This window comes from Halococcus sp. PRR34, assembly GCF_028617175.1.
GTDB lineage: Archaea > Halobacteriota > Halobacteria > Halobacteriales > Halococcaceae > Halococcus > Halococcus salifodinae.
Window position 1 is genome coordinate 1 of the sequence record NZ_JAQJDA010000017.1, and the last position, 56,775, is coordinate 56,775.

General features: G+C 63.8%; 53 protein-coding genes and 3 pseudogenes (1 of these 56 only partly in view). 20 read left to right on the forward strand and 36 right to left on the reverse strand.

All coding sequences use genetic code 11. The features are described from left to right. Positions 1 to 206: 206 nt before the first annotated feature. Positions 207 to 884, reverse strand: coding sequence for a bacterio-opsin activator domain-containing protein (locus PHA81_RS16230; protein ID WP_273837568.1), 678 nt, complete (start codon positions 882 to 884; stop codon positions 207 to 209). Positions 885 to 1,193: 309 nt separating this feature from the next. Here PHA81_RS16230 and ileS point away from each other — a divergent pair, with 309 nt between their 5' ends. Beyond that, positions 1,194 to 4,403 carry an isoleucine--tRNA ligase gene (gene ileS, locus PHA81_RS16235; RefSeq protein WP_273837569.1) on the forward strand — a complete coding sequence of 1,070 codons (3,210 nt, stop codon included), beginning with the start codon at positions 1,194 to 1,196 and terminating at the stop codon, positions 4,401 to 4,403. A gap of 6 nt (positions 4,404 to 4,409) precedes the next feature. Here the strand turns inward: ileS and prs are convergent, their stop codons facing one another. The 5 genes from prs to PHA81_RS16260 form a co-directional block, all read right to left on the reverse strand. Further along, complete coding sequence (gene prs, locus PHA81_RS16240) at positions 4,410 to 5,261, reverse strand: ribose-phosphate diphosphokinase (protein WP_273837570.1); 852 nt, start codon at positions 5,259 to 5,261, stop codon at positions 4,410 to 4,412. A 21-nt stretch (positions 5,262 to 5,282) separates the two neighbouring features. Continuing rightward, positions 5,283 to 6,119 carry a hypothetical protein gene (locus PHA81_RS16245; protein WP_273837571.1) on the reverse strand — a complete coding sequence of 279 codons (837 nt, stop codon included), beginning with the start codon at positions 6,117 to 6,119 and terminating at the stop codon, positions 5,283 to 5,285. A 60-nt stretch (positions 6,120 to 6,179) separates the two neighbouring features. Further along, positions 6,180 to 7,310 carry a site-2 protease family protein gene (locus PHA81_RS16250; RefSeq protein WP_273837572.1) on the reverse strand — a complete coding sequence of 377 codons (1,131 nt, stop codon included), beginning with the start codon at positions 7,308 to 7,310 and terminating at the stop codon, positions 6,180 to 6,182. 109 nt (positions 7,311 to 7,419) lie between these two features. Continuing rightward, the gene (locus tag PHA81_RS16255) at positions 7,420 to 7,662 is read right to left on the reverse strand and encodes a hypothetical protein (protein WP_005040375.1); all 243 of its coding nucleotides are present in this window, start codon (positions 7,660 to 7,662) and stop codon (positions 7,420 to 7,422) included. 274 nt (positions 7,663 to 7,936) lie between these two features. After that, positions 7,937 to 8,764, reverse strand: coding sequence for a molybdopterin synthase (locus tag PHA81_RS16260; protein WP_273837573.1), 828 nt, complete (start codon positions 8,762 to 8,764; stop codon positions 7,937 to 7,939). Between the two features lie 83 nt (positions 8,765 to 8,847). Between PHA81_RS16260 and pyrH the strand changes: the two genes are divergently transcribed. The 5 genes from pyrH to PHA81_RS16285 all read left to right on the forward strand — a co-directional run bounded on the left by pyrH (position 8,848) and on the right by PHA81_RS16285 (position 14,205). Then, entirely contained in the window at positions 8,848 to 9,564 is a 717-nt protein-coding gene (pyrH, locus tag PHA81_RS16265) for a UMP kinase (RefSeq protein WP_005040378.1), read from the forward strand. Beyond that, on the forward strand, positions 9,557 to 11,239 hold the full coding sequence (gene lysS, locus PHA81_RS16270) for a lysine--tRNA ligase (RefSeq protein WP_273837574.1): 1,683 nt from the start codon (positions 9,557 to 9,559) through the stop codon (positions 11,237 to 11,239). The genes pyrH and lysS overlap by 8 nt, the downstream gene beginning before the upstream one ends. Positions 11,240 to 11,332: 93 nt before the next feature. Next, on the forward strand, positions 11,333 to 13,117 hold the full coding sequence (locus PHA81_RS16275) for a site-2 protease family protein (protein WP_273837575.1): 1,785 nt from the start codon (positions 11,333 to 11,335) through the stop codon (positions 13,115 to 13,117). 49 nt (positions 13,118 to 13,166) lie between these two features. Beyond that, positions 13,167 to 13,586: a universal stress protein gene (locus tag PHA81_RS16280; RefSeq protein ID WP_273837576.1), complete on the forward strand. Its 420-nt coding sequence runs from the start codon at positions 13,167 to 13,169 to the stop codon at positions 13,584 to 13,586. 94 nt (positions 13,587 to 13,680) lie between these two features. Further along, on the forward strand, positions 13,681 to 14,205 hold the full coding sequence (locus PHA81_RS16285) for an HPP family protein (RefSeq protein ID WP_273837577.1): 525 nt from the start codon (positions 13,681 to 13,683) through the stop codon (positions 14,203 to 14,205). Between the two features lie 37 nt (positions 14,206 to 14,242). Here PHA81_RS16285 and PHA81_RS16290 read toward each other — a convergent pair whose 3' ends face one another. Next, positions 14,243 to 15,088, reverse strand: a complete 846-nt coding sequence (locus PHA81_RS16290) for a formate/nitrite transporter family protein (protein ID WP_273837578.1) — start codon at positions 15,086 to 15,088, stop codon at positions 14,243 to 14,245. A 101-nt stretch (positions 15,089 to 15,189) separates the two neighbouring features. Between PHA81_RS16290 and PHA81_RS16295 the strand changes: the two genes are divergently transcribed. Next, entirely contained in the window at positions 15,190 to 16,683 is a 1,494-nt protein-coding gene (locus tag PHA81_RS16295) for a heme-binding protein (protein ID WP_273837579.1), read from the forward strand. A gap of 340 nt (positions 16,684 to 17,023) precedes the next feature. Beyond that, positions 17,024 to 17,392, forward strand: coding sequence for a hypothetical protein (locus PHA81_RS16300; RefSeq protein ID WP_273837580.1), 369 nt, complete (start codon positions 17,024 to 17,026; stop codon positions 17,390 to 17,392). A gap of 1 nt (position 17,393) precedes the next feature. Here the strand turns inward: PHA81_RS16300 and PHA81_RS16305 are convergent, their stop codons facing one another. Together PHA81_RS16305 and PHA81_RS16310 are read right to left on the reverse strand one after the other, a co-directional pair. Beyond that, on the reverse strand, positions 17,394 to 18,551 hold the full coding sequence (locus PHA81_RS16305) for an aldo/keto reductase (protein ID WP_273837581.1): 1,158 nt from the start codon (positions 18,549 to 18,551) through the stop codon (positions 17,394 to 17,396). A gap of 109 nt (positions 18,552 to 18,660) precedes the next feature. Then, on the reverse strand, positions 18,661 to 19,044 hold the full coding sequence (locus tag PHA81_RS16310) for a hypothetical protein (RefSeq protein WP_273837582.1): 384 nt from the start codon (positions 19,042 to 19,044) through the stop codon (positions 18,661 to 18,663). 248 nt (positions 19,045 to 19,292) lie between these two features. Here PHA81_RS16310 and PHA81_RS16315 point away from each other — a divergent pair, with 248 nt between their 5' ends. Both PHA81_RS16315 and PHA81_RS16320 read left to right on the forward strand, forming a co-directional pair. Beyond that, complete coding sequence (locus PHA81_RS16315) at positions 19,293 to 20,018, forward strand: hypothetical protein (RefSeq protein WP_273837583.1); 726 nt, start codon at positions 19,293 to 19,295, stop codon at positions 20,016 to 20,018. Positions 20,019 to 20,790: 772 nt separating this feature from the next. Then, the gene (locus tag PHA81_RS16320) at positions 20,791 to 21,480 is read left to right on the forward strand and encodes a helix-turn-helix domain-containing protein (protein WP_005040411.1); all 690 of its coding nucleotides are present in this window, start codon (positions 20,791 to 20,793) and stop codon (positions 21,478 to 21,480) included. Between the two features lie 173 nt (positions 21,481 to 21,653). Here PHA81_RS16320 and PHA81_RS16325 read toward each other — a convergent pair whose 3' ends face one another. The 3 genes from PHA81_RS16325 to PHA81_RS16335 all read right to left on the reverse strand — a co-directional run bounded on the left by PHA81_RS16325 (position 21,654) and on the right by PHA81_RS16335 (position 24,657). Then, the gene (locus PHA81_RS16325) at positions 21,654 to 22,646 is read right to left on the reverse strand and encodes an MBL fold metallo-hydrolase (protein WP_273837584.1); all 993 of its coding nucleotides are present in this window, start codon (positions 22,644 to 22,646) and stop codon (positions 21,654 to 21,656) included. Between the two features lie 184 nt (positions 22,647 to 22,830). Beyond that, entirely contained in the window at positions 22,831 to 23,853 is a 1,023-nt protein-coding gene (locus PHA81_RS16330; protein ID WP_273837585.1) for an NAD(P)/FAD-dependent oxidoreductase, read from the reverse strand. A gap of 72 nt (positions 23,854 to 23,925) precedes the next feature. After that, the gene (locus PHA81_RS16335) at positions 23,926 to 24,657 is read right to left on the reverse strand and encodes a halocyanin domain-containing protein (protein ID WP_273837586.1); all 732 of its coding nucleotides are present in this window, start codon (positions 24,655 to 24,657) and stop codon (positions 23,926 to 23,928) included. Positions 24,658 to 24,864: 207 nt separating this feature from the next. Between PHA81_RS16335 and PHA81_RS16340 the strand changes: the two genes are divergently transcribed. After that, positions 24,865 to 26,397, forward strand: a complete 1,533-nt coding sequence (locus tag PHA81_RS16340) for a cryptochrome/photolyase family protein (RefSeq protein ID WP_273837587.1) — start codon at positions 24,865 to 24,867, stop codon at positions 26,395 to 26,397. 64 nt (positions 26,398 to 26,461) lie between these two features. Further along, positions 26,462 to 27,409, forward strand: coding sequence for a YegS/Rv2252/BmrU family lipid kinase (locus PHA81_RS16345; protein WP_273837588.1), 948 nt, complete (start codon positions 26,462 to 26,464; stop codon positions 27,407 to 27,409). 112 nt (positions 27,410 to 27,521) lie between these two features. On the opposite strand, the gene PHA81_RS16350 is transcribed toward PHA81_RS16345, so the two are convergent. The 5 genes from PHA81_RS16350 to PHA81_RS16370 all read right to left on the reverse strand — a co-directional run bounded on the left by PHA81_RS16350 (position 27,522) and on the right by PHA81_RS16370 (position 30,404). Then, positions 27,522 to 28,118: a winged helix-turn-helix transcriptional regulator gene (locus PHA81_RS16350; RefSeq protein WP_273837589.1), complete on the reverse strand. Its 597-nt coding sequence runs from the start codon at positions 28,116 to 28,118 to the stop codon at positions 27,522 to 27,524. A 150-nt stretch (positions 28,119 to 28,268) separates the two neighbouring features. Further along, entirely contained in the window at positions 28,269 to 28,523 is a 255-nt protein-coding gene (locus PHA81_RS16355; protein ID WP_273837590.1) for a hypothetical protein, read from the reverse strand. Between the two features lie 75 nt (positions 28,524 to 28,598). Beyond that, a complete protein-coding gene (locus tag PHA81_RS16360; protein WP_273837591.1) occupies positions 28,599 to 29,489 on the reverse strand; it encodes a DMT family transporter in 891 nt (296 codons plus the stop codon). A 97-nt stretch (positions 29,490 to 29,586) separates the two neighbouring features. Next, entirely contained in the window at positions 29,587 to 30,159 is a 573-nt protein-coding gene (locus tag PHA81_RS16365) for a peroxidase-related enzyme (RefSeq protein WP_273837622.1), read from the reverse strand. A gap of 95 nt (positions 30,160 to 30,254) precedes the next feature. Then, positions 30,255 to 30,404, reverse strand: a complete 150-nt coding sequence (locus tag PHA81_RS16370; protein ID WP_169317806.1) for a hypothetical protein — start codon at positions 30,402 to 30,404, stop codon at positions 30,255 to 30,257. Positions 30,405 to 30,634: 230 nt separating this feature from the next. Between PHA81_RS16370 and tnpA (PHA81_RS16375) the strand changes: the two genes are divergently transcribed. Both tnpA (PHA81_RS16375) and PHA81_RS16380 read left to right on the forward strand, forming a co-directional pair. Then, entirely contained in the window at positions 30,635 to 31,057 is a 423-nt protein-coding gene (gene tnpA / locus PHA81_RS16375; RefSeq protein WP_273837592.1) for an IS200/IS605 family transposase, read from the forward strand. Next, positions 31,058 to 32,334: pseudogene (locus PHA81_RS16380) on the forward strand (transposase). 49 nt (positions 32,335 to 32,383) lie between these two features. Here PHA81_RS16380 and PHA81_RS16385 read toward each other — a convergent pair. The 8 genes from PHA81_RS16385 to PHA81_RS16420 form a co-directional block, all read right to left on the reverse strand. Then, positions 32,384 to 32,635 carry an MTH865 family protein gene (locus tag PHA81_RS16385; RefSeq protein WP_005043617.1) on the reverse strand — a complete coding sequence of 84 codons (252 nt, stop codon included), beginning with the start codon at positions 32,633 to 32,635 and terminating at the stop codon, positions 32,384 to 32,386. A 108-nt stretch (positions 32,636 to 32,743) separates the two neighbouring features. After that, complete coding sequence (locus PHA81_RS16390; RefSeq protein ID WP_273837593.1) at positions 32,744 to 33,541, reverse strand: HAD-IIA family hydrolase; 798 nt, start codon at positions 33,539 to 33,541, stop codon at positions 32,744 to 32,746. A 224-nt stretch (positions 33,542 to 33,765) separates the two neighbouring features. Continuing rightward, positions 33,766 to 35,076 (reverse strand): transposase, encoded by a 1,311-nt coding sequence (locus PHA81_RS16395; protein WP_273837594.1) that lies wholly within the window; start codon positions 35,074 to 35,076, stop codon positions 33,766 to 33,768. A gap of 108 nt (positions 35,077 to 35,184) precedes the next feature. After that, positions 35,185 to 35,394, reverse strand: coding sequence for a hypothetical protein (locus tag PHA81_RS16400; RefSeq protein WP_273837595.1), 210 nt, complete (start codon positions 35,392 to 35,394; stop codon positions 35,185 to 35,187). After that, a complete protein-coding gene (locus tag PHA81_RS16405; RefSeq protein WP_005043614.1) occupies positions 35,387 to 35,734 on the reverse strand; it encodes a hypothetical protein in 348 nt (115 codons plus the stop codon). The genes PHA81_RS16400 and PHA81_RS16405 overlap by 8 nt, the downstream gene beginning before the upstream one ends. Before the next feature lie 472 nt (positions 35,735 to 36,206). Beyond that, a complete protein-coding gene (locus PHA81_RS16410) occupies positions 36,207 to 37,946 on the reverse strand; it encodes an ABC transporter ATP-binding protein (protein ID WP_273837596.1) in 1,740 nt (579 codons plus the stop codon). Continuing rightward, positions 37,928 to 38,767: an energy-coupling factor transporter transmembrane component T gene (locus PHA81_RS16415; protein ID WP_273837597.1), complete on the reverse strand. Its 840-nt coding sequence runs from the start codon at positions 38,765 to 38,767 to the stop codon at positions 37,928 to 37,930. The genes PHA81_RS16410 and PHA81_RS16415 overlap by 19 nt, the downstream gene beginning before the upstream one ends. Positions 38,768 to 38,833: 66 nt before the next feature. Then, the gene (locus PHA81_RS16420; RefSeq protein WP_005043610.1) at positions 38,834 to 39,463 is read right to left on the reverse strand and encodes an ECF transporter S component; all 630 of its coding nucleotides are present in this window, start codon (positions 39,461 to 39,463) and stop codon (positions 38,834 to 38,836) included. A 396-nt stretch (positions 39,464 to 39,859) separates the two neighbouring features. On the opposite strand from PHA81_RS16420, the gene PHA81_RS16425 reads away from it, so the two are divergent. Both PHA81_RS16425 and PHA81_RS16430 read left to right on the forward strand, forming a co-directional pair. Then, a complete protein-coding gene (locus PHA81_RS16425) occupies positions 39,860 to 41,554 on the forward strand; it encodes an adenine deaminase C-terminal domain-containing protein (RefSeq protein ID WP_273837598.1) in 1,695 nt (564 codons plus the stop codon). Positions 41,555 to 41,789: 235 nt separating this feature from the next. Then, positions 41,790 to 42,077: a hypothetical protein gene (locus tag PHA81_RS16430; protein WP_273837599.1), complete on the forward strand. Its 288-nt coding sequence runs from the start codon at positions 41,790 to 41,792 to the stop codon at positions 42,075 to 42,077. Positions 42,078 to 42,410: 333 nt separating this feature from the next. Here the strand turns inward: PHA81_RS16430 and PHA81_RS16435 are convergent, their stop codons facing one another. Together PHA81_RS16435 and PHA81_RS16440 are read right to left on the reverse strand one after the other, a co-directional pair. Next, positions 42,411 to 42,539 (reverse strand): hypothetical protein, encoded by a 129-nt coding sequence (locus PHA81_RS16435; RefSeq protein WP_273837600.1) that lies wholly within the window; start codon positions 42,537 to 42,539, stop codon positions 42,411 to 42,413. Between the two features lie 158 nt (positions 42,540 to 42,697). After that, on the reverse strand, positions 42,698 to 43,516 hold the full coding sequence (locus tag PHA81_RS16440) for a luciferase (RefSeq protein WP_273837601.1): 819 nt from the start codon (positions 43,514 to 43,516) through the stop codon (positions 42,698 to 42,700). Positions 43,517 to 43,729: 213 nt separating this feature from the next. Here PHA81_RS16440 and PHA81_RS16445 point away from each other — a divergent pair, with 213 nt between their 5' ends. Continuing rightward, positions 43,730 to 45,103 (forward strand): UDP-N-acetylglucosamine 2-epimerase, encoded by a 1,374-nt coding sequence (locus tag PHA81_RS16445; protein ID WP_273837602.1) that lies wholly within the window; start codon positions 43,730 to 43,732, stop codon positions 45,101 to 45,103. A gap of 420 nt (positions 45,104 to 45,523) precedes the next feature. Here the strand turns inward: PHA81_RS16445 and PHA81_RS16450 are convergent, their stop codons facing one another. Beyond that, positions 45,524 to 45,724 (reverse strand): hypothetical protein, encoded by a 201-nt coding sequence (locus PHA81_RS16450; protein WP_273837603.1) that lies wholly within the window; start codon positions 45,722 to 45,724, stop codon positions 45,524 to 45,526. Positions 45,725 to 46,119: 395 nt separating this feature from the next. On the opposite strand from PHA81_RS16450, the pseudogene PHA81_RS16455 reads away from it, so the two are divergent. Next, a pseudogene (locus PHA81_RS16455) lies at positions 46,120 to 47,388 on the forward strand (transposase); the annotation flags it as partial. A gap of 91 nt (positions 47,389 to 47,479) precedes the next feature. Here PHA81_RS16455 and PHA81_RS16460 read toward each other — a convergent pair. Continuing rightward, positions 47,480 to 47,719: pseudogene (locus PHA81_RS16460) on the reverse strand (hypothetical protein); the annotation flags it as partial. Positions 47,720 to 48,434: 715 nt separating this feature from the next. Then, positions 48,435 to 48,833 (reverse strand): IS200/IS605 family transposase, encoded by a 399-nt coding sequence (gene tnpA / locus PHA81_RS16465; RefSeq protein ID WP_273837605.1) that lies wholly within the window; start codon positions 48,831 to 48,833, stop codon positions 48,435 to 48,437. 52 nt (positions 48,834 to 48,885) lie between these two features. Between tnpA (PHA81_RS16465) and PHA81_RS16470 the strand changes: the two genes are divergently transcribed. Beyond that, a complete protein-coding gene (locus tag PHA81_RS16470; protein WP_273837606.1) occupies positions 48,886 to 49,014 on the forward strand; it encodes a hypothetical protein in 129 nt (42 codons plus the stop codon). A gap of 3 nt (positions 49,015 to 49,017) precedes the next feature. Next, positions 49,018 to 50,241: a transposase gene (locus tag PHA81_RS16475; RefSeq protein ID WP_273837607.1), complete on the forward strand. Its 1,224-nt coding sequence runs from the start codon at positions 49,018 to 49,020 to the stop codon at positions 50,239 to 50,241. 13 nt (positions 50,242 to 50,254) lie between these two features. On the opposite strand, the gene PHA81_RS16480 is transcribed toward PHA81_RS16475, so the two are convergent. The 6 genes from PHA81_RS16480 to PHA81_RS16505 form a co-directional block, all read right to left on the reverse strand. Continuing rightward, positions 50,255 to 51,418 (reverse strand): hypothetical protein, encoded by a 1,164-nt coding sequence (locus tag PHA81_RS16480; protein ID WP_273837608.1) that lies wholly within the window; start codon positions 51,416 to 51,418, stop codon positions 50,255 to 50,257. A 111-nt stretch (positions 51,419 to 51,529) separates the two neighbouring features. Continuing rightward, positions 51,530 to 52,591: a hypothetical protein gene (locus tag PHA81_RS16485; RefSeq protein ID WP_273837609.1), complete on the reverse strand. Its 1,062-nt coding sequence runs from the start codon at positions 52,589 to 52,591 to the stop codon at positions 51,530 to 51,532. Positions 52,592 to 52,686: 95 nt separating this feature from the next. Next, positions 52,687 to 53,034 carry a hypothetical protein gene (locus PHA81_RS16490; protein ID WP_273837610.1) on the reverse strand — a complete coding sequence of 116 codons (348 nt, stop codon included), beginning with the start codon at positions 53,032 to 53,034 and terminating at the stop codon, positions 52,687 to 52,689. A gap of 449 nt (positions 53,035 to 53,483) precedes the next feature. Beyond that, positions 53,484 to 54,425: a transcription initiation factor IIB family protein gene (locus tag PHA81_RS16495; protein WP_273837611.1), complete on the reverse strand. Its 942-nt coding sequence runs from the start codon at positions 54,423 to 54,425 to the stop codon at positions 53,484 to 53,486. Between the two features lie 270 nt (positions 54,426 to 54,695). After that, positions 54,696 to 55,715: an SOSS complex subunit B family protein gene (locus PHA81_RS16500; protein ID WP_273837612.1), complete on the reverse strand. Its 1,020-nt coding sequence runs from the start codon at positions 55,713 to 55,715 to the stop codon at positions 54,696 to 54,698. A 765-nt stretch (positions 55,716 to 56,480) separates the two neighbouring features. Beyond that, positions 56,481 to 56,775 carry the 3' end of a hypothetical protein gene (locus PHA81_RS16505; RefSeq protein WP_273837613.1) on the reverse strand. It continues 401 nt past the right edge of the window, so 295 of the gene's 696 nt are visible here — the last part of the coding sequence; its start codon lies off the right edge, out of view — the gene reads right to left on this strand; its stop codon occupies positions 56,481 to 56,483.

Genomic DNA, 56,775 nt, shown 5'->3' on the forward strand with positions numbered 1-56,775 from the left:
GATCGACTTCTCGACCTCGTTTCCTCAAACTCATTACGGAGTAATCCCGTCACCGTCGTCCATTTTCAATAGAGCAGTTGAATGCTGATTCTAACGCGACTGCACGGGAGTTGCACACTGAAGGAGAGCCGCTCCGAATCCGGGATTGAGTGTGCTGTTGGAACCATTAGTGTCTCTGTCACCCGACAAGGGCGTGTATGGCGAAATCACACTTTGTGCTGACCTACCTCATTTTCTTCCTCGTCGATAGTTAGCGCGCTCGTAACGAGACTTTTGGTAGCTCGTCGGAACCGTTCGGAAAGCGCCTGATGAGATATATCGAGGTCGTCAGCGAGGGTGTTGAGATCCACTTCACGCGGGACCTCGTAGTACCCCTGCTGTACGGCTGCGGCGAGGGTGTCGTATTGCCGTTCGGTAAGGTCGTGCTCAAATTCATCGAGCCGTTCACCGTCATAGATCCGGGCGATATCCAGCGTGAGGTCGTTCTCCTGAGTGAACTCGTTCGTCGCCGAGAGCCCCTCTCGCTCGGGAAAGAGTACTTGGAGGTGCCACTCACCGTTGGCGGCGGTAGCCTCCTGGACGGCCGCACCCTGCTCGTTAATCATGTAACCGATCACTTGTGCAGTATCCTCCCACACCAACCGATAGAACCGCTCGTCATCAGTTTCGCCGAAGAGTTCGACTTCGGTAACGCTCGGATCGGCTTCGAGTACTTCACTTAAGTCCTCGATGTCGCCGTTAGTGATTCGGACGAACGGCACCACTTCAGTCGTATTGTGGGCGACAACGCGGTCGATATGGATAGTCAGGTCCGGACGGCGTTCGAGTGTCTCGGAGAGTGCAAACTCGTGGGCCGGAATCGTGAACTCCGTTATTGTGGGCATATACAAGCATATGCAGGCAAGCATTATAATGCAAGGGATTCAGATGAGTTAGCCCCGAAATAGATCCGGCTGCATCCAGTCGCGGATCGAGAAGAACGTTATCTGGTTTTGTGCGCAGATATCACCATTGAACACGGGCGATATGCGAGATACGCACCCTGCATCTCGCACGCTGTATTTCTCAACTGCTGGGAAGGGTTCGCGCAAAACGATCGACTCCTCCAATAACCCCTACACTATCGACCGCGGTCTCGCTGGTCGGTCTGCCCAACCGAGGCTGCTTTAGTCCCCGGGACGGATACCACTGCCATGAGCAGGTTCGAGGACGTCGCGGATCGGTACGATCCCGACGCGGTCGAGGAGCGGGTGTTCGACCACTGGGACGAGACCGACGCCTACCAGCAGACGAAAGACCACCGCGCGGACGAGGAGCCGTTTTTCTTCGTCGACGGTCCCCCCTACACTTCGGGTGCAGCCCACCTCGGCACGACGTGGAACAAGACGCTGAAGGACGCCTACATTCGGTATCACCGAATGCGGGGCTACGACGTGACCGACCGTCCTGGGTTCGACATGCACGGCCTCCCGATCGAGACGAAGGTCGAGGAGAACCTCGGCTTCGAGAACAAGAAGGACATCGAGGCGTTCGGGATGGAGCCGTTCATCGAGGAGTGTAAATCGTACGCCGAGGCCCAGTTAGAAGGCCTCCAGTCCGATTTCGAGTCCTTCGGCGTCTGGATGGACTGGGAGAACCCCTACAAAACCGTGTCACCGGAGTACATGGAGGCGGCGTGGTGGGGGTTCGAACAGGCCGCAGAGCGCGGTCTCGTCGAGCAGGGGAAGCGCTCGATCACCCAGTGTCCGCGGTGTGAGACCGCGATCGCCAAAAACGAGGTCGAGTACCACGAGGTCGAGGACCCCTCGATCTACGTGGAGTTCCCGCTCCGCGAGCGCGAGGGGAACCTCGTGATCTGGACGACCACCCCGTGGACGGTCCCCGCGAACGCCTTCGTCGCGGTCGACGAGGACGTAACGTATCAGGAGGTCCGCGCCGAGAGAGACGGCGAGAGCGAGGTGCTCTATCTCGCGGCCGACGTGGTCGAGGAGGTCCTGCAGAAGGGCCGCTATGAGGACTACGAGGTGCTCGACGAGTTCGACGGGAGCGAGATGCTCGGCTGGGAGTACGACCACCCGCTGGCCGAGGAAGTGCCCGACCACGCCGACGGCGACGGTGCGGGACAGGTGTACCACGCCGATTACGTCGAGGTCGACAGAACTGGTCTGGTCCACTCCGCGCCTGGTCACGGTCAGGAAGACTTCGAGCGGGGCGAGGAGCTCGGCCTCGACGTGTTCTGTCCGGTCGAGGGCGATGGCGTCTACACCGACGAGGCCGGAAAATACGCCGGCGAGTTCGTCCGCGACGCCAACGACGGGATCATCGCGGACCTCGACGAGAAGGGACTGCTGCTCGCCGAGGAGACCTACGTCCACGACTACGGCCAATGCTGGCGGTGTGACACGGACATCGTCTTCCTCGCCACCGATCAGTGGTTCATCACGGTCACCGACATCAAGGACGAACTGCTCGCCAACATCGAGGACAGCGAGTGGCATCCTCCCGAAGCCCGCGACGAGCGCTTCCGGAACTTCGTCGAGGACTCGCCGGACTGGAACGTCTCCCGGCAGCGCTACTGGGGCATCCCGGTGCCGATCTGGACGCCCGAGAACGGCGCGGATCAGAGCGACGGGGCAACCGATGAAAGCGAGATGATCGTCGTCGGAACGCGAGAAGAGCTCGCCGAGCGGGTCGACCAGGACGTCGACCCCGACGCGATCGATCTCCACCGGCCCACCGTCGACGACCTGACCATCACCGAGGACGGCACGACCTACACCCGGGTTCCGGACGTGTTCGACGTCTGGCTCGACTCGTCGGTGGCGTCGTGGGGCACGCTCGACTATCCCGGTGAGGAGGAGGCCTTCGACGACCTCTGGCCCGCCGACCTCATCATGGAGGCTCACGACCAGACCCGCGGCTGGTTCTGGTCACAGCTGGGAATGGGCACGGCGGCGCTCGGCGAGGTTCCCTACGACGAGGTGTTGATGCACGGCTACGCCAACATGCCCGACGGGCGAGGGATGTCGAAATCGAAGGACATCACGATCGAGCCCGGCGAGATCGTCGAGCGCCACGGAGCCGACGCGATGCGGCTGTTCCTCCTCTCGGTCACCCCGCAAGGCGACGACATGCGGTTCTCGTGGGACGAAACCGAGGAGATGGAGCGGACGCTCAACATCCTCTGGAACGTTTTCCGGTTCCCGCTCCCCTATATGCGCCTCGATGGGTTCGATCCCCAGGAGACGACCCTGGCTGCTGTCGAGGATGCGCTCGAACGCGAGGATCGGTGGGTGCTCTCGCGACTTCAGACTGTGAAAGCGGAGATGGCCGACGCATGGGCCGACTTCCGCCAAGACCGTGCGCTCGACGCCCTGCTCGATTTCGTCGTCGAGGACGTCTCCAGATTTTATGTCCAGGGGGTCCGCGAGCGGATGTGGGAGGAATCGGACAGCGACTCGAAGCGCGCGGCGTACGCCACGTTCTACCGCGTGCTGGAGGAAGTCGTCGCGCTGCTCGCGCCGTACGCGCCGTTCGTTGCCGAGGAGATTTATGGTACGCTCACCGGCGATGCGGGCTTCGACACCGTCCACATGTGTGACTGGCCCGAACCCGACGACGACCTCCGCGACCCCGATCTCGAACGCACGGTGGCGGTCGCGCGCGCCGTCGAGGAGGCGGGTTCGGCCGCCCGCCAGCAGGCCGAACGCAAGCTCCGGTGGCCCGTCACACGGGTCGTGGTCGACGCCGAGAGCCAGTCGGTCGCGAGCGCGGTCGACGACCAGCGCGATCTCGTCGCCGACCGATTGAACGCCCGTCGGGTCGAGCTGATCGACCCCGAAAACCGGTGGGACGAACTCACATACAGCGCCGAGGCCGACATGAGCCTGCTCGGCCCCGAGTTCGGGGATCGTGCGGGAGAAGTGATGACCGCGCTCAACGAGGCCCGTGTCGAGGAGCCCACGCTCGCGGCACTCGAAACCGCCGTCGCAGAGCAAATGGGCGAGTCGGTGGATCTCACCGAGGAGATGGTGACGATCGTGACCGAGACGCCGGACGGAGTCGCCGCGGCCGGGTTCGATGTCGAGGGCGGCGGCACGGTCTACGTCGATACCGCACTCACTGAGGACATCGAGAGCGAGGGCTACGCTCGCGACGTCATCCGCCGAATTCAGGAGATGCGCAAGGAACTCGATCTCGACTTGGAGGAGCGGATCCGCGTCGAGTTCGCCGTCGCCGACGACCGGATCGCCGAACTCGTCCGCGAGCACGAGGTCCTGATCGCCGAGGAGGTCCGTGCCGACGAGTTCGGGGCGGTCGAGGACGGCCACCGCCGCGAGTGGGACGTCGAGGACACGACGGTGGAGATCGCCATCGAACCGCTCGCTGGCGCGCGAGCGTAGATCGGACTATTCCGACAGCGCGTCGGCGAGCGCTGGCGCGACGCTCACGGTGCTCTCGGCGCGCTCGATCGTGTCGGTGCCGTGGACGGCTTCGACGCCGGCGCGGGCGAGACGCGTTCGAGCCGTGCCCGCGAGCACAGGATGAACGCAGGTGACGAACGCGCGGGCGGCATCGCGCTCGCGGAGATGCGAGATGGCCGTCGCCATCGTCGAACCGGTGGCAACGATGTCGTCGACGAGCACGGCGTCACGCCCGGCGACATCGGCTGCGTGCGGTTCGATCTCGACCTCGGTGGCGCTGTGGCGAGTCTTCTCGAAGTGATCGACCGATCCCTCACCGTACGCGTCACGAACGGTCGTCGCGAGTTCGCGCGCGCCGGCGTCGGGCGCGAGGAACACGGGATCGTCGAGAGCGGGGAGGGGAGCTGCGAGTTGGCCGGCGGCGTCGACGGTGTCACACGGCACGTCGAAGAACTCGCTGACGCTCGCTTCGTGGGGATTCACGGTGAGCACGCGGTCGGTGCCCGTGCTGATCGCGCGGGCGACCGCACGGGCCGAGACGGGCTGGCCCGCCGCGAACGCGCTATCTTGGCGGGCGTAGCCCATGTACGGCAGGACGGTGACGACCTCGCTCGCGCCCGCCTCACGGACCGCGTCCTGGAGCTGGAGGGCTTCGAGATGGGCGTCGCTGGTGGTGGTCGCACAGACCACGATGGCGCGGTCGGCGTCGAACTCCGGAACCGAGGCACAGAGTTCGCCGTCGGGAAACCGCTCGTACTCGGTGGCCGCGAGCGGCTCGTCGAGCTCGGCGGCGAGCGAACTCGCGAGCGATTGGGACGTCGAGGCGCTAACGATCATGCGAGTGTGTTCGCGGGCCGCCTAAACCGGTTTTCGATCCGGCCGTGCGACGACCGCCCGGACGCCGCGTAGCCCCAGTGGGTGATCGCGCCAGCCGTCGTCGGTTTCAGAGAGTAGCGTTCCGTCCGCCGTGACGGCATAGACACCGCCACCGGACGCTGATTTCGCCCTGCCGTATGCGACATCGACGACCGCCCGATCGACGCCATCCACAGCCGACCACTCGCCCTCGGCGTGGCGATACAGCGTCTCAGCGGTCGCGGCGTGTGCCCGACCGATCGCCCCCAGCTCGGCCGTCCCGCGATCCGTGCTCACCATCGAAAATGTTCCATCAAGAGCTGGCAGCCAGCCGTTGCCGAGTCGATAGAGACCGTCGGCGGTCGCTGCATGGGGCGTTCCCGTGGCGGCGACATCGTTGGCGTCGTCGAGTCCGACGTGCTGGCAATCGGTGCCGGTGCATCGATAGACGCCATCGGCGGCCGCGATGAGGCTGCCGTCGATTGCGTGCGGCTCCTCGACAGCTCCGGCTATTTCCCACTCGCCGTCGATGCGGCGCGCCACGGTCCCGTCAGGGGCAGCGGCGAGGAGCGTTCCGTCCGAGCCGATCGCTGCTGCCCGACCGAAACCGGTCGGTTCGGCGTCTTCGCCGGTGCCGAGGAACACGTCTTCGTCGGTCGCGGCCGCGAGTCGATCGTCGTGGACCGCGAGATCGTTGGTCGCGTCGCGGTCGAGGAGCTCGATCTCGCCGATCCGTGCGCCGACGACCGCGACGCGAGCCAGCCCCGTCTCGCTCGCGACGAACAGCGCCGTCTCATCGCTATCCGGCCCGTACACCCGCTTCTCGTCGATGCTGCTCATGCCCGAACACGACCGCCGACCGTCGAAAGCGTTCCGGCGCACGGGCGGCCGGCGGCCGTTTCACGGCATGACGAGCTCGAACGGCACCGGCGTGAAACAGAGCGCGCCGAGACCGAACGTGACGATGCCGAGCGCAGTCCGTTTCGCGTCGAGTCCGTCCTCGTAGATCGGGGTTGCGGGACCGGCGTACGCAAAGCCGAGGGTGAACACGCCCCAGAGAACCCAGAGGAAGACGGCGTTGAACGCGGCCTCGCGGACGTAGTAGAGGTACGCTGCGAGCCCGAACAGCGCGGCCGGCACCAGCGCGCCGACGGTCTCGTGGCGCTTGCCGACCATCGCGCGCACGAGGTGGCCGCCGTCGAGCTGGCCCACCGGGATCAGGTTGAGGAAGGTGACGAACATCCCGACCCAGCCCGCGAACACCACGGGGTTGACGACGTCGCCGCCCGGATACGTGAGTGGCTGCCCGGTGAGATCGGCGAGTATCTGGACCAGCGGCGGGTAGTTGAACGTGATCGGGATCGCCGGCTCGGGCACCGGATCGAGATACAGCCCGACGACCGTGACGACGCAGGTCGCAATCAGGCCGGCGAGCGGCCCGGCAACCCCGATGTCGAACAGGCTCTTTCGATCGGGCATCCGGCCGCGCATCCGGATCACCGCGCCCATCGTCCCGATCACGTTCGGCAGCGGGATGAAATAGGGCAGACTCGCGTCGACGCCGTGATACCGACTCAGCGCGTAGTGGCCGAGTTCGTGAACTCCGAGCACCGAGAGCACCGCGAGCGCGAACGGCCAGCCTGTCAGTAGGTTCGTGGGATCGCTGAGGTCGGCTCCGTACCACCGGCTGCCCGCAACGAGCGTCGAAAGCACGGTGAGCGCCGCGAAGAGGAGGTTGGTCCACGGCACCCCGTCGATCCCGGTCGAGCGCGGTGTGGCGACGAGGACGTATCGTCTCCCGCCGGTCTCGACGCCAGTCAGCGGGTCTCGCCGGGGTTCGTTCGTCAGCCGGACCTCGTAACCCCGATCACGGAACACCGGCCAGAGCCGGCGTTCGAGCCGTTCTCCCGAGACGAGTGGTTCGCCGTAGTATCGAAGTTGGCCGTCGTCGGCAGTGACTTCGGCGACGCGAAAGAGTCCCGCGAACGCCTCGGGCGGCGGTCCCTCGGCGCGCGGCTCGCTGTCGTCCATCATCCATTTCTCGTGACGGGGAGGGATAAGCCTACAGACCGTTCGTCGAGCGGGATGCGCCAACGGGGACCCGATTCAGAGCGGGAGCGCGAACAGCCTACCCGGACGATTACGCCGGCTCGACGCGCCACGTCGTCGCGCTGGTGTACGACCACTTCTCGATCTCCAGATCGGTCGCCGCGTCGCTGAGCTTGCACATCAGCGCGCCGATCTCCTTCGGCGAGAGTCCCACTTCGTCCGCGATGAACTTGCTCTTGAAGTAGAGCTCGCCGTCGGCAGCGTTGCGTTCGAGATACGCCTTCAGCCGCTGTTCTTTGGGGTTCGCATCGACCGTGGGCTGTGTCGTGCTCATTGTCGGCCTCCATCCAGGATGTACAACCTCAATGTATTATACCCGACAGATGCTTCGCGTAGCTTCGGGTCCCTTCACGATGTGATCGGTCCATACGCTCGTTTCACGACGCTTCGAGAGGGAGCAAGACGTTTTATCCGCCACGCTACGTTTCTCGATTCTTTTTTCGGCGCACTCGCCGTCCTCCGCGGGCCGGGAGCGCGTCACACGACGTGTTCGGCCAGGTACCGGAGAAAATTGCCGATTTATGGTCGATAGAGTGCGTCGTGATGGCTTACGCGCGCTCGTGGAGCCAGAACTGCTCGTCGGCCGTGACCTCCTTCTTGAAGATCGGGACTTCGTCCTTGAGTCGGTCGATACCGTCCGAGACCGCCGTGAACGCCGCCTCACGGTGGCCCGCGAGCACCACCACGAACACGATGTCCTCGCCCGCGGCGATGACACCCGTGCGGTGGTGGGCAAGCACGCGCTGGACGCCCTCGCGGGCTTCGAGGTCGTCGATGATGGTCGCGAGACGCTCGTCGGCGACGCCCTCGTAGGCCTCGAACTCGAGATGTTCGGTGGGTGCGTCGTCGTCGGCGTCTTTCGTCCGGACGCGGCCGGTGAAGGTGGCGATCGCGCCCGAGCGGTCCGCGTTCGGCGCGGACTTGATCTCTGTGACGAGCGATTCGAGCGTGACACGGGGTTCGAGGTCGTCGATCGCCGCACACACCGCATCGAGATCGATCCCATCCGAATCGGCGGCCGCCGCGAGTTCGTGGCCGGCGTGGTCGCGGTCGCCGAGGACCACTGCCGGGAGGTGACGGCCCGAAAAGCCCTCGACGATGGCGTAGTCGTGGTCGGGTGCGAGATCGTCGAGGATCTCGTCGAGGTCGCGTGCGTCGCCGGTGGCGAACCAACCATCCTCACTGACGCCGTAGGTGACCGCTGCGCCCGCGCTGCGGTGGCGATCGGTGTCCTTGCCGTGGGTGTCGATGTCGGGCGCGTGATCGAGATGTTTGATTGTGGCGACCGATCCGCGCTCGTCGAGGCGGTCGACGAGTCGCTCGATCAGCGTCGTCTTCCCCGAGTCCGAGGGGCCGACGACGGCAAGGGTTTTCATACCGGATCGGGAGGCCGCGACGCGCTTGTACCCTTCGGCGGGGTTGACAACCCTTATGCGTGCGTCCGGGCAATCCGGCAGCAATGAAACTCGTTCTCTCGCTCGGTGGGAGCGTTCTCGCACCGAGGGATCCCGAACGCGTCGGCGCACACGCTGCCGTCATCGAGGATCTCGTCGAGGCGGGCCACACCGTCGGTGCGGTCGTCGGCGGCGGCACCGTCGCTCGCGAGTACATCCACACCGCCCGCGAGCTCGGCGCGAACGAGATCGAACTCGATCAGCTCGGCGTCGACACCACCCGGCTCAACGCCCGCCTCCTGATCGCGGCGCTCTCAGAGCGCGCAGCGACACGCCCCGCACGCAACTACGAGACCGCGGGCGCAGCACTCAGGCGCGGCGAGATCGCGGTCATGGGTGGCGTCGCACCCGGCCAGACCACCGATGCGGTGAGCGCCGCGCTCGCGGAGTACGCCGGCGCGGATCTGCTGGTGTACGCCACTAGCGTTCCGGGCGTGTTCGACGCCGATCCCGCCGAGGACGACAGTGCGCATCGGTTCGAGGAGCTCTCGGCCACCGAGCTCGTCGACGTGATCGCGGACATCGAAATGACCGCCGGCGCGAGCGCTCCCGTGGATCTGCTCGCGGCGAAGATCATCGAACGCTCGGGCGTTCGAACTGTCGTGCTTGACGGCACCGATCCCGACCGGGTCGCGGAGGTCGTCGACACCGGCAGCCACGACGGCACCGACATCATCCCTCAAGCTGCGGACGAACCCACGTACTGGGCGATGGATGACTGACGACGGGCCAACCGGAAGCGAAACGCCCGACGACGCCGTCGACGACCCGTACGTCCTCAGTGGTTCGCAGCCACACGACTTCTGGGCCGAGTCGGTTGCAAAGCGAATCATCGAACGCAACCCGGACGATCCCATCGCCATCAAGGGCGGGATCTCGCCGTCGGGAGTACCCCATCTCGGGAACATGAACGAGATCGCGCGGGGATACTTCGTGGCCGAGGCGCTGCGTGACCGGGGGCGGACGGTGCGACAGATCTTCACCGCCGACGACCGCGATCCACTTCGGAAGGTTCCACGCAAGCTCGCCGACCTCGACGGCAACGTCGTCGGACTCGACGAGGTCGACGCCGGCGCGCTCGGTCGCAATCTCGGCAAACCCTACACCGCGATCCCCGACCCGTTCGGCTGCTGTGATTCGTACGGAGCACACTTTTCGAACCTCATCGAACGGAGCGCAGAGTTGCTCGACATCCCCGTCGAGACGGTCTCGAACACCGAGCGCTACGAGTCGGGTGCGTTCGACGACGTGATTCACCAGCTCCTCGAACACCGCGAACAGGCACGGAGCGTGCTCGCGAAGTACCAGGACAAAGTCGACGACGACTACGTTCCCTTCCGGCCTATCTGCGCCGAGTGTGGCCACGTCACCGAGACGGACGCCGTCCAGAGCGTCGATCTCGACGCTGAAACCGTCGAGTACGTCTGTACTGACGTCGAGGCCGGCGATCGGATCATCGAGGGCTGCGGTCACGAAGGGACCGCCACCTTCCGCGAGGGAAAGCTCCCGTGGCGCTTCGAGTGGCCCGCCCAGTGGCAGGTGCTCGACGTGGACTTCGAGCCGTTCGGGAAGGACCACGCCGAGGGCTCGTGGCCGAGCGGGGCCGATATCGCCCGGAACGTGCTCGACGACACTCCACCAGTCCCAATGGCGTACGAGTGGTTCACGCTCGACGGCGAGCCGTTCTCGTCCTCGGCGGGCCACGTCATCATGGTTCAGGACGCCCTGGAGTTCCTCGAACCCGAGGTGCTCCGGTATTTCTTCACCAAAGACCCGAGCAGGGCACGGGATTTCTCCATCGAGCGCGCCAATCAGTTGGTGGACGAGTTCGACGAGTTCGAGCGGACGTACTTCGGTGAGTTTGCATCGGGACACAAAATGGAGGGCGAGGCCGAAGCGGCCTACCCAATGCTCGTCGAATCCACAACCGAGCAGCCGATTCGCCTTCCGTACACCTTCGCCGCCGTGCTCGGCATGACCGACGACATCGAACTCCGTGAGAAGATGGCCCGTCGTCAGGACCATATTCCCGAGAGTGCCCCAAAGCGTTCGGTCGAGGAGGCTCTCGGACGTGTCGAATACGCACGCACGTGGGCAGAGCGCGTCGACAACGCCTACAACTACCGCCTCGCGGCCGACCTCCCTACCACGGAGTTCGACGCCACCACCGCGGCCGCGCTTGACGACCTCGCCGATTTCGTCGAGGCGGGCCACGATGGCGAGGCGATCCAGAGCGAGATCTTCGAGACAGCACGGCGACACGATCTCGACCCCGGCGACCTGTTCGCCGCGGGCTACCGACTCTTCTTCGACACCGACCAGGGGCCACAGCTCGGCACCTTCCTCGCCGATCTCGACCGCGCGTTCGTGGTCCATCGCCTCCGGCGCGAGGCGTAGCACCGAGACGGAAGCGCTGCTCGGCGTGGGGCTGGCCCGGCATCGCACGGGCAAACCAAACCCTCATGGCCGCGAGGACCGTCCGAACGGGTGATGGTTAGCACGCTGGTATGGGTGCTTTCGGGGTTTCTCCTCTATACGCTCGTTGCGACGGCGCTCCAGTCCTGGGGCGTCCTGCCGAGTTCGGTCCGGGTGTCGGGCCCGATCACGACGATCCACACTCAGCGTGGGAAGCAGTTTCTCGACTGGCTCGCGACGCCGAAGCGGTTCTGGCGGGCGTGGGCCAACGTCGGCGTCGGGATCGCGCTGGTAGTGATGGTCGGCTCCTTCCTCGCGGTGATCGTGAGTGCCGTCCAGATCTTCAACCGGCCCGAGTCCACGGTTATCAGACAGCCCCAGGACGCCCTGGTGATTCCCGGGGTCAACAAGTTCCTCCCGCTCTCGGTCGCCCCCGAGATCGTGTTCGGCCTCCTGGTCGGATTGGTGGTCCACGAGGGCGGCCACGGCCTGCTCTGTCGGGTCGAGGACATCGACATCGAGTCGATGGGGCTCGCGCTGCTCGCGGTGATCCCGATGGGCGCGTTCGTCGAACCCGACGAAGAGAGCCAGGCGACCGCCGACCGTGGGGGCCGGACCCGGATGTTCGCTGCGGGCGTCACCAACAACTTCGCGATCACGGTGATCACGTTCGCCCTCCTCTTCGGTCCGGTGGTCGGCTCGATCGCAGTCGCGCCCGGCGTAGCGGTCGGCGGCGCGCTCAACGGCACTCCTGCGGCCGACGCCGGGATCGATCGCGGCGACGTCATTACTGGTGTCGACGGTCAAGCGGTGGCGAACGCGAGCGAGTTCGACGCTGCCCTCGCCGACGCCAACCGCACAGTCGACGTCTCGTTGCAGGACGGCAACACCACCACGGTACAGCGGTCAGTCGTCGTCACCAGCGCTGTCGCGGACGGTCCGCTTGCCAAGGGGACGACGATCGAGGCGGTCAACGGGACTGCCGTCGGCACCGAGCGCGCCTTCCGCGCGGCGCTCGACAACCGATCAACGGCACAGCTTTCGACCGACAACGGGACCGCGACGATCCCCGTCGGCGCGGCCGCGACCGTCACGCCCGGTGGCCCGCTGGCGAACGCGAGCGACGGCCTCGCGGGTGAGTCGGCCGTCATCACCCACATCGCCGGCGAGCGCACGCCGAATCGAACGGCGCTGAGCAACGAGCTCGATGGAACCGAATCGGACGAGACGGTGCGCGTCACGGCGGCCGTGAACGGCGACCGCGGGAACTACTCGGTGCGGTTGGGCGAGAACCCCGACACCGGCAGTGGGTTCCTCGGCGTCAGAATCTCGCCGGGCACGACCGGGCTCGTGGTTGATGACTTCGGGATTCGGTCGTATCCCGCCTCGCAGTATCTCGGCCTGCTCGGCGGCGACGGTGCGGGTGGCGACGGAGCGGGCGGAGCCGGTGGACTGGGCGGTTCGCTGATCGCCCAGTTCCTCGTGGTGATCTCGCTGCCGTTCGCGGGGGCGGTCCCAGGAGGTGGCGGGCTCGTCAGCTTTGCGGGCTTCGTCGGCCCGGTTCGGCAGTATTTCACCGTCACGGGGCCGCTGTCGTTCCTCGGCGGTGGCGTGTTCACCCTCGCGAACGTGCTGTTCTGGACCGGCTGGATCAACGTCAACCTCGGGCTGTTCAACTGCATTCCATCCTTCCCGCTCGACGGCGGCCACATCTTCCGGGCAAGCACCGAAGCGGTGGTCTCCCGACTCCCGATCGGAAGTCGCCAGGCGCTTGCCGGCGCAGTGACGACGGCGGTGACGCTCACGATGGTCGGGGCGCTCGTCGTGATGATCTTCGGGCCGACGTTGCTGACCGGCTGATAGGGACGTGCTGCCGCAGGCTTATCACCGGCCGTGGACTGGTTCGATCATGGGCCGACGACTGCTCGTCCCGCTGACCGACTCGACACACTCGTGGCCCGGACTCGACCACGCACTCACGGTCTTTCCCGAGGCCGACGTCACCGTACTGAACGTCATTGACCCCACGGGAGCGGGCTACGGCGAGCGATCCGGCGATAGTGAATCGGACGCCGACACCGCCGAAACGGCTGCCGAGGAGCTGTTCGCGGCGGCCGACGAGCTGGCGGCGGAGTACGGCGCGACGCTCGATACGGCGGTCGTGGAGGGTCGTCCTGCCGACGCCATCACCGCCTATGCCGACGATCACGATATCGACGCGATCGTCATGGGTAGCCGCGGGCGCTCCGGCGTCTCGCGCGTTCTGTTGGGAAGCGTCGCGGGAACGGTCGTGCAGGATTCGTCCGTTCCGGTGACTGTCGTTCCCTGATTCCCGTACCGAAAATCTCGGCGGAGCAGCCACCATCGATCGCCACCGATCGGGCTTCAGGGGCGTTTTAGGCGCGGCCATCGAACCACCGACGATGGACGATCGGCTCGCCACGGGCCTCCATACGGGGCTGCTCATCGCCGTCATCGGTGTGCTCGCGTGGGCAACCGGCCTGCCGGCACTGTTTCCGAGCCTCGGCCCCTCGGCGTTCGTTCTCGCCACCTTCCCCGAGAGCGAGGCGAGCGACACCCGGCGAGTGGTCGTGAGCCACGCGATCGGCGTCGTCGCCGGCCTCGCTACGTACCATCTCTTCGCCGGCGGTATCGTCGTGACGAGCGAGATCGCGCCGCTCTCGCTCCTCGGCCTTCGGCTCGCCGCCAGCGGGGTCGGAGCTATCGTGCTCACCGTGATGGGGATGATCCATCTCGGTGTCCGCCATCCGCCGGCGTGTGCGACCACGCTGATCGTCGCGCTCGGGCTGCTGTCGAGCCCTCTCGAAGGCGTCCTGATCGTCGCTGCCGTGGTCGTTCTCGTCGTAGTGCAGCGATTGCTCCTCCTGACCGACGCGGCACTCGACAGGCGTGGCGTTTTCGCCATCGGCCGATCGCGTTCCGACTGATGCAGTACATCGGCGCGTGCGGGTGCAGTCGCCGGAGTCAGGAATCCTCGATACCGTCCGCTTGGAAGTCCACGTCTTTCTCCTCGCCCGCGAGGGCGATGTGGCCGTAGTTGAGGAGTGCGACGAAGACCGTCCCACCGAGCACGTTGCCGATGGTCGTGAAGACGATGAACGGGACGAACGCGCCCGGCGCGACGCCCGCATCGAGTACGATCGCCGAGAGCACCTCGGTCGTGCCGAGGATCGCGTGGTGGAACGGACCGAACCCGATGGCGGCGGTCGTGAGCAACACGAAGACGATCCGGCCGACGGTGTCGCGGCTGGCGGCCGACAGCCACGTTGCCATCCCCATCAGCCACCCCGCGACGACTCCCGAAAGGGTGATCGTCCACCACGGAAGGCCGACGAGCGCGCCCGCGAGCGAGCCGAACGCGCTCGGATCGGCGATCCCCATCGGTTCGCCGATCGCCGCGATGAGCGCGACGAACGCCGCACAGCCGAGCAAGTTCGAGACGTAGGTCACGCTCCAGATGCGCCCGAGGTCGCGGAGCGAGGCCCGGCCATCGAGCACCGGGAGGACGGCCATCGTGGAGTGGGCGGTGAACAGTTCGGTCTGGCCGATGACGACGAACAGGAACGCGATCGAGGAGACGCCCGCGAGCGTGACTTGTTTGGTGAGCGTCGAGTCGAACCCGCCCGCGAAGGTCAGCACCATCGCCATGAACAGCGCGCCGAAGCTCAGGTTGAGACCGGCCGAAAAGCCCGAGATGAACGTCCCGACCGCGGGCCGGTCCATCTCCTTCAGGGCGTTCTCCATCTCGCGTTCGAGGATCTTGCGATAGGAGAGCGTCGCGCCGGTGGGACCGTCCTCGTTTGCACTCATCGAACTACTGTCCGTGGATACCCACGGGCGCTAAACGGTTGGGACTGCTTGTGCCGGCGTCGAAACATAAACGCCCTTGTCGTTCGGCCCGTAGTTGCGACATGGACCGACGAGAGCCACCGCGGACCGAAGAAGGGTGGTACGTGCTCCACGACTTTCGGACGGTGGACTGGGACGCGTGGCGGGCGGCTCCCGACCGCGAGCGCCAGCGCGCCATCGAGGAGGGTATCGACTACCTCGCGGCCCACGAGGCCGTCGCGGACGCCGACGCGGGTGGATCGGCGACGTTCAGCGTGCTCGGCCACGACGCCGATCTCCTCGTGCTTCACCTCCGGCCGTCGATGGCCGATCTCGATACTGCCGAACGACGGTTCGAGGGAACGGCCTTCGCCGACTTCACCGAGCAGACCGATTCGTATCTCTCGGTCACGGAGGTCTCGGGGTACATGTCTCAGGAGTACTTCGAAGGTGAGGAGGTCGAGGACACCGGGATGGCGCGCTACATCGAATCCCGGCTGAAGCCCGATATCCCCGACATGGAGCACGTCTCCTTCTACCCGATGGACAAGCGCCGCGGGCCCGAGGACAACTGGTACGATCTTCCCTTCGACGAGCGGGCCGACCTCATGAGCGGCCACGGCGACATCGGCCGCGACTACGCCGGCGACGTCACCCAGATCATCACCGGCAGCGTCGGCTTCGACGATCACGAGTGGGGCGTCACCCTGTTCGCGGACGACCCCGCCCAGATCAAGAAACTCCTCTACGAGATGCGGTTCGACCCATCGAGTTCGCGCTACGCCGAGTTCGGCCGGTTCCGCTTCGGTCGACGATTCCCTCCGGAGGACCTCGGCGCGCTCCTCGCCGGCGAACCCGTCCCCACGGGCGAGGACACCGGTCATCACCACGGCGACGCGAGCGCACACGGCGACAACCACCACGACGAGAGCGATCACGGCGGTCGTTCCAGCGACGGAGACGAAAACGAGAGCGAACAGGACATCCGGGCGGCACTCGCCGACGAGGACATCTACGCCGGCCAGCCCCACGGCGAGGACGTGCACGCGATGGTGCTCTACTCAGAGGCCGATCCCGCGGAACTCGCCGACGATGTCGACGGTCTCCGCGGCAACTTCGAACATTACGATACCCACGTCAAGACCGCAGTTTATACGAATCCGGATGGCGGGAACGCGGCAATCGTCAGCATCTGGGACACCGCGAGCGCCGCCGAGACCGCCGGTGGCTTCCTCACCGACCTTCCAGGCGTCGTCTCGCGCGCGGACGTCGGCGAGCTGGAGGGCGAAGAAGCGGGCTTCGGCACGATGGGGATGTTCTACACCACGAAGCCCGAACACCGAGAGGACTTCGTCGCAAAGTTCGCCACCATCGGTGATCTCCTCGCCGACATGGACGGCCACCACGACACCGATCTCCTCGTCAACCGCGAGAACGAGAACGACATGTTCATCGCCAGCCAGTGGCGCTCGCGCGAGGACGCGATGGAGTTCTTCCGGAGCGACGCGTTCGCCGACACCGTTTCGTGGGGCCAGGACGTGCTCGCGGATCGGCCGCGCCACGTTTTCCTCTCCTAAGAACCACTTTTTTACTTCGTCGGATTCGCGCGGAGCGCGAACCACTCTTCGCAAAAACCTGGACTAAAAACACCCGCTCGCTCACTACCGTTCGATCGCGGTAGAACTGCTGGCACTCTCCGCAACCGCACAGCACCGCCCGAGCCCTCGGCCCTCCGGGCCTCGCCCTCGATCCGCCAGGCCCGCAACCGCACCGCCCTGCAGGCGCAAGTCGTCCCGCCGAACGCCCCACATCGATCGCTGTTCAAACCGTTCACGCGCGAAAACGGACGGAAGGACCGACAACGACGCCAAACGGTCTCGGCCGTTCATCCCTGTCGACGACCACGATTCGCCCGTCATGTCCGATGTGCCGCTCGACTCGACCGACGGTCGCTCCGGCACCGACCTCGACACGACGCCATCGGTGACACCCGACGACGCGTTCGCGGCGCTTGCCGATCCACGACGGCGAACCGTCGTCACCGCGCTCCACGAGCACACCGGCGACACCATGGCCATCGAGACGCTCGTCGATCACGTCGTCTCGCAGGAAGCCCCCTCCGCAGCGACCCGCCGACACGTCCACACGTCGATCACCGACGTCGAACTCCCGAAACTCGACGACTGGGGTCTCGTCGAGTACGACTGCGCCCGGAGTACGGTTCGATACATTGCTTCGCCGCTCGTCGAAGGACTACTGGCACACGTTGCCGAGAACGACCGATAGCTCAGTCGCCAGCGTACTTCGCACCGACCGCGTCGAGATCGGCACCCTCGACCGAGGACCGAAAGCCCGCCATTCCGTCGTCACGCTCGATGTCGAAATCTCGCTCGTAGAGGCCGGCGACGCGCTCGAACTCTTCGTCCGACAGCGGTGGCGTCTCGGGGGCCGCCGCCCACTCGTCGATGTCGGCGGCAGTACGAAAGGTCGGCGTCACCGAGGCGACCGCGTCGTGGGCGAGCAGCCACTGGATCGTGGCCTGGCCCATCGTGCGCTCACGGTCGCTCCCGTCGGTCGTTCCCTGCCGTCCGCTCGCTTCGTCACCGGCGGCAGAGCCGCCGGTTTCCAGCGGGACCTCCGGTCCCGCCCGGCTCGCGGGGACCCCCTCGCGTTCGAGGAATCGCAGCTTGTCGAGCTTCTCCCAGCCCGTGTCGTACCACTCGTCGGGTCGGAATCCCCGATGATCGCCCTCGCCGAGTTCGGTCTCGGGCGTGACCTGCTCGTTCAGGAGTCCCGAGGAGTGCGGCACCCGGGGAATCAGGCTCGTGTCGGCGTCCAACTCCTCGATCGTCTCGATGAAGTGCTGTCCGGGGACCTGCTCGAACAGGTTGAAAACGACCTGGATCGCGTCGAACTCGTTCTCGATCGCGGCGTCGCCCTCCGCGAGCCACCCGATCGAGGGGCCGAGCGCCCACCCGATCGCGTCGACTTTTCCGGATTCGCGGAGTTCGTTGAGCGCTTCGAGAATATCCTCGTCCACCTCGTCGACGTTCGCGTTGTGGAGCTGGAGGAGATCGATGTACTCGGTGTCGAGCCGGTCCAGACTCCGCTCGACCGCGGTGTGGAGGTACTCCGCGTCCATCTCCTTCGGGAGTTCACCGTGGCCCGCTTGCGGGTTGTTGTAGAAATCGTAGCCGACTTTGGTGGCAAGGGTGACCTCGTCGCGGACGTCGGCGAGCGCTTCGCCGACGAGCTCCTCCGAGCGGCCGTGACCGTACACGTCGCCGGTGTCGAAGAAGGTCACGCCCCGATCGAACGCGTGTCGCAGCATCTCGATCCCTTCCTGTTCGCTCCGATCGCCCCACCAGTCGGTGCCGACGGTCCACGCGCCGAAGCCCACCTCGCTCACCTCGACGCCGGAATCGCCGAGTTCGCGGTAGTGCATACGCACCGCTTGGTCTCGGGGGCACTTAGCGGACGTGGTTCGACAGAGCGCACACCCGACTCGTCGTTGTACTGCCAACCGACTCCATCGTTCGAGTGGTCAGTGTCGCTCAAGCGACATCGAAACGGCGCGACTCGGTCTCGATCTCGGTGTATCGCTCGTTCGTGTGCATGTCGGTGCGTACCGTCATCCGGCTTTCGGGGTCGTACTCGACGAACCCCGCCTCGATCAGTTCGGGGATGTCGATGTGGTGAAGTCGGATGGCTGCCCGCTTGCGCGCCTCGTCGCTGACGGTGTCGACGGGGACGTTATCGCGTGCCGCCACGACGTACGCCGCGAGCGTCCGGAGTTCGACCGGGTACGCGAACCTGCCGAGCTCCTGAAGCGCGACCCGCTGTCGGGCCGTCGTGATCGGCTCCGACTCGACCGACACTGGCTCCGCACCGTTCCCTACCGTTACGTGGCCGGCGGCTGGGGACGAGCGACCTGTCATACCTAACACTCCATTCGAAACAGGGAGCCGTCATAAAGAAATCCCATGAACTCTCCGTGTGAATAAATAGTTCACCGCACCGGTGCCGAAACGACGGAACGCTTCGGCCAAGCTCGATCGATCCCGAAAATCACTCTTCTCGTGGCTGGCTCGCTTCGCCGTCCCGCGCTCGTTCGACTGAACGAACGACGAGACCCGTTGCAGTCGGCGAGGGCGAGGCTTTTGCCCGCGGAACGAGTGGCCACGCCATGAGCCAGGCCGTGGCGATCAACGTCGGTGCCAACACCAACACCCCGGGCGTTCGCGGACCGGTCTGGGCCGACGGTCGGTTCGAGTACGTGCCGATCCCCGAAACCGAACCGGTCGCCGAGCCGGTGCCGACCTACGCGGATCTCGATCTCGCCACCGACCTCCCGGCGGACGTTCTCGACACTCCTGTGCATCTCGACCCCGAGTTCCCGGAGTACCCCTACGGCGAACGGTACAGCTACGGCGATCCGCACGGGGTGAAGGCCCGCCCGCTCGCCGATCTCGCTACGGGCGACTACGCCTTCTTCTACGCGACACTCGCGACTGCGAGCGAACCGGCGTCGTGGCAGACTCCCGAGTGGGGTGCGTATCTCATCGGCGGGTTCGAACTCGCGCGTGATCCCGTGACTGGCGCGGCCTATTCCGATCTCCCGCCCGCCGACCGCGAACCCTTCGCCTCGAACGCTCACGTCAAGCGAGAGACGTTCGACGCCGAAGTCCTACTTGCCGGCGATCCCGACGGATCGGCGCTGTACGAGACGGCGCTCCCGTTGAGCGGCCGTGCGGCCGGTACCGACGCGAACCGGATCGTCACCGAGCTATCGAGCGATTCGGGCAAGGGACCGTGGTGGCGGCGGCCGCTTCGCTTCGACGCGGAAGCGACCGCGGAACTGCTTGCTATCCGCCGGAACGATCGCTTCACGGACTGTTTCTATAGGGATTAGGAACCAAAACCATACCTTGGTTTGGGGCTGTCTAGATGAGCGATTTCGACCGAATGAGTGTAGCTTTCTGGAGAATTGTTTCAGGTTCAGACGGAGATTCTCGACCAAGCCGCTGATCGTCTCTCCAGTTCACCAGTCGGCAAATCGGTTCTTGGCTCAGTCTCCCAATCAGCTTGATCCCTCAGCCCGCCGAAATCAGCCGATCCGCCTTAACTAGACAGTGCCTTGGTTTGCATTCTCTCTGATGACTGTCAGAAATCCTGCACAAGATACAGAGGCTGTATTCAGCAGTCCCGTTTTGGAAGAAGGGGTTATTTTCAAACCCGTTAGTGACTGTCGCTGAGGATCCCGGTAGGAAACATCATCGATTTACGCGACTCAGCCCCGCCCGGACAATGATGCTTCCCACGAACGAAGCTATCGCACCGATGACCGTCCACTCCACTGATCTTCCAGTGATGGGTTCACAGTCTCCGGCACACAGAATGGGATCTATCTGGACGATTCCGAGTCCCTGAACCAGCCATAGCATCCCGAGCAGCGCCACGATGGCACCACCGGTCATTAATCCAGCCGCTTTCGCGTTTCTCGTGTTGATATTTCGAGTCTCCATCAGAGTGGGATAGAGGCCGTGTATTCTCAGGGATGACGCCGAGCATGCACGCTATCTTTATAAGCTACCACACTATCTCATTTGCATGTTGGCGACGATAGCGCTTCATCTGAGGCACGATTCGAGGCGGGTCCGACAGTGCCACCGAGTACATGAATAATGACGATGGTGAGATATATAACCGTCATCATCGCTTTGGAAGAACACATTCGATCAAAGAACGGCCAACCGATACGGAGAGGCCTCAACGATCCGAGGGAGGTCTGGATCGATGGGGCGCTTGTTGCGACACAGGAAGCGATACAGTATCTCAATCTTCTCGATGACGGTACCGTTGTTGGGGTTGCCCGGTTTAGAGGCGATGCTAGCCGACTCGCAACGATAGAAGACGAAATCCTGAGGATTGTATCTTGTACTGTGACAGGTGGTGAGACGTGGCTGGCGTATATGCACTACGAGCCTGGCGAGGTCGAAACAGCTCTTCTCGAACGTATCGATACCGAAGCAATCAGTATTAACTGGCCGATGAGAGAGACTACTGACGGGCTGGAAGTCACGCTCTTCGGTGAGGATGCAGCCCTCCAACAATTGATCGCTGGTTTCCCTAACGAAGTGGACGTGACTCTCAAACGCGCGGGAGAGTATCAACCGGAGATGGATGACCCAACGGGGCAACTCACCGACCGCCAGAAAGAAATCCTCCGGGCAGCACTCGCCGCCGGATACTACGATATCCCTCGTCGTGCAACTCAACGTGATTTGGCTGCCGAGCTTGGACTGTCACGGGGGACGATCGGGGATCACCTTCGGCGGATCGAAGCGAAAATCATCCGATCAATAATTGTGTGAAACAAGCTCGAATTCACCTGTATCTATCTCTCCGACCACTTGCCAGACCCCGACTAGTCAGTGATCAATATGCGCTCTGTATCTTGCACGGCGATTCCAACGAATCGACAACCTGTGCTGTGGGGAACTCTGAAAACAGTACTAATCCCTGAAACTCGTTTCAAGCCGGCGGCTCACGCGGTGGCGATCGACGGGAACAGCGCGTCGAGATTCGGATCGGATTCCACGAGGCGGTACTTTCGATCCGTCCGCTCGACGACGCCGTCCGCCGCGAGGTGATCGAGGTGGGCGTACGCCTCGCCCGGTCCGTGGAGGATGTGGATACTCGAGAGATCGCCGAACAGGTGTGCGCTCACCGTCCACGCATCGGCTGGCCCCGTTTCGGCCAACACGTCGACGACTCGTCCCGTGCGCTCGCGGTGGTGGGCGGCGATCTCGCGTGCGCGGCCCGCGGGATCGTCGATCGGATCGCGGTGGCCCGGATATGCACGATCGAACTCGCCGTCGACGATCCGTTCGAGCGTCGTGAGATACCGGGCGAGCGGCCCCTCGACACGCACGTCCGCGCCGCCGACGTTCGGCGTGTAGTGTGGCAGAAGGGCGTCGCCGCTGAACAGCTCTCGGCCCTGCTCGCCGTCGAGGGCGAATCCCGAGAGGCCGGCGGCGTGTCCCGGGAGGTGGAGCGCTTCGAGCGTGCCCGCAGCCGTCTCGAATCGTGCGCCGTCGGTGAACGGCTCGACGGTCGGCGCGGGACCGGTCAGCTCCCCGTGGCTGTCGAGGAACGCGAGGAGTTCCTCGCGAGGATCGTCGGGTATCCCCCACTCGTTGAGGAGGTCGCGCTGGCGCTCGTTCATCACCGACCACGCCCCGTCGTCCTGCTCGACCAGCGGCGCGTCGTCGGCGTGGACGCGGACGGTCGCGCCACCGGCGTCCTGGATCGTGCCCGCGAGGCCGACGTGGTCCTCGTGCCAGTGGGTGAGAACCACCTCGTCGACATCAGCAAAGGCGAGATCGTGTTCGGTGAGCCCTTCGGCCAACTGCTCGCGGACGTCCGGCGTGGCGACGCCCGTATCGATCAGCGTCGTCTTCGCGTCTGGCTCCGTCCCGATCACGTAGCTGTTGTTCAGCCCCTCGAACACCGCGTTACCGAGTCGAATCCGTTTCATCGCGACCGTCCCACGATCCGTTCGTCGCGCGCTCGTCGGCTCGGGTTCCGATCGCCATCGCACTCGGCCTGCATATTTCCTTTACTGCTCCCGTCCACATACCACCCGCGGTGTCGATCCACCGCGCCCGTCCGATCCACCGCACCGACTCGATCCGCCGCAGCGATCCGACCCGCCGCGCCGATCAGTCGTCACCGGCGGCGTGGGAGGCCGAACTCGATCGCAGATCGGCCGACACCGCCGGGACGTCCTCGCTGTCGACCCCACCGGCGGCCTCGAGCTCTTCGATGCTCATCGGGAACCGCCGGAGGTCGTAGTGAATGGCGATCCCGGCTTTCGCGCCCTGGCCCATCGCCACCGGGATCTGGTTGTGGCCCGGCGTGAGGTCGCCGACCGCGAACACTCCTTCGACGGAGGTCCGCCCGTGGTCGTCGACCGCGACCGTCCCGTCATCGGTGAGCTCACAACCAAGCCCCGCCGCGAGGTCGTTGTTGTACTGCGAGCCGTACATCGCGAACCCACCCTTGTACTCCCGGCGGGTTCCGTCCTCGAATTCGAACCCGCCGAGCCATTCTGGACTCTGCTCGTCCGAAAACTTGCTCTCGATCTCGCTGTCGACGATCTCGACCGGGTGCGCGCGGAGCTGGCGGTCGGTGTCGTCGGACCACTCGGGCTCGTGCCCCCGCAGCAGGAGATCGACCTCGTCGGTGAAGTTGAGCATGATCATCGCGACGTGGGCGGCCGACTCGCCGTGGCCCATCACGTACACCGACTCGTCGACGAACATGTACGCATCACAGTGGAGGCAGTAGTGGAGACCGCGGCCAGTACGAGGCAGCGGCGGGTCGGGGTGCTCATCGGAAAAGCCGGTGGCGAGCACCACGCGGTCGACCGCGAACTCGTCCTCGCCCGTCTCGACCCGGAAATCCCGCGGCCCGTCGACACTCTCGACGTTCGTGACGACGCCGCGGCGGTACGTCGCGCCGTAGTCCTGAATCTGATCGATCGCGGCCTGGAGGAGTCCGTTGCCGCTCACGTCCTCGGTGATGCCGATGACGTTGTGGGTGTCACGCATCATCGCGGCGCGCCCGCCGCCGCGGTTGACGACCACCGTATCGTGGCCCAGACGGGTGGTGTAGAGGGCGGTCGTGAGGCCGGCCGGCCCGCCGCCGACCACCACGACATCGAAGTCGTTCTCGTCGTCCATGTGTAAAATAATAGGGTCGCGAGCCCCATAACGGGCCGGATCGCGGTCGGTGCTGCGACGCTCGATGGAGTTCTACTCGCTTGCGACCACGACCGCGCCCTTCATCCCGAGCGATCGGTGTGGGTTACAGTAGTAGGGATACACGCCCGGCGAGTCGAGCGTTTCCTCGTAGGTCACGTCCTCGCCCATCTCTGGCTGGCCGCTGTTGAGCGGGCCGTCCTCGGAGACGACGTTGTGTGTTCCCCCTTCGCCGGTCCACGTCCACGTGATCGTGGTGCCGGGCGAGACGCGGACGGCTGCTGGGCCGAACGCGAACCCGTTCTCGCCGGCACCGACAGCGATTTCGATCGCATCGGAGCCGGTCTCGTCGGCGATCGAGCCGTCGTACCCCTTCGCCTCGGCGAGATACTCGTCGACGGCTCCCGTCCCGACGGTCGTCCCCGCCGTGCCGTTCGCCGCGGACGTGTCGTTCATCCCCGCCGTTCCGTTCGTCGCCGTGGTGGCGTTTGCTCCGGTGGTACCGTTCGATTCTCCGGTCCCGTTCGCTCCCGCGGTCCCGTTCGCGCTCGAAGCGTTGCCCGACGACCCGTTGTCGGTCGATTCGGACGTGGCTTCCCCATCGGCTGCTGTGGTTTCGTTCGTCGCGTCCCCGCCGGTGGCTGCCTCGCTGTCCGTTCCCGAGCCATCGGAGCCGTTCGACCCGCTGTCGCCGCCGGAACAGCCAGCGAGTGCTCCCGCGGCCAGCACGCCGGCCGCGCCACGGAGGACGGTTCGTCTGTCGAGGGCGTCGGTATCGGGAGTCATCAGTCGTTTCGTGTTCGTTCGTTCGGCCCAAAAGACCGCCGATTCCGTCGTCGGCCCCGAAACCGGCCGGGTTCGATACACCGAACCGAGTGCAGACGTCGGGGCGAAAAGCCGAAGCCGTCGCCGCGGCCGGGCCGCTTTAGCGGTTGGTGCGCCTCGTGTGGGTGTGAATCACTCACTGCGTCGGCAGTCGTGGTCGGGATCGAAATGACGACTTGGGTTCTCGGCGATCAGCTTACTCGCGACGTCGGCCCGCTCTCCCGCGCTGACGCCGACGAGCGGGTGCTCATGATCGAAGCCCACGCCTTCGCCCGGAAACTGCCGTACCATCCTCACAAACTCGTGCTGGTGTTCAGCGCGATGCGACAGTTCCGCGACGAACTCCGGGCCGACGGCCACGATGTCGAATACCACCAGGTGGAAACGTTCGGCGACGGACTCGACGATCACTTCGACGCCCACCCCGACGACAGCCTGGTCACGATGACACCCGCGGGACACGGCGCGGCCGACCGGCTCGAAACCCTCGTCACGGAGCGCGGCGGCGAGATCGAGTTCGTCGCCGACGAGCGATTCCTGTGTTCGATCGAACGGTTCGACGAGTGGGCGGATGACGACGAACGCTTCCAACACGAGGGGTTCTACCGGATGCTGCGGCGCGAGACGGGCTATCTGATCGAGGACGGCGAGCCAGTCGGCGGCGAGTGGAACTACGACGAGGCGAACCGGGAGTTCCCTGGCGACGAGTATGATCCGCCCGATCCACCGCGATTCGAGCCCGACGACCTCACCGAGGAGGTCGCGGCGTGGGTCGACGAGGAGTTCGCTGGCGGCTACGACGAACCGCCCTACGGAGGGGAGTGGGCCGATCCCGGCGCGTTCGTGTGGCCGGTCACGCGCGAGGGGGCGCTCGACGCGCTCACGGATTTCGTCGAGCATCGTCTTCCGGAGTTCGGCCCGTACCAGGACGCGATGCTCGGAGAGGAGTGGGCGCTGAACCACGCGCTGCTGTCGACTTCGATGAATCTCGGTCTGCTCCACCCCCGTGAGGTCGCCGAGCGCGCGCTCGACGCTTATCGGGAGGACGACCTCCCGCTCGCGAGCGTCGAGGGGTTCCTCAGGCAAGTGATCGGCTGGCGCGAGTTCATGCGTCACGTCTACCGGCGCGCGATGCCCGATCTCGCGACCGCGAACCTCCTCAATGCCGATCACACCCTTCCCAACTTCTACTGGACCGGCGACACCGAGATGGCCTGCCTCGCGGATGTCGTCGGAAGCGTTCGAGAACGGGGGTACTCCCACCACATCGAACGGCTGATGGTGCTTTCGAACTTCGCGCTGCTGTACGGCGTCCGCCCAGACGAAATCAATCGGTGGTTCCACGCGGCGTACGTCGACGCCTACCACTGGGTCACGACGCCGAACGTGGTCGGGATGGGCGTGTTCGGCAGCGATCGACTCTCGACCAAACCCTACGCCGCCTCCGCGAACTACATCGACGACATGAGCGATTACTGTGGGGACTGCCGATACGCGAAGACGAAGACGGTCGGCGAGAACGCCTGTCCGTTCAACGCGCTCTACTGGGACTTCCTGGGTCGAAACGAGGACCCGCTCCGCGAGAACCACCGGATGGGGCTCGTCTACAGCCACTGGGACGACAAAGACAGCGAGGAACGCGCGGCGATCCGGGATCGCGTCGACGGGATCCGCGAACTGGTCGAAGTCGACGACCTGTAGATCGCTGCGGGTGCAGTCCGTCCACTTATTTTCCCCGGCCACAGACCGGCGGCCGAACAGCACGATGGGATCCTCGATCACCGTTCGAACCGATGGCGGAGCGTCGACCGACGCCCTCGAAAAGCGCGTCGTCGTGAACCCCGAGAGCGGGTCGGGCGACCATCTCGATTCGGTCTACCGCCTCGCCAACGAGCGTGGCTACACCGTGTGCGAGACGGACAGGGCAGGACACGCTGTCGATCTCGCTCACGAGGCCGCGGCCGAGGGCGTCGACGTGCTCGGCGCGTGCGGCGGCGACGGCACCCTGAAGGAGGTGATCGAGGGGCTCGTGGCGGCCGAAGCGCTCGACGACGTTCGCCTCGGTGTGCTCCCCGCGGGCACGGCGAACATCGTGGCGACCGATCTCGGGATCGAGGAGATCGAACACGGGTTCGCGATGCTCGATGAAGGCGCGGTCCGCGCGCTCGATCTCGGTGTCGCCGACGGCGAACCGTTCGTGAAGTCCTGCGTCGCGGGGCTGACCGCCGACGCGAGCGCTGCGACCACCTCCGACGTCAAAGAACGGTTCGGCCCGCTCGCGTTCGTCATCACGGGCGTCCAGCAGGCGGCGACGTTCGACCCGCTCGACGTGGCGATCGAGGCGGTCGCCGACGGCGAGACGTGGTCGTGGTCGGGCGAAGCGCTCTGCGTGCTGGTGGGGAACTCCCGGCGGTTCACCAACCGCATCGGCCAGGCGAACGTTGAGGATGGGCTGTTCGACGTCACCGTGATCGAGGAAATGCCACAGAGCGACCGCGTCACGGAGGCGATCGCCCAGCAGCTCCTCGGCCGAGACACCGAACACGTCGATCGGCTCTTCGCCCGACGACTCCAGATCGTGGGCTGCGACCGCTCGATCGACTTCAGTCTCGACGGCGAGATCAGCACCCACGACGAACTCGACCTCCAGGTCCGGCCAGGCGCGCTCTCGATGGCCGTCGGCCCGGAGTACGACCCCTCTCCGAACGAGTAGTCCGATCCGCTCGTGGTGACCGGTGGCCGTCGCTCTCTTTTCCTCGGTACGCGCTTCGAACGACGGGTGAGAACGGCACGCGTCGCGTCGTGGGGGATGTCGTCCCGCTGTCTCAGTCCGCCGCGCCCTCGCGGAGCGCCTCGTAACGCTCGGTGAACTGCGACTCACACGATGGACAGCAGAAGTGATACAGCTCACCGTCGAGTCGCGCTGTCGTCCCCTCCTCGTCGACGGTGTTGTCACACTCGACGCATTCGGGCGCGAACGCCGCGTCGCCGATCTGGGGGGTCCACGACGTGCTCGACAGCGGCCGAACGTCGTACTCTCGTACTGCGTCGAGGTCGATCGTCTCGACAAGGAGGTCGCGGACGTCACGCCCGTCGAGCGTGGCGTCGAAGACGATCCGGGCGTCGGCGGTGGTGAAGACGTGTTCGACCGGCGTCGCGGCCTCGATGGCCGCTCGAACGTCGTCGAGCGTCGCGGGTCGAACGCGTAGCTCGACGAGAACGTGGCGTCCGGCGTCGAGCAGCGACCGGTCGAGGTCGAGCGTGAACCCGCGGATGACGCCGAGTTCGCGGAGCCGGTCGACCCGATCAGAAACCGCTGGCGGCGAGAGATCGACCCGATCGGCGATCTCGCGGTAGGGCCGACGGGCGTCGTCGGTGAGAAGGTCGAGGATCTCGCGGTCGGTGTCGTCGAGGCCGCGCATACCGTCCGCAGGCCCGGCGCGGCAAAGGTCCTTCCGGCGTTCGGCACGTCAGCTACCCACGAGTGACGCAACCGTCGAACCACCGCTCGTCGGCCTCGCGCACACCGTCCGGCTACGCACGGGCCGTTGGCAAGGGCGTTCGATCGCTGCTCATCCCTCGCCTTCGGACTGGTACGGCTCGCCGACCGCGTGACGCGGGAGGAGGTTCATCGTTTCGAGCACCAGGCTGTCGTGTGAGTCAAACGTCTCCTCGTTCGCCTCGCCGATGAGGTCGCCGAAGTTCACCTCGCCGTCCGCCAGGAGGACGGTCGTCTCACCTAGTTGGTCGACGACGGCCTCGCGCGATACCGGATACTCGAGCTCCGCGAGGACGGGCGCGATCCGACCGAGTTTCACCTCTTGCATACCACTGATACGGCGGCCATCGGCTTAACGGTGCGGTAAGCCGCCGTGGCTGATCGATACTCGTGAAACGATAGGCTACGCAGCGATCAGCGCCACGCCGGTGACGGCGATCACGGCAGCACCGAGCCGGGAACGAAGACGCTCCTCGTGGAGCACGACACCACCCAGAAGAACCGCCACTATCGCCTGTGTGTTGATGATCGGCGAGGCGATGCTCGCCGGGGCGACATCGAACGCGAGGGCGGTGAGATGCTCGCCGACGACGGCGAACAGCGCGGTCGCGACGAACTTCGGCGCGTCACGCCGCGTGCCCTCCGGCCAGGATCGTATCGCGACGGGGGCCGCGAGGAGGGCCATCCCTCCGAACAGTCCGAGCACCCACACCCGCGGTGGGATCGTGAACTCCTGGAGGATGACCCGTCGAGACACGTCGACGATCCCGAACAACATCGCACTCAGCAGGGCGAACTGCGCCGGTCGGTACGTCACCGTCTTCCGGAGCGGCACGAGCAACCCACCGCCGCGGTAGTTCATGAGGTAGACCGCGAACGTCGCTATCACGACACCCGCGATCTGAACGGTCGAGAGGTGTTCGTCGAGGAGCACGATTTCGAGTGGCAGGACGAAGACGGGAACGATCTTGCTCACCGGGGCGACGTAGGAGACGTCGCCGACCGCGAGTGCACGAAACATCGAGCCAGTCGCGAGCGCGGTGACCCCGATGACACCCAGCATGAACAGCCACGCGGTCGTCTCTAGCGATCCGGGCAGTAGCGGCGCGTTCGATGGAGTAGTCAGGACGGCGACTGGAAGGTACCAGCAGAACGCCGCGACGTTGATTCCCACGAGGATCACCGAGGCGGGGTAGCCAGCGAAGTACGACTTGATGACGAACAGGTAGCCACCCCAGACGAACGCCGCAAGTACGGCGAAGGCAACTCCCGGGCCACCGAAACCACCGATCATACCATATGTTCGATCGGCGGGGGCGTCCGCCTTCCCGTTTGCGAAGCGTGCCGATCGGTGTTGCGAGCGGGAGCGATCCGATCGGCCGCAGCCCGATTCACTCGTCCGTTTCGGGGGCACTCCGTCCGAGCGTGTGGAACTCCTCGTTCGGGCGGATGTCGGCGAACGTCGACATCCGGTTCGAGAGGTTGAAGAAGGCGGTCACGCTGGCGATGTCCCACGCCGCTTTCTCGGAAAAGCCGACATCGCGAAGTCGATCGACGTCGCTCGAATCGATAGTGCCAGGGGATTCGGTGAGTTTCACCGCGACGTCGAGCATCGTACGATGGGTCTCGTTGAGGTCTGCGGTGCGGTGGTTGGCGGCGAGCTGGTCGGCGAGCAGTGGATCGTCAGCGTAGATCCGTAGCAGCGCGCCGTGAGCGACGATGCAGTAGTAGCAGTCGTTCGCACCGCTGACCGCGACCACGATCATCTCGATCTCTTCGCGCTCCAAGGCGGTGTGCTCGACCAGCGCGTCGTGGTAGGCGAAGAAGGCCCGGAAGTGAGAGGGACGATACCCGAACGCCCGGAAGACGTTGGGGGTGAACCCGGCGTCTTCGGTTTCCTCGGCGATCCGTTCTTGGAGGTCGTCCGGGAGCTCCTCGACAGCGGGTGTCTCGAACTCGCGCATGGGCTCGACCATGCCACACGGGCGGCGCGCTGGCGCTTAGCTTTTGGGCTGGTGTCGTCCGGTGCCGGTCTGTCCGGCGGGCGTCGATCGGTGGCTTACTGGCCGGCGAACCACCGGTTGAACAGGAACAGTGCAGCGTAGCCGACGAGACCGACGACGAAGACGGTCGCGGGGATGACGAACGGTCCGAACGTTCGAAACAACACCTCCACGATCGTCTCGAACGCCGCCACCAGGCCAGCCATAGCGCGTCTTCGATGGCGGGTGGGTTAACTTCAGCCCTTGAGGAATCTGAGACGAGGAGGAAGCCCGCGCCTACGTTAATCACAGGCGCAGAGCCTCGCCCTTCAGAGCGGGGTACGCACCGTAAACTGTGTCGTGGAAGGCCATAACCACCGAGAACAACTATTTCGCCTGGAAGGAGTGCCACCGTGTACGAAACGCTTACTACCATTCCGCGCCACAGTCTACATGGATGGTAAAGAGCACCCGTCACGCGACTTACGAACTCTATTACCATATAGTATTCATCCCGAAGTCTCGCAGAATCGAAGATTCTGTGGACATCGCGGAACAGGGTTCCGCTCAGTACCGGGAGTCGCGTCTGACGGGAGAGACGCCACAGCGTCTCGACTCCATCTTTGCCGAGATTTGCGACGAGAAAGGCATCGAACTCATCGAGTCCGAGGTTCGCCCCGACCACGTTCACCTGTTCGTCGGCAGCCCGCCGAAGAACGCGCCGTCACTGTTGGTGAACTGGCTCAAAGGAATCTCGGCGCGCTGGTACAACCAGCGCTTCGAGGACCGAATCAAGTGGACTCGTTCGTACTATGTCGGCAGCTCCGGCAGCGTTCTGAAAGAGACCATCGAGCAGTACATCGAGGAACAGGGGTCCTAGATGCAACGGACCAACACCTTCGATGTGGTTCCACAAACCGACGCCGACGAAGAACTGCTTCGTCGGCTGTTGGATGCTTCGGCGTCTCTATGGAACGAAGTCAATTACGAGCGCCGCCGGAACCACGAAGATCCCGACGAGGACGTGTTCGACACGTCCGAGTACCGTGGTCGGTACGGCGGCGTTCTCGGTGCTTCGACCGTACAGCAAATCGAACGGAAGAACGCCGAAGCGTGGCGGTCGTACTTCGCGCTCAAGAAGAAGGGCGAGCGCGCTCGCCGCCCGGATTCTGGGGCAACCGTGACGAGGGGCGCGAGCTCCGGACGTACATCCGCAACACGTCGTACTCGATTCAGTGGGGCGAACGGTCCCGTCTCGACATCCTCGTGGGTTCGGACCTGAAAGACGAATACGGCCTCGGCGCTCAAGAGCGCCTTCGACTAGAGATACGCGGCAAACCGAAGTGGTCCGGCAAACAAGGCCGACTAGAACTGAACCACGACGAGAGTTCCGGCAGATTCAGAGCCATTCAGCCTGTCCGCGACTGTTCTCCGCAGGCATCACCACTGGCCGACGAAACGGCCGCTCTGGATATCGGCGCGAACAATCTCGTCGCGTGTACGACCACGACCGGAAAACAGTATCTGTACGAAGGACGCGACCTGTTCGGACGTTTCACAGAAACGACCGAACGAATCGCCGAGTACCAATCGCTGCTGGATGAAGACAGGTACAGCAGCAACCGGATTCGTCGGCTGTATCGAAAGCGAACGAAGCGTCGGAACCACGCACAGGACGCTCTCGTCCGCGACCTCATCGAACGGTTGCACGAACAGGGTGTCTCAAAAGTGTACGTCGGTGCGCTCACCGACGTACTCGAAACGTCGTGGTCGGTAACGGCGAACCAGAAGACGCACAACTTCTGGGCGTTCCGGCAGTTCGTGAACCGCCTCGCGTGTGTTTGCGAGGAATACGGGATGGGACTTGAAGCCGACGGCGAAGAATGGACTTCGCAGGAATGTCCGCACTGTGGCGAACGCGACGAGACAGTCCGCCACAAGGACACGCTAACGTGTCCGTGTGGCTTCGACGGCCACGCGGATCTCGCGGCGTCATGGACGTTTCTGCATCGACAACTAGACGATTCACAAGTCGGGCTGATGGCACAGCCTGCACGCCTCAAGTGGAACGACCACGACTGGTCAGAGTCGCCATACTCTTGTTCCAACGAGGTTCGTGCGAACCCGCAAGTTGCCTTCGTGGCCGAGTCGGGTTAAACCGTACCCCCCACCGAAGGAATCTCGCCCCTTCAGGCGCGGGAGGATGTCAAAGCTCGTCCTGGGATTCGAGCTGGTCGATGATGTCGTCGACGAAGGATTCGGGGTTCTCGTAGGGGAAGTTGCCACCGTCGAGTTTGGTGTTGAGCTCCATCGCGGTCATCGAGAAGTCGCCGGACTCGAACTTGGTGGAGGGGCCGTTCGGCAGTGCCGGCACGAGATCCATCGGGCTCGAGATCGGGTAGTCGGCCTCTTCGAACGCGTCCATCATCTGGGTGCGGAGTTCGTCTTCGTCTGCCATAGCGCCCTCGTCTTCACCGACTGACACCAAAAACGTTCGGGAACCTCGGACCCGTTTTCCGGAATTGTCGTCTCAGTTGTCGTCTCAGTTGTCGTCTCAGTTGTCGTCTCAGTTGTCGTCGATCGTGTCGAGCACCGACCCGATGTCGCCGAGACCGTCGATCACGTGATCTGGTGTGATGTCACTCGCGGCGAGCGTTTCCCGGTCGGTGACGCCGGTCAGGACGAGCACCGTCTCCATCCCGTGGCGTTCGCCCATCGCGATGTCGGTGTCGAGCCGGTCGCCGATCACGAGACACTCCTCGGGCGGAGAGTCGAGTCGATCGAGTGCCGTCTCGGCCATCCGTGCGGCGGGTTTGCCCGCGATCCAGTCGGGATCGCGATCGACGATGCCCGCGATGGCGTCGATGATCGCCCCCGAACCCGGTACTGCGCGGCCGTCTCCGGTCGGGATCGTCCGGTCGGGGTCGGTGCCGACGAACGCCGCGCCGGCCTCGATCGCGCGCAGTCCGTCGGTCATGTCGTCGTACTCGAACCCGCGATCGTACGAGACCACGAGCACGTCACACGCCGCCGGATCGTCGGTCAGCCGAAAGCCCGCCGCGGTGAGGACCGATCGGAGTCCGGGCGAGCCGATCACGAACAGGGTGGCGTCGGAATGGGTTCGTTCGAGCGTGCTTGCGGTGACGCTGGCCGCCGAAACGACGGCTTCGGCGTCGACTGGCACGTCCATCTCGATGAGTCGCGCGGCGAACTCCGTGGGGGACTTCGCCGGGTTGTTCGAGACGAAGCAGACCTCGTGGCCGGTGTCATGAAGCAGTTCGAGTCCTTCACGAGCACCAACAAGAGGTGTGTCGCCGCGATAGACCGTTCCATCGAGATCGACGATCGCGCCACGAATGGCCATTCAACGGTACTCCGGGCGGGGCGGGCTAAATCTCGTCGGTCGGTCCGGTGGCTGGTCTTCGTCCCGTGTTCGAGTATGCGGCAGCCGTGGTTCCGGCTAGGCTCACAGACACACACTTGTCGTTCCGCTGCGGATCGGCAAGAGGAGTGGTGTAATCACCGCTCTCCGGTGTCCTCGGGAACCACTGTAAACCCGAGAGTCCGAAATTGACATCCTCCGCACGACTAAAGTCGTGGGATTCCTCCGGTGGGGTCTCGTCGGGCATTAGCGCCCTCCCCCACGGGGGCAACTTGCGGGTTTGTGCGCGCTACTTTGGAACGTTCGTGAGGGTGTGACATCCCCGACCATTCGTGGTCGTTCCACTCGTATCGCACGGGCCGTGCCATCGGCCTTGCTACCGTCGTCTGTCGCTGAAGGAACGTTTTTGACGCGACCAAATCTGCGTGTCCCTCGAAGCCGCATTCGCAAGTGAGCGTGTCGCGGTGGCGTGTAGTCCGTTCCGTCGAACCACACTGCGGACACTCTTGGGAAGTCCACGCTTCGGAACGTTCGACTACTCCGATGCCGAACTCCTCGGCGGTGGTTTCAAGTCGGTCGATGAACGCTCCGAACGCCCAGAAGTTGTGCGTCTTGGCGTTCGACTCTACCGACCAGTGCGTTTCGAGGATGTCGGTGAGCGCACCGACATACACCGTCGAAACGCCCTGTTCGTGCAACCGTTGCATGAGGTCTCGCGTAAGTGCGTCCTGCATATGGTCGCGTCTCTTGGTCCGCTGCCGATACAGTCGCCGGATGCGCTTCGACGTGTACCTTCCGTCGCGGAGCTTCGATTGCAGGCGTGCAATTTCTTGAGTGGTCGAACGAAACCGTTCGAATTGGTCGCGCCCGGCGTACAGGTACTGCTCGCCAGTTGTGGTCGTACAGGCGACGAGATTGTTCGCGCCGATGTCCAGAGCAGCCGATTCGTCGGCTACTGGTGTTCCGAGTCGAGGGTGAGAATCCGCTACCTCGACCGGCTGATTGGCCCTGAACTGGCCACGTTGCTCGTCGTACTGTATCTCCAACTGGCACTGCTTGCCGTCCCACCGTGGTTCGCCGCGCACTTCCAAGCGGAGCCGCCCGGACAGACCGTACTCGTCCTTGAGGTCTTTGCCGACAGGGATTTCGAGACGCGAGCGGTCGCCCCACTGAATCGTGTATTGGTCGTTTCGACCGTACCAGCGGAGTTCGCGCCCTCCGTCCTCGTTGCCCCAGTAGCCGGGCAAGCCTTTGTCGGGTTCGTCCGAATCGAAGAAGCCTTTCCACGCTTGGTCGTTTTTCCGAATGGCTTGCTGTGCCGATGCGGAGCCGAGAACACCGATGTATCGCTTGCGGTAGTCTTCGGTCTCCCACACTGTTTCGCCGTCGAAGAACTGTTGGCGGCGTTCGTAGGTGAGTTCGTTCCACAGCGAAGCGGTCGCATCCATCACGCGGCGAAGTAGCTCCTCGTCCGTCTCGGACATCGGAACCACTTCGAACGTGTTAGTCCGCCTCACTGGATGCAGTCACGACCGGAATTAACATAAATCCATGGTTTCACATAGGAAACATGTAGAAGTACATCAACATCGAAGTGCCGGACGAATCGGAGTACGAACGCCTCTTCACGAGTGAAGAACGACCACGGGTTGACGTGGCGCGGGATGTTGCTTCGGGCCGCCGAGGAGCTTGAAGACGGTTGAGACCCAGCCATGTAGCCGCCAGTGGCGCTCGGACCCACGACTGAAATCGTGGGCTTCCGCTTGCTTACTGTCCGCGCGCATGTCCGCGGCGCTTGCGGATGCAGGATCGGTGCCAGTATCGGCGCTACTCATTCGCCATCGCGTCGGCGAGATACTCGTCAGTCTTCGCGGCGTCCGTTGGTTCTCTCGACGATCCTGGCTCGGCGTCCCAGAACCCATCGTCCGGATCAACGCCAGTCGGACCGCGTTTCTCGTCGGCGAGCCACCACACCGCGACAGCGCCGATTTTCTTGTGGTGGACCCGTCCGGTGTCGGCAAGCTTTCGGAGTCGTTGATCGGCGCTCTGGCGTGCAATGCCGAGCTGCTCGGCGACCTCGCTCGTTCCTGCCGGATCGTGCTTCCGGACGGCGTCAAGCACGTCTCCATCGGTGTGGTCGGGTGCGTAACGCCCGTACTCGTCACGCTCAGTCATACAGTACGCTACGTGTCCTACGCTGATAAATCCACCTGCTACGGTGGCAGGCCGATGGGCCGTACCAAATGCTACCGTGACAGGTGGCCGAAACCGACACGCTCGCCGTCCGTATTTTGGGATCCACAACACGTACCTCTCGCACCTCGCCGCGACCGGGGGCGTGGGGTTCGGCCTCTACTTGCTCGCTGTGGTGGCGGTGCTGTGGATCGCCGTTCGGATCGCTCCGGCCGAATCAACTCTGTCTCGACGGATATAATCCCTGTTTGACAGCGCTGGACGAGTGATGGCCGATCACCGGCCAAGCACGCGTAGCCCTCGGGCTGGGTAGCCGACGATGATATCGATACCGGCAGCGCGGAGCTGCTCGATGCGGTCGTCGGTCCACTCTGGCCGGCTTCGTGAAGCGTTGCGATCCCTTCGCGAGCACCAGCAAGAGGTGACGCGAAATCGGCGATCTGTCGGCTTTCTATCAATCTACGTACTCGAACAGTTCGTCGACTGTCAAGACCGTTTCCGGGATACCCAGGTCATTGGCGATACGGGTAACCGCCGGCGGAGCGACGTCGGTCTCGGCAAGCGTCTCGTGATCCCCGAAGACGGCTGTGGGTGGCCCGTCGAGGAGTCGCCGTCCCTGTCCGAGCGCGATGGCTCTGTCGGCGTGATCGCGAACGAAGGTCATGTCGTGGGTGACGACGATCACGAGCACGCCGCTGGCGACCAACTCATCGACGAGGTCGCCCAGAAGATCGATCCCACGAGGATCCTGCCCAGCGGTCGGCTCGTCGAGAACGATCACTGGCGTGTCCATCGCGACGACCGAAGCAACGGCGACCTGCTTGCGGCGGGCCAGCCCGATGTCGTAGGGGTTGGCGTCCCGGACCGGCTCCAGGCCCATCTGATCGATGGTTGTCTCGATCAGCTGCTCGGTTCGGTCCTCCTCGTAACCGAGATTTCGCGGACCGTAGGCGAGCTCTGCCGCCACCGTGTCGTGAAACAGTTGATTGTCCGGGTTCTGGAAGTTCAGCCCGACGGTCCGGGCGAGTTCGGCCACCGTTCGTTCGGTCGTGTCCGTCCCTCGGACCCGAACGCTCCCGGCTGTCGGTTCGAGGAGGCCGTTGAGGTGTTTCGCGAACGTCGATTTTCCCGCCCCGTTCTGGCCGATCACACAGATACAGCCCTGCTTGAGGGCGAGTGAGAGTTCATCGAGGGCCATGATATTTTCGTCGTAGCGGTACGTCACCGACGATAGCTCGAGTTCGGTGCTCGAGTTGGTATTATCAGTGCCTGCGGCCCCGTCCGATGTAGGGGGATCGATGTCGGTGGTCCCGTCGGTTCCAACGGTGGTCGTGGCCGTTCCTGAGTTTTCGATTCGTCCTTCAAGTGTCTCGACCGCCGCATCGATCGTCAACGGAACCGCTGGCGGGTCCACCGAGAGGCGACGACCGATCCGCACGACGTCGGGGACTGAGACGAGCCGTTCGATGCCGTCGATCGTGAGTACCTGTTTGGGGTCGTCGTCGTGTCGAACCTGTCCGTCCTCGAACACGACGAGCCGATCGAGATGTGGCGCGATGCGTTCGATGTCTTGACTGACGAGGACGACTGTATACTCCTCTTCGGCCGCAGCGATGAGATCAAGGATCTCTTCGGTCCCCTCGGGATCAAGCTGGGAGGTCGGCTCGTCGAGAACGAGAATATCGGGCTCTAAGGCAAGCACCGCGGCGAGTGCCAGTCGTTGGGATTGTCCACCTGAGAGCTGGTTTGGGTTCCGTCCCGCGAGATGGCCGATTCCGACGGTTTCGAGTGTATCATAGACGCGGTCGATGAGCGTTGCCCGTGGTACGCCGGCGTTTTCCAGCCCGAACGCCACCTCCTCGAAAACGGTCGTCGATGCCCCGGTGAGCTGGTCAAAGGGGTTTTCGAAGAGCAGGCCAACGGTCTCGGCCATCTCGCCGATCTCGGTATCGGTGATTTCGTTTCCGTCGACGGTGACCTGCCCCGATAGCTCACCGTCGAAGAAGTTCGGAATGTAGCTGTGGATGAGCCGACAGACCGTTGTCTTCCCCGCGTCGCTCGGTCCCGCGATGCCGACGAACTCACCCTGTTCTACTGTGAGCGAGAAGTTCTCGACAGCCGGGCCGTCCGCTTGGGTGAGATACGTGAAGTCGACGTCCTCGAACTCGATGACGCTCACAGGACGATCACCCATGCCGCGACGAGGACGACTCCCACTGCCGTTGCCCAGCGGAGCGTGCGATCGAGGCGGGTGTCCGGGATGGTGTAGATGTACGTTCGCTCGCTTTCGCTGGTGAAACCCCGAGATTCAAGCGCTAACGCCCGTGTTCGCGTCGATATCAGGGTACTGATCAGCAACGGCGACAAGAGTTCGACGACGGCCCGGAGTCGCCGCAGGAGGTTCGCGCTCGTATCGAGCCCGCGTGACTGCTGGGCGTCGAGGATCTGCATCGAGCGCTGGCGCATCTGCGGGATGAACTGGAGGGCAGCGATGAACACGTATGCGAGCTTGTTCGACATTCCCTTCTGCATCAGTGCGTCGGTGAGCTTTTTCGGATGTGTCGTGGTGAAAATCATGAGCATGGCGATGATGACCGCACTTAGCCGGCCGATGATCAACAGGGCGAACTCGACACCCTCACGCCAGATCGTGAGTTGACCGACTACTGGCACGCTCGTGAGGACATACAGCGGCGTCTGGTTCTGGGGATAGAACAGGGCCTGTACTGGCAACAAGAATGCAGTCAACGGCACGAGAATCACGATCACGACCGTTGCCACCGATCGGAAGACGCCCTCCGCAAGGCTCGCGAGTAAAAGTGCCGCTGCGAGCAGGAATGGGAGTTGGTACGTCGGCAGCAAGAACACGGCGATGGCGAGGCCGACCGCAATCACGAGTTTCGTGACGGGGTTGAGCCGATGGAGCAGGCTGCTGCCGGGGTGGTACTCGACGACGCCACCGACGTTACTGCCGGACTGTTCGAGTAGCTCCTCCGGGTCAGGACGCTCAGTCATCTTTGTGTGGGTATGGTTGGGTCATTTCTGTCGCCGTCTCGGTAGGAACGCGACCTCTCAGCGTGATCACTCGCTCAGTGCGTTCATGCCGCGACGAGGGAGGTATCGCAGCGGTACCGACTGGGCGATGAAGTACGCAACCGTGATACTAATGATCTTATCGATCGGTTCGGTGATGAACGAGGCCGAAACGACGCTCGTCCAGATCGCGTTACCCGACGCGAGAAACGCGGCCGTGACCGCTCCCTGCGCGCCCGGCGTGACGCCCCCGAAGACGAACACGCTGATCGGCGCGCTGAAGGCCGTTCCCACGAGTGCGATGATGACGCCAGCGGCGATCAGCCGCCAGTAGCCGATGGTGTTCGAGATCCGGAACCACCCCCGCTTGGCCATATAGCCAACGACGAGTGCGATGGCGATGTTGACGAGTGCGAAAGGAATGAGTTGTGGGCCGGCCGTGAACCCAAGCACGAGGTTGGTGAGGATCCCAGCGACGACCGCGACCCATGGTCCCGCGAGAATGGCAACGAGCATCGTCCCGATCGTGTCCAAAAAGAGGGGGATCCGAAGCGTTTGCACGATCGTTCCGACGACGACGTTGATACCGACCCCGACGGGGATAAGGACCCACGCTTCCGTCGAGAAATCGTTCTGGATTCTCTCGATGAAGCCGTCAGACTGTTCGGTGCTGCTCATGCGAGATGATTCTGTTCGCTGTCTCGCCCGGCGCCCAGAGCCGGTTCTTCACTGCTAGCTTGTATCTTGTTGATCATGTGCGTGGTTTCGGACCGGGTAGTAAAACTGTTGTGCAAATATGCTATAATCTGAATGACTTGTCCTCTTGCTGTCTGTTTGTATAAGTCGGCCTGTTTCGGGGTGGGCAGGAGAGGCTTAAGTTGGCCTCCTGTAGGAGTGGCATGTTCTGCTCGAGCGTCGTGATAATGGCGGTGGTAACGGAACCGTATCGGAGCCGACGATGAGAGCCGATCAGGCGATTCGGCGGCGTGGCTCACTGGATCGCCCCACGAACCAACGACACCACCGTCACGGATGGATCGATAGTCGCTGCAGATCAATACAGGAGCGTCTGCCGTGACGAGCCCTGTCGACACCCTGGTCCGCGGAACCGTCGTCGACGTGCTCACCGGCACTCTCGAAGACCGGGCCATCGCAATCGATAATGGCGAGGTAGTCGCGTTCGGCGAGCGCCCCGCAGCCCGTGAACTCGAGGCGAACTACATCGCACCCGGGCTGATCAACGCACACATGCATATCGAGTCGACGATGCTCACTCTGCCGCGGTACGCGGAAGCGGTCGTGCCTCGGGGCGTGACGAGTATCATCGCCGATCCCCACGAAATCGGGAACGTCCTCGGGGCCAACGGCGTCCGGGCACTGTGTCGTGAAAACGATCGGACATCGATCAAGACACGCTTTGCAGTGCCGTCCTGTGTACCGGCGACCGACCTCCAGACTGCGGGCGCAAGGATCGGTCCCGAGGACGTGGCGGCGCTCTGTAACGAACCGAACGTCGTCGCGCTCGGGGAGGTGATGGACACGAAGGCGTTGCTCACAGGAGAGGCCGGAATCCACGCGAAGATTCGAATCGCCCGCGACGCTGGCTTGCGGATCGACGGTCATCTCTCGGGTATCAGTGGCGCGGACCTCCAGGAGGCGGCACGCTTTCTCGACAACGACCACGAGAGCCGCACCGCGGAGGCGGCCCGCGAGAAGGCCCGCGCGGGGCTCCGTCTGCATCTCCGCGAAGGATCTTCGAGCCCGAATCTCAGAGCCCTCCTCCCACTTATCGACGAGATCGACTCCCGCCGGCTCTCGCTGTGTACGGACAACTTCTACGTCGACGACCTCCAGGATCATGCCGGGATCGACGAGGCGGTCCGAATGGTCATTGACGCTGGTGTCGATCCGGTCACTGCCGTCCAGCTCGCGACGGTCAACACGGCCGATGCGTACGGGCTTCCGTTCGGTCGGATCGCCCCGGGAGTACCTGCCGACCTCGTGTTACTTGATGATCTGGAGACCTGGGCGGTCGCCCACGTCTTGATCAATGGCAAACTGGATCCGGAGCCGGTGTCGGCTCCCGAGACCGATCGACCGGAACTGTTCGAGCGCAACACGGTTCAGTTCGAACCCGTCGTCGCACATGACCTCGCCCACACAGCCACCACATCGGCACGCCACACCGTCCGAGCGATCGATCACACAAGCCAAACCACGGCCGAGACGATCGGCACCGTCCCCGCCGTGGACGGCGTGCTTCATGCGAACATGGAGTCCGACTTCCTGCCGGCCGCGGTGATCGAACGCCACGGCAACGATGGCACGATCGGCACCGGGTTCGTCCACGGGTTCGGACTCCAACGTGGAGCGATCGCGAGCACGGTCGCTCACGACGCACACAATCTCGTCGTCGTCGGGACGTCCCATACGGCGATGGCTCGCCTCGCGAACCACCTCCGAACGATCGGCGGTGGTCTCGGTGTGTATGATCCACATATCGAAGACGCCGAGAATCACACCGCGGGGATCACGTCGCTCGAACTCCCGATCGCAGGGCTGCTCTCGTCGGAATCTCCCGCCGAAGTCGCGCGGAAACTCGCTACGGTCGACGATGCAGCCCGCGACCTCGGGCTCACACTCTCCGGCGGCGTGATGGAACTCGACAATCTGACGCTGGAGGTGATCCCCGAACTCCGCCTCACGGATCACGGGCTTGTGGACGTCCGTACGGGGTCGACCGTCGATGTCGTCCTCGATACCGATTGATCTGTTCTGTTGAATAATGATTTGTTTCGGTGGTTGCAGACAAACCGTTTATAGACTCACTCCGAAGTGAGCCTCAACTCACCACTTAAAATCAAATCTATTGTTGCAGATCATTATTCGATACAGTAGATTGATCGGTCCCCGAAACGTAGATGGCCATAACTATCTTTTGTGAGGAACACGAAGATACCTTCCAATGGGAGGAAGAGATACCGACAAGACACGGGAGCAGGGGGTGGAGTTCGGGACGTTGGCCGACAGAATCGACAATCACAGCTATCCAGCGACGAGTATCGATCTCATCGAGGACTACGGTGACCACGAGGTGGAACTGCCGAACGGGACACAGACACTTAAAAATCTCTTCGAACCGCTCCAAGGAGAGGAGTTCGACTCGCCCGAGGATGCTCGACAGGCAGTACTGAACATGGTCGATGACAGGGCGATCGGGCGGAAAGGGTACTCCGATCGGTCTCCACCTGCGCCTGGGGAAGAAACTGAGTGGGAACCGGAGTCCATCTGATACGCCATCGGATTCCTGGGTTCGTTCACTCCTTGCCGAGTCACAAACGTCGCATGACCAATAATCACACATTGTCACATCTCTCGACTCCGGTGGATCACAGAAGTGGGAAGAACTTCTATCTCGTTTCGTCAAGCTATATCGGCCGCGCGGATCTCGGGATCCATAACACGACCTCTCGAACCTCGCCGCGACCGGGTTCGTTGGGTTTGGGCTGTACGTGCTCGTGGTGGTGGCGGTACTGTGGGTCGCGTACCGGCTGGCGATCGGGACGAGCGGCGACGAGCGTGTGCTCTGGGTCGCGGTGGTGTGTGCAGTGCTCGCCTACCACGCCTACTCGTCGTGGATGATGTCGTACAACTGGAGCATGGGAAACAGTGCGTTCTGGCTGCTCGCCGGCGTCGTGGTCGGCGGCGCGGTGTCGCGGTGGCGCGACGGGCCGATACCGATCAGCGGTCGCATCGTTCAGGAGCCACGGCGTCGCGCCGTTCTGGTCGAAATATACGTGAGGCCTATCTCGTCGACGCGGCACAGTTGCCGTTTGGGTCGTTTCGGCCGAGATTCATCGTGTTTCGACGGATACGTCCCATGTTGGACAGCACTGGATGAGTGGTGGCCGATCACCGACCAACTGCGTCCGGTCCTCGGGCTGGGTAGCCGACGATGGTATCGACACCGACGGCACGGAGCTGCTCGATGCGTTCGTCGATCCGCTCGGGCTGGCCGACGAGTGCGAACTCCTCAATCGCGTTCAGGAGGATCGACCGAGCCTGTCCGTTTGCCGTGGCGTCGGTCGGCGCTCCATCGGCAACGGCCGTCCGCTCGGTTCTCTCTGACCGCGCGTCGTCGAGAGCGCCAGCGACCGAGCCGCGACGAGCGACGTAGGCACCGAGCGCGTCGAGCAGCGTGTCCTCGTCGTCGGTGCGAACGACTGGGGCATAGACGGCGATCGATCCCTCGAAGCCCGCTGCGCGGAGCGCCCGTACCTCGTGAGCGGTCGTCGGCGCGAGGAGTTCGAACTGGGTCCCGCCGGCCGCCAGCGCGAGTCGTTCGACACCCTCCGTCCCGACCCAGGCGTCCGGCGTGCGTTCGCGGGCCGCACCGAGGCGTGGGCCAACGGCACGTTTGCGTTCGGTCTCGGTGAGGTACGCGGGATTGCCGGCGACGAGTATTCGCTCGACGCCAGTGGGAAGTCGCTCGGAGCGGTGGTCGTCACCCAGCGGGTCGAACCCGTCGGCGCGGACCGGCGTCGTGACGCGCAACGTGGTCTCCGTAGTGAGTTCTGCGAGTCGTGTCGCATCCGGCACGTGCTCGCGGCCCTCGTAATCGATCACCACGGTCTCGATGCCGGTGGCGGTCACCCGATCGAGATCGATCTCCGTGGGTTTGAGTGCGACGCCGTCGAATCCGCTTTGGGCGAACCCTTCGAGCGCAATCATGCGTTCCCACCACCGTGGTTGCGGGAGAAAACGTGGTGGTCTGTACTACTCTCGCGGAACACGATCCATCGTCTGTGCGACCATACACACGGTATTGAGAGGCGGTCGAAAAACTCCGTCGATCCGCGATGGGCGAGCGTTTCGTGGACCGCACCACGATCGGACACTGTATATCAACACATACTATCTCACGAGGAGCGCAACCGAACCACGATGGACGACATCACGGTCTACGACGGCCGACTCGCCGAACAGATGACGGCCGACGATTTCGTGCTGGCGGTCGTGACTGCGACCAAGCCCGATTTCTACAAGCAAGCGCCCGTGGTCATGGCTGCGCGCCGTCGTGGGTTCCCGTGCTTCGTGTTGCACACCGGTCAGCACCACGACGATCTCCTCGGTCATGGTCTCGCCGAGTACGACATCGAAGACAGCGTCGCTGTCGACCTCGGAATCCGTGGCGGTCTCTCACAGAAGACCGCCGAACTGATGACACGGATCGAGTCGGTTGCCGGCTACCTCGACGAGGAATATCCGGACACGACCGTTCTCCCGCTCGTTCACGGCGACACGCTCGCTGCCGGGATCGTCCCACAGGCGTGGATGTTCGCGACGAATCGACGGGTGGCACACAACGAGGCCGGCCTGCGGGGCATGTCGCCGTCGTTCGAGAACCGTTCCGAGCCAGCGGCGTTCATCGACGACCAGTGGGAGGGCGAGTGGTCACTCAACCGTACCGAACCGTTCCCCGAACAGTACGATACGTTCGTCGGCTCGGCGGCTTCCATCTATCAATTCGCGCCAACGGAGCTGAACCGTGAGCATCTCGTCCGTGAAGGGTACCCGGACGAGGTCGATGGTGTCGACCGGATCCCGGTGGTCGGCAACTCCGTGGTCGACGCGATCGAGATGAAAGCAGCCGCGGATCTCGACGAGTCGGTGTTCGACGTGTATCCCATACTGGAGGATCGCGACGACTGGATCCGTGTCGATATCCACCGACGGGCGAACCTGCTACCGGACCGCTTTCGCGCCATCGTCGACTGTGTCGTCCGTCTCGTCGAGGCCGGCCACAACGTCAACTTCGTCGAACTCACTGCGACACGGACGGCACTCGAAAACTACGGGCTGCGCGATCGGCTTCTCGATCTCGCCGACGATCACGAGCACTTCCTCTTTACCGGGCTCTGGAAGAAACACGCCCACGTCTACGAGTTCCTCCGCTCGGGCCAGTGTTTCGCCGAACTCACCGATTCTGGAAGCATGCAGGAGGAGCTGAACCACATCGACGAAACGTTCTGCCTCACAGCACGATACAACACCGACCGCCCGGAGACGGTGTTCGATGCCCGGACGAACCTCCTCGTGCCACCGATCAGTGGCGAAGCGATGTACGAGATGGTCGAACACGTGTACGAAACCGCTTCGGTACGGAACCAGCTGTCGGATGGAGCAGCCATCTACGGCGAGAACGTCGGCGATTCGATCGTCGAGTTCCTCGAAGAGCGACGCGGGGAGGAACCGTTCGAATGGGCGCACGAGCGACTGGGGTTCGAGGGTGGTGAGCAGAACTTCGAATATCTGTGAACATACCCCGCGGTCAAGTGGTTCGAGAGACCAGAGGTCTCTCGTCATCACGAGACGGCAAAGCCGTCTCGAACGATCGCGGGGCTTCCCACTTCCACGACGTGCTGTGCATCCACCTGAGCGGCAGTGACCGTAGGGAGCACAGTCTGCACGGACGTTGATTCGGAGCGTCCCGCCCCGCGACATTCTCGCTGTATTTCTGTAGCGACGACGATTGACACGGCGGCATCAGCCGGAGCGTATCTCCAAACGACCCCACTGGCAATCCAAGCGTCCGGGGATCGCGTGAATTCTCTATGGCTCAAATCAACGGCGAAGCTACGTTCTACTCGGCACGATCGCGCACCCGATACCGAGATCGGGACGGGCCCTCCTGTCGGTCACTACGGGCCCCGATCGAAGCCGCGGAGTACGTCTTTACTACTGCTCGCCCTGGCAGTCGTGGATGTGAAGCCGATCGGGAAGCCCAACCCGCCCACAGAGCGGACACTCGACGAGTGACGACGGTGGCAGCTCCTCGTATGCCCGCAGGGCAGCCCGGAGATGCGCGCGGACGACTGGCGACTCGCTCCGGGTAAGCGCCTGTGCGAGCTGCATCCGGAGGCGCTCGCGGGCTGTCATGCGAGCACCGCCGTGAATCGTTTCCCGGTCGTTGCTCTCGGACGACTGGTTCGTAGTTCGCTCGTCATAGTGGTTTGCGAGGCGTCTTTTGTCACACCTCGCACCCCTTTCCGGGGCGAAAAACGGACGACGTGCGGCGAAGCACGTCGTTCAGGAGGATCGAACCGCCACCACGGCTTCCAGTCTGGTCGTCTCCTCGATGGCTCGGTCCATTACCTGAAAGACAGGCACAAAGCCCCACCCTCAACGAGCGCCGGGCGTCCGATCCAATCGGACGCACAAGCGAGTAGGGTGGGGATGCGCGCCGTAAGCTTGCTTCGGCGGTCGCCGGATTCTGCATCGCTGCATATTCGCCGGTCGAAAAACCTATGTTTATTTAGATACATAGGTTACGTATGGCGAAACAGGTCGCCACACGCACCTATCGCGCCCGCATTCGTAACTACGGGCAGGTTCGTGACGACCTCGATTCGCTTGGGTTCGCCGCCGCGAAACTCTGGAACGTTGGACGATGGACCGCCCAACGTGTCTGGGATGCGTGCGGCCAGATTCCCAACGCTAACACGCTTATGTCGTATCTCAAAACTCACGAACGCTACGCGGACCTTCATTCACAGTCCAGTCAGCGAGTTCTCCAAGAACTCGGTGAAGCGTTCACTGGGTGGTTCGGCAAGCGCGACAACGGGGACACGAAAGCGAACCCGCCCGGCTACCGCAAGAACGGCGATGAACACCCACGCCCGACGGTCACGTTCAAGCAAAAAGGCTTCAAACACGATGCCGCGAACGACCGTCTCAGACTCTCAAAGGGCAAGAACCTCAAGGACGGGTGGGCCGACTTCGTACTCTGCGAGTACGATGTCATCGGGCCACGAGACACGACCGTCGAGAACGTTCAACAGGTGCGCGCTGTGTACGAACACGGCGTGTGGCGGTTGCATATCGTTTGCCGCGTCGAAATTGACGTACCCGACGCACCCGGCAACGGAGTTGCCGGGATTGACCTCGGGATATGCAACGTCGCCGCCGTCTCGTTCGGTGACGAATCCCTGCTGTATCCCGGTGGCGCGCTCAAAGAGGACGACTACTACTTCGCCAAGAAGCGTGCCGAATGTGACAAGAGTTCGTCGCGCGAAGCCCGGCGACTCGATCGAAAGTGCACCGACCGGCGGACGCACTTCTTGCACACGCTCTCGAAAGCGATTGTTGCGGAGTGCGTCGAGCGTGACGTTGGCACAATTGCCGTCGGCGACCTCGGTGGCATCCGCGAAGACGATGAAACCGGCGACGCCCGAAATTGGGGCGATCACGGCAACCTTGACCTCCACGGATGGGCGTTCGACCGTTTCACGACGATGCTCACGTACAAAGCCGAGACCGAGGGTATCGAGGTCGTATCCGTCTCCGAGCGGAATACGTCGATGTCGTGTTCTGCCTGCGGCCGAACCGACGACCGCCAGCGCGTCGAGCGCGGGCTGTATGTTTGCGAGGAGTGCGGGTTGGTTGCGAACGCCGACACAAACGGAGCCGAAAACATCCGACAGAAGGTACTCCCGAATCCGTCTGATCGGACGGATAGGGATAACGGCTGGTTGGCACAGCCAGCGGTTCACTTGTTCGACCGTAGCGAGGGCGCTTTTGCCCCGCGAGAACAGGTTGCGAACCGCGAACCGCGAACCCTAATATCCCAACTGCGGTCGGGAATCCCCGTCCTCAGCGAGCGCCCGGATGGGCGCGAGCAGGGCGGGGAGGATGTCAATCAGGGATCCGTCCATCGGGACGGGGCACGGTGCCGGCCTTGATCACCATGTCGACCCGCCGAAGGTGTTTGCAGCCACCGTCCGGTTCGCGTCGCTGCCAGTCGAGACACGTGCAGGTGCCGGCGGCGACATCGACCTCGTAGGTGTTACCCGATTCCGAGCGGACCTCGTAGATGCCGCCCTTCCTGAGCAGCGATACGTCCATGTCCTCCTCGCGGGCGCGGCGGGTTCGCGGTGCCGGTGTGGTGTCGGCCGCCGTCGGCTCGGTGGAAGCGTTCGTCTTCGGGTCGGTGGACGTGGGGTGTGCGTTCTCGCCCACGACCGGCCTGCCATCGGCGGGTAGGGTGGCGTCGAGCGGGCCGATTCCAGCAGTGGCTGGATCGATACGGTCTTCTCGCCGTCCCGTAACGATCGTTTTGTGTCGTTTCTCGATGCGATACCCGTCGCCATGAGTCGTTGTTCCGTCGCTGTCGATGCTATCGACCACGGTACTGCTCGGAGCCGTGTGTTCTGACATGAGTTTCACTTTCCATCGAGGACCCGTCGATCACGCCCTCGCTCTTTGTGGGCTGGAAAATGTTCTATGAGTGAGATCACCAGCGAGACCGCAACCGAGATATCGCTTGCCGACGCGATCTCTCTGCATCGAGTTCGGAGCCCGACGACCCGCCTCCGATTTCGACACTGCTCGTGGTCAGACCCCGAACCGAGCGGTGGCACGGTCGTGGCTATCGGCCGAAGGCCGATAGCGGAGGGTGGGGTGGTGGGAGTGTGGGCTGGTGGCCGAAGACACACTGCTTTCGGGACGACTGTTCGCGTTCGACAGGACGGTGCCACCGGACTCGACGAATACGGGGAATAGACCCCCGGTCTGCTCGCCGACGGCCTACGATAATTTCAGGCCGAGTGCCTCGGGGCTTGACCCCGAGGGTGAAGGCCGTAAGCTCGTATCAGACGTGCTCCGTTCGGTTGATGTACATTTCCACAGTCCGACTGCTCATTTCTCCGGTGGTCCCGACATAGAACGAGCGTTCCCAGAACCCACCTCCCCAGAAAAACCGCGACAACAGCGATTCGTGCTGTTCCCACATCTCGCGTGCGGTGATACTCTTCACCGTTCGCGCAATCTCACTGGGAGCGTATTTCGGGTGAGCCGACAGGAACAGGTGAACGTGGTCCGGGCCGATATGCAATGAGAGAACGTCGTATCCGCGTTTCTCAGCCACGTTGTGGATACTCCGCTCAAGCGACAACTCAATCCTGTCGAGTATGGCGTGTCGGTACTTCGGACACCAGACGAAGTGATAGTTAATCGTATAGACGGTGTGGTTCCCGCGACGAACATTCATGCACACATTACGCACTAGAAAGTCTTAAAACGCATCAGTACGTGGTAGAAGTGTGAGCAAACGATACACGGTGACAGTCCCAGACGAACTCGGCGAGTGGCTAGAAGACCAGCCGCACCTCTCTCCGAGCGGATTGCTTCAGAAAGCTATCCGCGACCAGCGGGAGAAAGAGGCCGAGTAACCGATGGACCTCACGCTTCGCTTTCGCGCGTATCCCGACGCGGACACCGCGAGCGAAGCGTGGCGGCACATCGAAACCCACCGGCAGATACGGAACCACGCCGTCCGCGACTACTACCGCTCGTCGTTCAACGACCGACCGAGCGCCTACGACCAACACGGAAAGCTCACTGGGTGGAAACAACAGTGGCCGACCTTCGCGGAGGTATCGGCGCACGCCGCGCAACAAACGGTGAGCCAGATTCACCGCGACTTGAAGATACTCCGCGAACACCGGGAGAGCGGTCGGAAGGTCGGGCGGCTCAAGTGGCAGGGTGCGGGCGAGTTTCGGTCGGTGGCGTACCAATCCGAAGGCTTCAACGTCAATCACACGACGGGTCACGACTTCGGTACGCTCACCCTCTCGAAAATCGGCGACATTCGCGTTCGTGCTCACCGCGACCTGCCGGACACCGAGAACGTCAAACGGGCTGTTCTCAAGAAGGAACGAACCGGCGCGTGGTTCGCGTGCTTCGTGGTCGAAGCCTACGAACTGGAGAAACCGGAACCGGATACGATAGAACCCACCGAGTGTGTCGGCGTGGACCTCGGGATACTGTCGTACATCCACACCTCCGACGACTGCTCGGTGGACTGTCTCAACCTCTCCGACGAGTACGACCAGTACGCCCGCGAACAGCGGTCTCTCAAGCGGAAGGAATGCGGCTCGGCCAACTGGGAGAAACAACGGCAGAAGGTTGCCCGCGCGAAACGCCGAATCCGCCGGAAGGTACTCGACTTTCAGCACAAACTCTCGACGTGGCTGGCTCGGGAATACGACCTCGTGGCGGTCGAAGACCTCAACGTGAAGCCGATGCTCGAAACCAGTCAGTCGGCCAAGAACAAGCAGGACGCGGCGTGGTCCCGGTTCCTCAACCTACTGGAATACAAAGGCGACCTGTACGGAACCCACGTCGTTCGCGTCGATGCACGCGGAACGACCAAAGAGTGTTCCGAGTGCGGTGTCGAAACCAGCAAACCACTGTGGGTGCGCGAGCACTCGTGTCCGGCGTGCGGCCACACTGAAGACCGCGACTTGAATGCGGCGAAGAATATCCTTTCTCGCGGCTTGAAGCAGATAGGGGTGGGACGCTCCGAATCAACGCCTGTGCAGACTGTGCTCCCTACGTTCACTTCGATTCAGGTGGATGCACAGCACGTCGTGGAAGCAGGAAGCCCCGCACCTTGAGCGCGGGGAGTGTTCACTGTTCGACCGCCGCTTCGAAGCGCTCGCGCAGGGCCGCCTCGCGCGACTCGAACTGTTCGACGTCCGAGTGTACGCTTTGGCGCACACGCTCGATCCGGGCGAGCCCGCGCTCGCCGTCGAGATCGGAGTGGACACCGTCCTCGCGGGCACGTAGTTGCTGCTCGTAGGTCTCCTCGACCCGTTCGATCGTCGCCTCGGGATTGAACAACACGTCGTTCGCGATGCCGACGTACTCATCGAGCGCGGTCCCTTCCTTCCCTTTGAAGAAGTGGGTCAGCGCGTAGGTCGCACCCGAGTGAAGCGTCCACATGTCGATCTCGAAGGGGTTGTCCGCGTTCGCCTCGGCGTCGCTCGCCGCGCGCTCGGCGAGGTACTCCGGGAAGCCACACAGCGTGTAGAACGCCTCGACCCCGAAGGGCACGTCGGTGAAATCGATGGTGATCCGGCTCGCGTCGCGGATGAACGCGAAGAGGTCGTCGGCGACCAGCTCGAGGCTGGCGAGCAGCCGTTCCCACCACCCCTCGAAATCCACGACGTCGCCGACGTGCTTGATGCGCTCCCTTTCGGTGAGCTGGCGCATGGTGTTCGAACACGTTCCGTCCTGGGCGAACCCTTCGACGTACACTGCATGGCCGCCGAAGAAATCGTAGCCGGTAGTCACGCCCATCGTGATCGGCTCGCCTCGGCCGGGCAACCGGACCTCCAGCCCATCGAACATGACGTCCATGTGAACCTCCCCGCCGGCCCGGTACCGACGGAGCTCGCCGAACATCACCTCACCGAGCGCGCGGCCGTCGACCGTCTCCGTTTCGAGCACGTCCTCCAGCGGCCCGTAGACGTCCACCGGGTTGAGGATCGTGTAGCTGTCGGATGGCACGTGAAAGAGCGGATCCGCATCGCTCGCCCCCTGCGCCTGCTCGCGCAGCCGGGACGGTTCGACCACCGCGTTGAACCGCTCCGTGTCGACCCACTCGTCGGTGTGGGGGTTGCGGTAGGCCACGGTGGTATCGACCGCCCGCGGAAGGTCGCGGATCGCCTCGGCGAACGACACCACGTCGGCGTCGGCGCTGACTGTTCCGTCCGCGTACCAGTCGGGAAGTTGGGTGTCTGTACGTCCGTCGAGACCGGCGAAGATCGTCCGGCTGTCGGGTGCTTGCATTCTGTGATCACCTCTCTGAGTCGTGTCATTACCGACCGACCCGCTCTCGATCGCCTGCACCCTTTAGGGGCCGTCAAAAACCAGCAGAACGCTCATCGACGTCCGTTTTTATCACTCGGAGTGGACACGCGGTGCTTGGAGATAGCGGAGAAATCCCTCGCTGCCGAGCTGGCGCTCGATTTTCATCGGCAATCCATCACCGAACCGGAACGTATAGCCCGTTTCGAGGTCGCGTTTCCGCGGCGTCGAGAAGACGTTTCGGAGATAGTCGAGGCTGAGCACCGTTCGATCGGCCGCGGCGATGTACGTCGCAAAGACGTCGTGTTTCCTGCTCCCGTCGAACTCGGTCAGGTCATCGAACCCGGCGTACTCCTTGGTGACCACCGCGGTGTCACCCTCCGCCCGGAGTTCGATGCCGTCCGTCCCGGGACAGCCGACGACGGCGACGTGATCGGCGATGTCGTCCATCCGCTCGGTGAGCTCGTCGATGTCGACGCCCGGCAGGGTGAACGAATTCGGGAGCACCAGGTCTGGCGTTTCGGGTGGCTGGCGGGTACTCCCCGGATCCAGCGTACTGAACTCGAAAGGGATGCCGTCGTCGAGCGCGATCGTGCGGTCGTCGTAGCTGATTGCGACGGTGGCTCCCCGCTCGAAGTGCGCCAGCGCGCGGCTTACCGACCCACCGTCGCCGTCCCAGTTGAGCCCGATCACGCCCTCGCGCTCGCAGTCGTACGCCGCCCAGTCCGCGGCCGGCAGCCACGCACTCGCCATCACGACGTTCGAGGGGTCGACCACCGAGACGTACCACCCCGCCTCGGTGATGGCGACGCGGCTCTCGTGGGCGACGCCGACGAGGTGTTTCGTGAGGACGGCCAGCCGGTCGTCCGCGAGCGCGCCCGTGAACCGTGGATCAGTACCGGCTGGTTCGTCGATCAGATCGGCCGCGGCGTGGTAGGGCAGCCTCATCGCTGCTTCGAGTTCGGCGCACGACATCGAAAGCATCGAGAGGTCGATTCCCGCTGGAATCCCGAGCTCGTCTGTATCGTTTTCGTGTTCGCCGTCATCGCTGGCGTTCACAGCCGGCGTCTCGTGGTCGGTCAGGCACGACTGGGCCTGCTTCGGTTGTGTGTCACTACTCGACTCGTCCGCTTCGGTAGTGGAGCTTCGGGACATGGTTCGAACGCCTGCGAGGCGATCATATCTCGTTCGCCCCGCTACTCCTCACGGGGCGAGAAAACAGCTCTCTGTAGGGTCATTGACTGGCGAAATCAGTCGGGGACAGTCCGGCGACGTACCGGCGCAACGAATCCTACTTCGAATGGCGAAAGCGTAGCCGTCTCGAAGGCCTGTCGTCGGACCAGCTCCACGAAAAGCTCGAAGAGCTCACGACACGCGAACGGGAACTCCGAGCACGGTACGACGCCGAACGACCCGGCGATGTCAACGCGCTCGATCACGCCGACTACGACCAGGTCGAGGAGGTCTGGATGGATCTCAGTGCGGATCGAGGACCGCACGGACGCCGAAACTGAAGCGGGGTCGAGGAGGTCTGGATGGATCTCAGTGAATGGGAAACAGTGCGGCGACGGATTCGGCGGCTCGAGGACGTCCGGCAACAGCGAACCGTCGATTCGAGTTCGTTCTCGGAATCGGACGCCGCCTGAATGTGGACGACGCGTCCGACACAACCCGGACCGTTGCTGAGGAGACACTGCGCTATCTCGTACGGGTACTCGGTGGTCAACCGGGTGACTGTGTTCGGTGAGGTCACGCTCACCGACGGCGTCGATGAACTGATCCGCGGCGAGCAAGCGTTCGAGGGAATGTCCGATAGTTCGTCCGAACCCTGACACGCCGGAGATGCTCCAACGGAACGCAGTGCGAGTTCGTTATCGAAGCCGGGTTCCGAATACGATATCTACCGAGTTCGAAGACGCCGCCATCAGACGAGTTTCATTCGATCGAAACGGGCGACGGCCACCGTTTCGAGGGACGCAGGCCACGTCGTCGAACCAAAGAGCCATGCCCGCAGCGAGCACCGAAGATGCGAGCAGGCCGCGATACGTCACCGGATGTCGGCGTCACAGAGAGCGTCACGATGGTGCTGGATGGTTCGGGTTGAGATATCAGCTACTTCGGCGACGGCAGCCTGCGTGAGCCAGCGACCGTGTTCGCGGGCGGCCTCATAGAGGCAGGCGGCGGCGAAGCCGGTGGGTTGCACACCGTTGGTGAGGCCCGCGTCCGCGGCCTGCCGAGCAAGGGTTAGTGCGCGATGGCGGATCGCGTCGTCGGCGTCGAGGTCGGCGGCGAGACGGGGAACGTGTGCGGCAGGCTGGAGCGGTGGAGTGGGTAGTTCGAGATCGCGGTTCAGCACTCTGTAGGCGTTGCTGAGCCCGGACGTGTCACACCGAGCGTACTCTCCAACCTCCTCGATGGGATGCGGGAGGCGGTTGCACCGACAGGCCGCGTACACGCTGGCGGCGGCGATGGCTTCGATGGATCGGCCCCGGAGGAGGTCGGCGTCCTGGGCGCTGCGAAAGAGCGTGCAGGACCGGTCACGAACCGCCGTCGGCAGCCCGAGGGCGCTCACGATCCGTCGGACGTCGCCGAGACCGTATGCGAGGTTCCGCTCGGCCGTGCTCTGCAACCGACCCCGCTCGTGTTCGCGACGGAGGCGCGACAGTTGGCGACGTTTCGTGCCGTCGAGTTCGTTGCCGTTCGCATCGCGATACCGGCCGATATCGGTCGTCAGACCGCGATCGTGGCGTGCGGGCGTGAGCGGCGCGCCAGTCCGTCCACGCTCGTCGTTGCCCTCTTCGTACTGGTGCCACTCCGGTCCGTGGTCGAGACGCTGGTCGTCGAGGACCAGCCCGCAGTCGACGCAGGCGGTTTCGCCGTCGCTGGTGACGACGTGGCCGCCACAGTCGGGACATCCGGCCTGTTCGGCCGTGTGGGCGGTTGGGATCGATTCGTCGACCGTCCGCTCGTAGGGTTCGGTGATCGGCATTGGTCGTAACCCCTCGCCCACTCGCAGGGGAAACGAAAACACGGCGGGCGGCAGCTGGGCTGGCTGCTGTGTCGCGAAAGGGTGTACACACCGCCGATACGATGGCTCGCGCTACCCTGATTGGTGTAAGGTGCGACGTTGACGGCAATCACACCGATGAGTTGGCGAAAGCCCGGCAGCGCAGCCCGAGCGAGCAGCCCGGACCGTGGAGGCGGGTGGGGCGGTGGGGAGCGGTAGCGGGCACCGCCAAAAAATCGACCGCGATGGCGCTCAGTCGTCCTCGGCGTCCCGGTCGTCACCGTCGCCCGCGACCGTCCCAACCGGCATCGCGCAGGGTTTCGGGTTCTGGACGACGGTGCCCTCCTCGTCGTACATCGGTCCCGCTCGGGGTCGCCGCGGCGCGGGACCACCCCCACGTTCGAGGATCGTGATACGGGTTTGCTTGTAGACCGTCCCGTACTTCGACTTCCGCTCGGCCGCCAGCGTGGTCCGGCCGTTGTACGCACTCGGCGAGGCATCGTGGACCCGCACCCGATCGCCCTCGTGGAGCACCGTCCCGACCTCGGCGCTTCGCCACACGGTGAGCTTCACCGACCCCGACTCGTCTTCGAGGATACCCACCTGTTGTTGGGTGGGTGTTGATGGTTCGAACAGCGTCGTCACCGTGCCCTCGACCGTCACCGACCACTGGGTGGACTCGACTCGCGCGATCGGCTTGACCACCCCGCGCGACGCCAGCAACGCCTCCCTGGTGTGCAGCGTTGCATCGACCACGCTCTCGCGCTCGTTGACCACCCGTTCGGCGATCTGTCGCGCGATGGCCCGATGTTGGCCCGCAAACGTCAACCCCTCTTCGAGGGCTTTCGCCCGCTGGTGGACCGCCGCGAGTTCGTCTTTGGTCAGTCGCTCCCGTGGGTCCTCGTCGTATCCCACGGCCAGTCGCTCCCTGCGCCCACCCACGCGCTCCTCGGCGACCGTCCGACACCGCCGCTCGCGGCCCGACTGTCGACTCCACGTCGCCCTCGCGCTGATCCGTTCGAGTTCGGCTTCGCGCCCCGCGATCCGCTCCTCCTGGATGCGGGTCAGATGCTCGTTCGTTCCGTTCTCATGCACTTCCTGTGTATCGGGGTGGTTCGTGTCGACTTTGCCCTGGGTTTCCCGCTCGACGTCCGTCCGGAGCTCGCCCCGTTCGTCGCCTGCGAGCTCCTGTTGGTCCTCCGAGATCGCGTTGTGTTCGTTCGTCCCTGTATCGACCGAAACGTCATTACCGATAGCGTGGCTACTGTTCATTGGTATCACTTGGACTGATACCGCACGAAGGCGCTCACCACGGCGTCTTCCTTTCCAACATGTCGAGTCACAACTCCACGACTGCTGCCGTCGCCTGCGCGCTCTCGCGAGCGCCTTCGGTTGCTGGCCGGGCGCGAGCGGAGCGCGCCCTCGGGCCCCGACAGCCAGCTCCGCGCGCCGACCCGCCCGGAGCGAGCGGCCAGCTTTAAGCCGCTTTGCGCGTCCGTCGACGGGCGCGACGCTGCGGAGCGAGCGTGGTGAGCGGCCGACAGTGTGGTGTGGGTCCGTCGGGCGCGAACGAGCGAACGGAGCGCGGAGCAACCGAGACGCAACCCAAAGCGCGCTTAATGCTGGCGGCAAACCGGACGCCCGGAACGCCGTCCTCGCCGGGTCGTCGGGTGTCGAGCGGTGCGGCGTCGGGACGGCGACAGCCCGGACCGGTCGGTGCCGAGTGACGCGGAGGTCCCGCGAACGGAGTGAGCGGGACGCCGATGAGCGACGCTCATCGGTAGGCGGCACGCGGCGAGCGGGGCGGGCCATGCGAAAACGGAACGGTTGGACAGCTCTGGTTGAAAAGTCGAGACCGACTCGTGATTCGACGCTAAGAGCACTCCCCGCATCAACCGAGTGCAGCACGGGATCGAGCGCCCACGAGGTTTTGACGGCATTTTCCGTAGTCTTCGACCGGTTTCGATGTCCGATAGCAGCGAGTCACTACGCCAGGCAAGTGACCGACATCCCCCCGCGAGACTCGCTTTCGCTCTCTCAGGAGAGATACTCGATCTGCTCGGAAAGGTAGGCTCTGAGTTCCGTGACTGTCTCACTCGACACAGCCGAGGCACCGAAATCACTCCGATAACCGTGTTCGAGACCCTCGCTATCGAGAATATCGAGCTCCCGCTGGAGCTGTTCACGGAGGGCATCCTCGTTGCCACGATGGAGGTGGGCGGTGACGGTGTCGAGGTCGATCTCCTGAGCGATAGCGACCACATCCCGGAGGTCGGTCTCACGCGCGCTGTGGAGTTTGACCGCGGTGAGGACAGCTCCACTGAGGACACGG

Bases quoted from the DNA above. Each gene is read 5' to 3' on its own strand.
- PHA81_RS16495 (WP_273837611.1), bottom strand. From the start codon at position 54,425: ATGCCGATCACCGAACCCTACGAGCGGACGGTCGACGAATCGATCCCA.
- PHA81_RS16480 (WP_273837608.1), bottom strand. From the start codon at position 51,418: ATGCAAGCACCCGACAGCCGGACGATCTTCGCCGGTCTCGACGGACGT.
- pyrH (WP_005040378.1), top strand. From the start codon at position 8,848: ATGAAACTCGTTCTCTCGCTCGGTGGGAGCGTTCTCGCACCGAGGGAT.
- PHA81_RS16405 (WP_005043614.1), bottom strand. From the start codon at position 35,734: ATGACTGAGCGTGACGAGTACGGGCGTTACGCACCCGACCACACCGAT.
- PHA81_RS16290 (WP_273837578.1), bottom strand. From the start codon at position 15,088: ATGAGTGCAAACGAGGACGGTCCCACCGGCGCGACGCTCTCCTATCGC.
- PHA81_RS16275 (WP_273837575.1), top strand. From the start codon at position 11,333: ATGGTTAGCACGCTGGTATGGGTGCTTTCGGGGTTTCTCCTCTATACG.
- PHA81_RS16320 (WP_005040411.1), top strand. From the start codon at position 20,791: ATGACGATGGTGAGATATATAACCGTCATCATCGCTTTGGAAGAACAC.
- tnpA (WP_273837605.1), bottom strand. From the start codon at position 48,833: ATGAATGTTCGTCGCGGGAACCACACCGTCTATACGATTAACTATCAC.
- PHA81_RS16335 (WP_273837586.1), bottom strand. From the start codon at position 24,657: ATGACTCCCGATACCGACGCCCTCGACAGACGAACCGTCCTCCGTGGC.
- PHA81_RS16355 (WP_273837590.1), bottom strand. From the start codon at position 28,523: ATGCAAGAGGTGAAACTCGGTCGGATCGCGCCCGTCCTCGCGGAGCTC.
- PHA81_RS16230 (WP_273837568.1), bottom strand. From the start codon at position 884: ATGCCCACAATAACGGAGTTCACGATTCCGGCCCACGAGTTTGCACTC.
- PHA81_RS16285 (WP_273837577.1), top strand. From the start codon at position 13,681: ATGGACGATCGGCTCGCCACGGGCCTCCATACGGGGCTGCTCATCGCC.
- PHA81_RS16445 (WP_273837602.1), top strand. From the start codon at position 43,730: ATGGACGACATCACGGTCTACGACGGCCGACTCGCCGAACAGATGACG.
- PHA81_RS16295 (WP_273837579.1), top strand. From the start codon at position 15,190: ATGGACCGACGAGAGCCACCGCGGACCGAAGAAGGGTGGTACGTGCTC.
- ileS (WP_273837569.1), top strand. From the start codon at position 1,194: ATGAGCAGGTTCGAGGACGTCGCGGATCGGTACGATCCCGACGCGGTC.
- lysS (WP_273837574.1), top strand. From the start codon at position 9,557: ATGACTGACGACGGGCCAACCGGAAGCGAAACGCCCGACGACGCCGTC.
- PHA81_RS16500 (WP_273837612.1), bottom strand. From the start codon at position 55,715: ATGAACAGTAGCCACGCTATCGGTAATGACGTTTCGGTCGATACAGGG.
- PHA81_RS16315 (WP_273837583.1), top strand. From the start codon at position 19,293: ATGAGCCAGGCCGTGGCGATCAACGTCGGTGCCAACACCAACACCCCG.
- PHA81_RS16340 (WP_273837587.1), top strand. From the start codon at position 24,865: ATGACGACTTGGGTTCTCGGCGATCAGCTTACTCGCGACGTCGGCCCG.
- PHA81_RS16420 (WP_005043610.1), bottom strand. From the start codon at position 39,463: ATGAGCAGCACCGAACAGTCTGACGGCTTCATCGAGAGAATCCAGAAC.
- PHA81_RS16345 (WP_273837588.1), top strand. From the start codon at position 26,462: ATGGGATCCTCGATCACCGTTCGAACCGATGGCGGAGCGTCGACCGAC.
- PHA81_RS16360 (WP_273837591.1), bottom strand. From the start codon at position 29,489: ATGATCGGTGGTTTCGGTGGCCCGGGAGTTGCCTTCGCCGTACTTGCG.
- PHA81_RS16260 (WP_273837573.1), bottom strand. From the start codon at position 8,764: ATGAAAACCCTTGCCGTCGTCGGCCCCTCGGACTCGGGGAAGACGACG.
- PHA81_RS16305 (WP_273837581.1), bottom strand. From the start codon at position 18,551: ATGCACTACCGCGAACTCGGCGATTCCGGCGTCGAGGTGAGCGAGGTG.
- PHA81_RS16325 (WP_273837584.1), bottom strand. From the start codon at position 22,646: ATGAAACGGATTCGACTCGGTAACGCGGTGTTCGAGGGGCTGAACAAC.
- PHA81_RS16390 (WP_273837593.1), bottom strand. From the start codon at position 33,541: ATGGCCATTCGTGGCGCGATCGTCGATCTCGATGGAACGGTCTATCGC.
- PHA81_RS16350 (WP_273837589.1), bottom strand. From the start codon at position 28,118: ATGCGCGGCCTCGACGACACCGACCGCGAGATCCTCGACCTTCTCACC.
- PHA81_RS16410 (WP_273837596.1), bottom strand. From the start codon at position 37,946: ATGGGTGATCGTCCTGTGAGCGTCATCGAGTTCGAGGACGTCGACTTC.
- PHA81_RS16485 (WP_273837609.1), bottom strand. From the start codon at position 52,591: ATGTCCCGAAGCTCCACTACCGAAGCGGACGAGTCGAGTAGTGACACA.
- PHA81_RS16365 (WP_273837622.1), bottom strand. From the start codon at position 30,159: ATGCGCGAGTTCGAGACACCCGCTGTCGAGGAGCTCCCGGACGACCTC.
- tnpA (WP_273837592.1), top strand. From the start codon at position 30,635: ATGGTAAAGAGCACCCGTCACGCGACTTACGAACTCTATTACCATATA.
- PHA81_RS16400 (WP_273837595.1), bottom strand. From the start codon at position 35,394: ATGAGTAGCGCCGATACTGGCACCGATCCTGCATCCGCAAGCGCCGCG.
- PHA81_RS16300 (WP_273837580.1), top strand. From the start codon at position 17,024: ATGTCCGATGTGCCGCTCGACTCGACCGACGGTCGCTCCGGCACCGAC.
- prs (WP_273837570.1), bottom strand. From the start codon at position 5,261: ATGATCGTTAGCGCCTCGACGTCCCAATCGCTCGCGAGTTCGCTCGCC.
- PHA81_RS16450 (WP_273837603.1), bottom strand. From the start codon at position 45,724: ATGACAGCCCGCGAGCGCCTCCGGATGCAGCTCGCACAGGCGCTTACC.
- PHA81_RS16310 (WP_273837582.1), bottom strand. From the start codon at position 19,044: ATGACAGGTCGCTCGTCCCCAGCCGCCGGCCACGTAACGGTAGGGAAC.
- PHA81_RS16330 (WP_273837585.1), bottom strand. From the start codon at position 23,853: ATGGACGACGAGAACGACTTCGATGTCGTGGTGGTCGGCGGCGGGCCG.
- PHA81_RS16280 (WP_273837576.1), top strand. From the start codon at position 13,167: ATGGGCCGACGACTGCTCGTCCCGCTGACCGACTCGACACACTCGTGG.
- PHA81_RS16475 (WP_273837607.1), top strand. From the start codon at position 49,018: ATGGACCTCACGCTTCGCTTTCGCGCGTATCCCGACGCGGACACCGCG.
- PHA81_RS16245 (WP_273837571.1), bottom strand. From the start codon at position 6,119: ATGAGCAGCATCGACGAGAAGCGGGTGTACGGGCCGGATAGCGATGAG.
- PHA81_RS16435 (WP_273837600.1), bottom strand. From the start codon at position 42,539: ATGCGACCGCTGATCGGTATCGGCCCGTCGCGCCACCGCGACACCGCG.
- PHA81_RS16250 (WP_273837572.1), bottom strand. From the start codon at position 7,310: ATGGACGACAGCGAGCCGCGCGCCGAGGGACCGCCGCCCGAGGCGTTC.
- PHA81_RS16370 (WP_169317806.1), bottom strand. From the start codon at position 30,404: ATGGCTGGCCTGGTGGCGGCGTTCGAGACGATCGTGGAGGTGTTGTTT.
- PHA81_RS16440 (WP_273837601.1), bottom strand. From the start codon at position 43,516: ATGATTGCGCTCGAAGGGTTCGCCCAAAGCGGATTCGACGGCGTCGCA.
- PHA81_RS16385 (WP_005043617.1), bottom strand. From the start codon at position 32,635: ATGGCAGACGAAGACGAACTCCGCACCCAGATGATGGACGCGTTCGAA.
- PHA81_RS16415 (WP_273837597.1), bottom strand. From the start codon at position 38,767: ATGACTGAGCGTCCTGACCCGGAGGAGCTACTCGAACAGTCCGGCAGT.
- PHA81_RS16255 (WP_005040375.1), bottom strand. From the start codon at position 7,662: ATGAGCACGACACAGCCCACGGTCGATGCGAACCCCAAAGAACAGCGG.